The 57,527-nt window shown below is 36.2% G+C and carries 60 protein-coding genes, 3 pseudogenes and 1 riboswitch (2 of these 64 running past the window's edge); of the genes and pseudogenes, 48 read left to right on the top strand and 15 right to left on the bottom strand.

The window, feature by feature from the left end; all coding sequences use genetic code 11:
• The 7 genes from ccoN to RLT85_RS03015 all read left to right on the top strand — a co-directional run.
• Positions 1–511, top strand: the 3' end of a protein-coding gene (gene ccoN, locus RLT85_RS03045; protein ID WP_311400575.1) for a cytochrome-c oxidase, cbb3-type subunit I. The gene continues 1,694 nt to the left of window position 1, outside the view; 511 of the gene's 2,205 nt are visible here — the last part of the coding sequence; its start codon lies off the left edge, out of view; it ends in the stop codon at positions 509–511.
• 2 nt (positions 512–513) lie between these two features.
• On the top strand, positions 514–711 hold the full coding sequence (locus RLT85_RS03040) for a CcoQ/FixQ family Cbb3-type cytochrome c oxidase assembly chaperone (protein WP_308864352.1): 198 nt from the start codon (positions 514–516) through the stop codon (positions 709–711).
• Positions 708–1,598 (top strand): cbb3-type cytochrome c oxidase N-terminal domain-containing protein, encoded by an 891-nt coding sequence (locus tag RLT85_RS03035; RefSeq protein WP_311400574.1) that lies wholly within the window; start codon positions 708–710, stop codon positions 1,596–1,598. The genes RLT85_RS03040 and RLT85_RS03035 overlap by 4 nt, the downstream gene beginning before the upstream one ends.
• Positions 1,599–1,668: 70 nt before the next feature.
• Positions 1,669–3,090: a cytochrome c oxidase accessory protein CcoG gene (gene ccoG, locus RLT85_RS03030; protein ID WP_311400573.1), complete on the top strand. Its 1,422-nt coding sequence runs from the start codon at positions 1,669–1,671 to the stop codon at positions 3,088–3,090.
• A gap of 49 nt (positions 3,091–3,139) precedes the next feature.
• On the top strand, positions 3,140–3,586 hold the full coding sequence (locus RLT85_RS03025; protein ID WP_311400572.1) for a FixH family protein: 447 nt from the start codon (positions 3,140–3,142) through the stop codon (positions 3,584–3,586).
• Positions 3,586–4,299, top strand: coding sequence for a sulfite exporter TauE/SafE family protein (locus tag RLT85_RS03020; protein WP_311400571.1), 714 nt, complete (start codon positions 3,586–3,588; stop codon positions 4,297–4,299). The genes RLT85_RS03025 and RLT85_RS03020 overlap by 1 nt, the downstream gene beginning before the upstream one ends.
• Before the next feature lie 17 nt (positions 4,300–4,316).
• Positions 4,317–4,472, top strand: coding sequence for a hypothetical protein (locus RLT85_RS03015; RefSeq protein ID WP_311400570.1), 156 nt, complete (start codon positions 4,317–4,319; stop codon positions 4,470–4,472).
• A gap of 179 nt (positions 4,473–4,651) precedes the next feature.
• Here RLT85_RS03015 and hemN read toward each other — a convergent pair whose 3' ends face one another.
• Together hemN and RLT85_RS03005 are read right to left on the bottom strand one after the other, a co-directional pair.
• The gene (gene hemN / locus RLT85_RS03010) at positions 4,652–6,013 is read right to left on the bottom strand and encodes an oxygen-independent coproporphyrinogen III oxidase (RefSeq protein ID WP_375712329.1); all 1,362 of its coding nucleotides are present in this window, start codon (positions 6,011–6,013) and stop codon (positions 4,652–4,654) included.
• 205 nt (positions 6,014–6,218) lie between these two features.
• Entirely contained in the window at positions 6,219–6,872 is a 654-nt protein-coding gene (locus RLT85_RS03005; protein WP_311400569.1) for a DUF4403 family protein, read from the bottom strand.
• A gap of 202 nt (positions 6,873–7,074) precedes the next feature.
• Here RLT85_RS03005 and RLT85_RS03000 point away from each other — a divergent pair, with 202 nt between their 5' ends.
• Together RLT85_RS03000 and RLT85_RS02995 are read left to right on the top strand one after the other, a co-directional pair.
• On the top strand, positions 7,075–7,926 hold the full coding sequence (locus tag RLT85_RS03000; protein ID WP_311400568.1) for a fructosamine kinase family protein: 852 nt from the start codon (positions 7,075–7,077) through the stop codon (positions 7,924–7,926).
• 195 nt (positions 7,927–8,121) lie between these two features.
• Positions 8,122–9,312: a CHRD domain-containing protein gene (locus RLT85_RS02995; RefSeq protein ID WP_311400567.1), complete on the top strand. Its 1,191-nt coding sequence runs from the start codon at positions 8,122–8,124 to the stop codon at positions 9,310–9,312.
• A gap of 71 nt (positions 9,313–9,383) precedes the next feature.
• Here the strand turns inward: RLT85_RS02995 and RLT85_RS02990 are convergent, their stop codons facing one another.
• Complete coding sequence (locus RLT85_RS02990; protein ID WP_311400566.1) at positions 9,384–10,181, bottom strand: T9SS-dependent choice-of-anchor J family protein; 798 nt, start codon at positions 10,179–10,181, stop codon at positions 9,384–9,386.
• Positions 10,182–10,601: 420 nt separating this feature from the next.
• Positions 10,602–10,646, top strand: a riboswitch (PreQ1 riboswitch).
• A 4-nt stretch (positions 10,647–10,650) separates the two neighbouring features.
• On the opposite strand from RLT85_RS02990, the gene RLT85_RS02985 reads away from it, so the two are divergent.
• Entirely contained in the window at positions 10,651–11,271 is a 621-nt protein-coding gene (locus RLT85_RS02985; RefSeq protein ID WP_311400565.1) for a 7-cyano-7-deazaguanine/7-aminomethyl-7-deazaguanine transporter, read from the top strand.
• A gap of 209 nt (positions 11,272–11,480) precedes the next feature.
• Here the strand turns inward: RLT85_RS02985 and RLT85_RS02980 are convergent, their stop codons facing one another.
• From RLT85_RS02980 to RLT85_RS02965, 4 genes are all read right to left on the bottom strand, one after another.
• A complete protein-coding gene (locus RLT85_RS02980) occupies positions 11,481–13,088 on the bottom strand; it encodes an FMN-binding glutamate synthase family protein (protein ID WP_311400564.1) in 1,608 nt (535 codons plus the stop codon).
• A 575-nt stretch (positions 13,089–13,663) separates the two neighbouring features.
• Entirely contained in the window at positions 13,664–13,792 is a 129-nt protein-coding gene (locus RLT85_RS02975) for a DEAD/DEAH box helicase family protein (protein ID WP_311400563.1), read from the bottom strand.
• 298 nt (positions 13,793–14,090) lie between these two features.
• Positions 14,091–14,198: a hypothetical protein gene (locus tag RLT85_RS02970; RefSeq protein WP_311400667.1), complete on the bottom strand. Its 108-nt coding sequence runs from the start codon at positions 14,196–14,198 to the stop codon at positions 14,091–14,093.
• Between the two features lie 803 nt (positions 14,199–15,001).
• Positions 15,002–15,415 (bottom strand): DUF8758 domain-containing protein, encoded by a 414-nt coding sequence (locus RLT85_RS02965; RefSeq protein WP_311400562.1) that lies wholly within the window; start codon positions 15,413–15,415, stop codon positions 15,002–15,004.
• Positions 15,416–16,132: 717 nt separating this feature from the next.
• On the opposite strand from RLT85_RS02965, the gene RLT85_RS02960 reads away from it, so the two are divergent.
• The 22 genes and pseudogenes from RLT85_RS02960 (at position 16,133) to RLT85_RS02860 (ending at position 33,499) form a co-directional block, all read left to right on the top strand.
• A complete protein-coding gene (locus RLT85_RS02960) occupies positions 16,133–16,726 on the top strand; it encodes a Crp/Fnr family transcriptional regulator (protein ID WP_311400561.1) in 594 nt (197 codons plus the stop codon).
• Between the two features lie 282 nt (positions 16,727–17,008).
• Positions 17,009–17,443, top strand: a complete 435-nt coding sequence (locus tag RLT85_RS02955; protein WP_311400559.1) for a DoxX family protein — start codon at positions 17,009–17,011, stop codon at positions 17,441–17,443.
• 198 nt (positions 17,444–17,641) lie between these two features.
• Positions 17,642–18,166 (top strand): YceI family protein, encoded by a 525-nt coding sequence (locus RLT85_RS02950; protein WP_311400558.1) that lies wholly within the window; start codon positions 17,642–17,644, stop codon positions 18,164–18,166.
• 187 nt (positions 18,167–18,353) lie between these two features.
• A complete protein-coding gene (locus tag RLT85_RS02945; RefSeq protein ID WP_311400557.1) occupies positions 18,354–19,232 on the top strand; it encodes a pirin family protein in 879 nt (292 codons plus the stop codon).
• A gap of 57 nt (positions 19,233–19,289) precedes the next feature.
• On the top strand, positions 19,290–19,865 hold the full coding sequence (locus RLT85_RS02940) for an NADPH-dependent FMN reductase (protein ID WP_311400556.1): 576 nt from the start codon (positions 19,290–19,292) through the stop codon (positions 19,863–19,865).
• A gap of 59 nt (positions 19,866–19,924) precedes the next feature.
• Entirely contained in the window at positions 19,925–20,887 is a 963-nt protein-coding gene (locus RLT85_RS02935) for a quinone oxidoreductase family protein (protein WP_311400555.1), read from the top strand.
• A 131-nt stretch (positions 20,888–21,018) separates the two neighbouring features.
• Positions 21,019–21,861 carry a DUF5996 family protein gene (locus RLT85_RS02930; RefSeq protein WP_311400666.1) on the top strand — a complete coding sequence of 281 codons (843 nt, stop codon included), beginning with the start codon at positions 21,019–21,021 and terminating at the stop codon, positions 21,859–21,861.
• Positions 21,862–21,893: 32 nt separating this feature from the next.
• The gene (locus tag RLT85_RS02925) at positions 21,894–22,598 is read left to right on the top strand and encodes a flavodoxin family protein (protein ID WP_311400554.1); all 705 of its coding nucleotides are present in this window, start codon (positions 21,894–21,896) and stop codon (positions 22,596–22,598) included.
• A 13-nt stretch (positions 22,599–22,611) separates the two neighbouring features.
• Positions 22,612–22,896 (top strand): GNAT family N-acetyltransferase, encoded by a 285-nt coding sequence (locus RLT85_RS02920; protein WP_311400553.1) that lies wholly within the window; start codon positions 22,612–22,614, stop codon positions 22,894–22,896.
• A 122-nt stretch (positions 22,897–23,018) separates the two neighbouring features.
• Positions 23,019–23,132, top strand: a pseudogene (locus RLT85_RS15060) (OsmC family protein); the annotation flags it as partial.
• Between the two features lie 242 nt (positions 23,133–23,374).
• Positions 23,375–23,734 carry a DoxX family protein gene (locus RLT85_RS02915; RefSeq protein ID WP_375712328.1) on the top strand — a complete coding sequence of 120 codons (360 nt, stop codon included), beginning with the start codon at positions 23,375–23,377 and terminating at the stop codon, positions 23,732–23,734.
• A gap of 102 nt (positions 23,735–23,836) precedes the next feature.
• Positions 23,837–24,730 (top strand): pirin family protein, encoded by an 894-nt coding sequence (locus RLT85_RS02910; RefSeq protein ID WP_311400552.1) that lies wholly within the window; start codon positions 23,837–23,839, stop codon positions 24,728–24,730.
• On the top strand, positions 24,727–25,317 hold the full coding sequence (locus RLT85_RS02905) for a TMEM175 family protein (RefSeq protein WP_311400551.1): 591 nt from the start codon (positions 24,727–24,729) through the stop codon (positions 25,315–25,317). Before RLT85_RS02910 ends, RLT85_RS02905 begins: the two co-directional genes overlap by 4 nt.
• Before the next feature lie 31 nt (positions 25,318–25,348).
• Positions 25,349–26,068: a pirin family protein gene (locus RLT85_RS02900; RefSeq protein ID WP_311400550.1), complete on the top strand. Its 720-nt coding sequence runs from the start codon at positions 25,349–25,351 to the stop codon at positions 26,066–26,068.
• Positions 26,069–26,296: 228 nt separating this feature from the next.
• Positions 26,297–28,036: a thiamine pyrophosphate-dependent enzyme gene (locus RLT85_RS02895; RefSeq protein ID WP_311400549.1), complete on the top strand. Its 1,740-nt coding sequence runs from the start codon at positions 26,297–26,299 to the stop codon at positions 28,034–28,036.
• 342 nt (positions 28,037–28,378) lie between these two features.
• Positions 28,379–29,182 (top strand): MliC family protein, encoded by an 804-nt coding sequence (locus tag RLT85_RS02890; protein WP_311400548.1) that lies wholly within the window; start codon positions 28,379–28,381, stop codon positions 29,180–29,182.
• Between the two features lie 63 nt (positions 29,183–29,245).
• Positions 29,246–29,719, top strand: coding sequence for a DIP1984 family protein (locus RLT85_RS02885; RefSeq protein ID WP_311400547.1), 474 nt, complete (start codon positions 29,246–29,248; stop codon positions 29,717–29,719).
• A 267-nt stretch (positions 29,720–29,986) separates the two neighbouring features.
• Positions 29,987–30,541, top strand: a complete 555-nt coding sequence (locus RLT85_RS02880) for an NADPH-dependent FMN reductase (protein ID WP_311400546.1) — start codon at positions 29,987–29,989, stop codon at positions 30,539–30,541.
• A gap of 62 nt (positions 30,542–30,603) precedes the next feature.
• Entirely contained in the window at positions 30,604–31,173 is a 570-nt protein-coding gene (locus RLT85_RS02875) for a YceI family protein (RefSeq protein ID WP_311400545.1), read from the top strand.
• 9 nt (positions 31,174–31,182) lie between these two features.
• Positions 31,183–31,563 (top strand): nuclear transport factor 2 family protein, encoded by a 381-nt coding sequence (locus RLT85_RS02870; RefSeq protein WP_311400544.1) that lies wholly within the window; start codon positions 31,183–31,185, stop codon positions 31,561–31,563.
• Positions 31,564–31,789: 226 nt separating this feature from the next.
• Positions 31,790–32,587: pseudogene (locus RLT85_RS02865) on the top strand (arylamine N-acetyltransferase family protein).
• Between the two features lie 189 nt (positions 32,588–32,776).
• Entirely contained in the window at positions 32,777–33,499 is a 723-nt protein-coding gene (locus RLT85_RS02860) for a YoaK family protein (protein ID WP_311400543.1), read from the top strand.
• Between the two features lie 59 nt (positions 33,500–33,558).
• Here RLT85_RS02860 and RLT85_RS02855 read toward each other — a convergent pair whose 3' ends face one another.
• Positions 33,559–33,915 (bottom strand): winged helix-turn-helix transcriptional regulator, encoded by a 357-nt coding sequence (locus RLT85_RS02855; protein ID WP_311400542.1) that lies wholly within the window; start codon positions 33,913–33,915, stop codon positions 33,559–33,561.
• A 221-nt stretch (positions 33,916–34,136) separates the two neighbouring features.
• On the opposite strand from RLT85_RS02855, the gene RLT85_RS02850 reads away from it, so the two are divergent.
• The 7 genes from RLT85_RS02850 (at position 34,137) to RLT85_RS02820 (ending at position 40,343) form a co-directional block, all read left to right on the top strand.
• The gene (locus tag RLT85_RS02850) at positions 34,137–35,072 is read left to right on the top strand and encodes a ClpXP adapter SpxH family protein (RefSeq protein WP_311400541.1); all 936 of its coding nucleotides are present in this window, start codon (positions 34,137–34,139) and stop codon (positions 35,070–35,072) included.
• Between the two features lie 487 nt (positions 35,073–35,559).
• Entirely contained in the window at positions 35,560–35,736 is a 177-nt protein-coding gene (locus RLT85_RS02845; protein WP_311400540.1) for a trimeric intracellular cation channel family protein, read from the top strand.
• 27 nt (positions 35,737–35,763) lie between these two features.
• Positions 35,764–36,177, top strand: coding sequence for a trimeric intracellular cation channel family protein (locus RLT85_RS02840; RefSeq protein WP_311400539.1), 414 nt, complete (start codon positions 35,764–35,766; stop codon positions 36,175–36,177).
• A 92-nt stretch (positions 36,178–36,269) separates the two neighbouring features.
• Positions 36,270–37,670 (top strand): TolC family protein, encoded by a 1,401-nt coding sequence (locus RLT85_RS02835; protein WP_311400538.1) that lies wholly within the window; start codon positions 36,270–36,272, stop codon positions 37,668–37,670.
• The gene (locus RLT85_RS02830) at positions 37,660–38,625 is read left to right on the top strand and encodes an HlyD family secretion protein (RefSeq protein WP_311400537.1); all 966 of its coding nucleotides are present in this window, start codon (positions 37,660–37,662) and stop codon (positions 38,623–38,625) included. The genes RLT85_RS02835 and RLT85_RS02830 overlap by 11 nt, the downstream gene beginning before the upstream one ends.
• A gap of 6 nt (positions 38,626–38,631) precedes the next feature.
• Positions 38,632–39,804: an ABC transporter permease gene (locus tag RLT85_RS02825; protein WP_311400536.1), complete on the top strand. Its 1,173-nt coding sequence runs from the start codon at positions 38,632–38,634 to the stop codon at positions 39,802–39,804.
• A gap of 332 nt (positions 39,805–40,136) precedes the next feature.
• Positions 40,137–40,343: a hypothetical protein gene (locus RLT85_RS02820; protein WP_311400535.1), complete on the top strand. Its 207-nt coding sequence runs from the start codon at positions 40,137–40,139 to the stop codon at positions 40,341–40,343.
• A gap of 77 nt (positions 40,344–40,420) precedes the next feature.
• Here RLT85_RS02820 and RLT85_RS02815 read toward each other — a convergent pair whose 3' ends face one another.
• The 4 genes and pseudogenes from RLT85_RS02815 to RLT85_RS02800 all read right to left on the bottom strand — a co-directional run bounded on the left by RLT85_RS02815 (position 40,421) and on the right by RLT85_RS02800 (position 46,290).
• Positions 40,421–41,653, bottom strand: a complete 1,233-nt coding sequence (locus RLT85_RS02815) for an IS4 family transposase (protein ID WP_311400534.1) — start codon at positions 41,651–41,653, stop codon at positions 40,421–40,423.
• Positions 41,654–42,016: 363 nt separating this feature from the next.
• On the bottom strand, positions 42,017–44,122 hold the full coding sequence (locus tag RLT85_RS02810) for an FUSC family protein (protein ID WP_311400533.1): 2,106 nt from the start codon (positions 44,120–44,122) through the stop codon (positions 42,017–42,019).
• 195 nt (positions 44,123–44,317) lie between these two features.
• Positions 44,318–45,790: pseudogene (locus tag RLT85_RS02805) on the bottom strand (catalase).
• A 26-nt stretch (positions 45,791–45,816) separates the two neighbouring features.
• Entirely contained in the window at positions 45,817–46,290 is a 474-nt protein-coding gene (locus tag RLT85_RS02800; RefSeq protein WP_311400532.1) for a Dps family protein, read from the bottom strand.
• A gap of 1,072 nt (positions 46,291–47,362) precedes the next feature.
• On the opposite strand from RLT85_RS02800, the gene RLT85_RS02795 reads away from it, so the two are divergent.
• From RLT85_RS02795 to RLT85_RS02770, 6 genes are all read left to right on the top strand, one after another.
• The gene (locus RLT85_RS02795) at positions 47,363–48,694 is read left to right on the top strand and encodes a phage integrase SAM-like domain-containing protein (protein WP_311400531.1); all 1,332 of its coding nucleotides are present in this window, start codon (positions 47,363–47,365) and stop codon (positions 48,692–48,694) included.
• A 213-nt stretch (positions 48,695–48,907) separates the two neighbouring features.
• Positions 48,908–49,744: an RteC domain-containing protein gene (locus RLT85_RS02790; RefSeq protein ID WP_311400530.1), complete on the top strand. Its 837-nt coding sequence runs from the start codon at positions 48,908–48,910 to the stop codon at positions 49,742–49,744.
• Positions 49,745–50,063: 319 nt separating this feature from the next.
• Positions 50,064–50,345, top strand: coding sequence for a helix-turn-helix domain-containing protein (locus RLT85_RS02785; RefSeq protein ID WP_311400529.1), 282 nt, complete (start codon positions 50,064–50,066; stop codon positions 50,343–50,345).
• A gap of 159 nt (positions 50,346–50,504) precedes the next feature.
• On the top strand, positions 50,505–51,023 hold the full coding sequence (locus RLT85_RS02780) for a hypothetical protein (RefSeq protein ID WP_311400528.1): 519 nt from the start codon (positions 50,505–50,507) through the stop codon (positions 51,021–51,023).
• The gene (locus RLT85_RS02775; protein ID WP_311400527.1) at positions 51,007–51,669 is read left to right on the top strand and encodes a P-loop NTPase family protein; all 663 of its coding nucleotides are present in this window, start codon (positions 51,007–51,009) and stop codon (positions 51,667–51,669) included. Before RLT85_RS02780 ends, RLT85_RS02775 begins: the two co-directional genes overlap by 17 nt.
• An 8-nt stretch (positions 51,670–51,677) precedes the next feature.
• Entirely contained in the window at positions 51,678–52,799 is a 1,122-nt protein-coding gene (locus tag RLT85_RS02770; RefSeq protein WP_311400526.1) for a hypothetical protein, read from the top strand.
• 28 nt (positions 52,800–52,827) lie between these two features.
• Here RLT85_RS02770 and RLT85_RS02765 read toward each other — a convergent pair whose 3' ends face one another.
• From RLT85_RS02765 to RLT85_RS02755, 3 genes are all read right to left on the bottom strand, one after another.
• Entirely contained in the window at positions 52,828–54,333 is a 1,506-nt protein-coding gene (locus RLT85_RS02765; RefSeq protein ID WP_311400525.1) for a serine hydrolase domain-containing protein, read from the bottom strand.
• Between the two features lie 95 nt (positions 54,334–54,428).
• Complete coding sequence (locus tag RLT85_RS02760; RefSeq protein ID WP_311400524.1) at positions 54,429–55,001, bottom strand: helix-turn-helix domain-containing protein; 573 nt, start codon at positions 54,999–55,001, stop codon at positions 54,429–54,431.
• Positions 55,002–55,202: 201 nt separating this feature from the next.
• Entirely contained in the window at positions 55,203–55,889 is a 687-nt protein-coding gene (locus RLT85_RS02755) for an N-acetylmuramoyl-L-alanine amidase family protein (RefSeq protein ID WP_311400523.1), read from the bottom strand.
• 149 nt (positions 55,890–56,038) lie between these two features.
• Here RLT85_RS02755 and RLT85_RS02750 point away from each other — a divergent pair, with 149 nt between their 5' ends.
• The 3 genes in view from RLT85_RS02750 to RLT85_RS02740 are tightly spaced (at most 32 nt apart) and all read left to right on the top strand, a layout consistent with a single transcriptional unit that may run on beyond the window.
• Positions 56,039–56,326 carry a hypothetical protein gene (locus RLT85_RS02750; RefSeq protein ID WP_311400522.1) on the top strand — a complete coding sequence of 96 codons (288 nt, stop codon included), beginning with the start codon at positions 56,039–56,041 and terminating at the stop codon, positions 56,324–56,326.
• A gap of 32 nt (positions 56,327–56,358) precedes the next feature.
• Complete coding sequence (locus RLT85_RS02745) at positions 56,359–56,643, top strand: hypothetical protein (RefSeq protein WP_311400521.1); 285 nt, start codon at positions 56,359–56,361, stop codon at positions 56,641–56,643.
• Positions 56,630–57,527: the 5' portion of a TraG family conjugative transposon ATPase gene (locus tag RLT85_RS02740; protein WP_311400520.1), read on the top strand. It continues 1,523 nt past the right edge of the window; only the first 898 of its 2,421 coding nucleotides appear in the window; its start codon is at positions 56,630–56,632; its stop codon lies off the right edge, out of view. The genes RLT85_RS02745 and RLT85_RS02740 overlap by 14 nt, the downstream gene beginning before the upstream one ends.

Here is a 57,527-nt window from a genome sequence, read left to right as displayed (position 1 = left end):
ACGTTATGGCGAATACTCTAAAGCTGGAGAATATGTGTACGACCACCCTTTCTTATGGGGCAGTAAACGTACAGGACCAGATTTAATGCGCATTGGTGGTAAATACAATGACAACTGGCACTTTAACCACTTTTATGATCCGCAAAGTACATCTGCAGGCTCTATTATGCCTTCTTATAAATGGATTATCAAAGACGAATTAGATAAGAGCCTTACCGAAAAGAAAATGCAAGCTATGATTATTTTAGGTGTACCTTATACGCAAGAAGAAGTGGATAGAGCCCAAGAATGGATGGAGGAACAAGGTAAAGAAATTGAACAAAACCTATATACAGATCCAGATTTTGCTAGAACCTATGAAGCCGATAAAACTTATGCAGAAGAAAACGGAGAAGAATTTGTAGAAATGCATAATCGAGAAGTAGTTGCTTTAATCGCATACATTCAGCGCTTAGGAACAGACATTAAGATTAAGAACGCAGATGATACTGCATTAAACATCCAACCCTAGTCATGTTAAAATTTATAAAAGGAAACCTAGAAAATATTGATGGGGTAGCAATCTACCCTATGATTTCTTTAATGATATTCTTTTTGTTTTTTGCTGGTTTATTTTGGTGGGTTTTCACTGCTAAGAAATCACATATTAAAGAAGTTAGTAATATTCCATTAGAAGACGATACCATAACCCCTAATACCAAAAAATCATGAAAACTACCGCTTCTTATATAAGACTATTCTTACTTTTTGTGGTGGCTATTTGCCTCATGGAGTGGGTTTACGACAAAGGTGATGATTGGGCGATGTTTACAGAGCCTATGTTCTGGTTAATTATTGGTGTTCTCATGCTTTTCGCCATTGCTTTCGAGATTTCTGCAGCTGCCTTAAGTAGCGTTTTGTATAGATCCCTATCGCCAGAAAAACAGTTGGTTTACGATGCTAAATTAAAAGCAAGCGAAGAGAACCGATTCAAATGGGTGACAGAGACTTATAACAAATTATTAGGTCAAAAATCTGTAGAGAGTGAGCATGAGATTGAGCTTGATCATAATTATGACGGCATAAAAGAATTAGATAACAATTTACCACCTTGGTGGGTATATAGCTTTTATGCTACCATCATATTTGCGATTGTTTATATGGTTAGGTTTGAGGTATTTAATGAATACAATCAAATTGATGAATATGAAAATGCTGTTGCTGAAGCCAAACTAGAAGTGGAAGAATGGAAAAAAACTGCGAAAGATTTGATTGATGCTAATACTGTAGAATTACTTACCAGCAGCGAAGATCTTAGTGCAGGACAAACTATTTATACCGCAAATTGTGTCGCTTGTCATAAAGCTGATGGAGGTGGTGGTATTGGTCCCAACCTGGCTGACGATCATTGGATTTTAGGAGGAGGAGTCAAAAATGTATTCCATACTATTTCTGAAGGAGGTCGTAGTGGAAAAGGGATGATTGCTTGGAAATCTGATTTAAAACCAGTAGAAATGGCACAAGTAGCGAGTTATGTTATTAGCCTTCAAGGATCAAATCCGACAGACGGAAAAGAGCCTGAAGGAGAAATCTGGGTAAATGAAAATGCTTCAGAATAAGGCATTCAAAAATAAAGCATGCCCTAAATTTTAATCTCAATAAAAGAGTAAATCACACAACCAACTTATCATGGCAGAGCAAGGCAAAGATAATTTTAGAGATACCATAGGCACCCTTAACGAAGATGGGGGACGTGCTTTTGTTTTCCCTAAAAAACCTTCTGGCAAGTGGTACGAGTATCGTAAATATGTGAGTTATGTACTGCTTATTTTTTTAATAGCAGCTCCTTTTATTAAAATTAACGGAAATCAATTTATGATGTTCAACGTGCTAGAACGTCGTTTTAACATCTTTGGTTTCCCTTTCTGGCCACAAGATCTTTATCTCTTTGTGATTATTATGATTATAGGAGTTGTTTTTATTCTTCTTTTTACCGCTGCCTTTGGTAGAATATTTTGTGGGTGGATTTGTCCGCAGACTATTTTTATGGAAATGGTTTTCAGAAGAGTTGAATACTGGATTGATGGCGACCGCGGAAAGCAAATTAGGCTGAGCAAAATGCCTTGGAATGCTGAAAAAATAAAAAAACGAGTTCTTAAATGGATCATTTTCTTCATCATTTCCTTTTTAATTGCCAACGTTTTTTTAGCTTATCTCATAGGAAGTGATCAATTGCTTCGTTACATTACAGATGGTCCTTTTACTCACGTAAGCACCTTTGTTTCTTTACTCATTTTTACGGGTGTATTTTATTTTGTCTTCGCTTGGTTTAGAGAGCAAGTATGTATTATCGCTTGTCCTTATGGTAGATTGCAGGGAGTTTTATTAGACGATAAATCTATTGTAGTGGCTTACGACCATAAACGAGGAGAAAGAGAAACTGGAAGAGCAAAGTTTAAGAAAAATGAAGATAGAGAAGCTATAGGAAAAGGAGATTGTATCGATTGTTTTCAATGTGTACACGTTTGCCCTACCGGAATAGATATTCGTAACGGAACGCAATTAGAATGTGTAAATTGTACTGCGTGTATCGATGCTTGTGACCATATGATGGAGAGTGTTGATCTTCCTAAAGGATTAATTCGTTATGCAAGTGAATCGAATATTGAGAAGAAAGAGAAATTTAAATTTACGCCTAGACTTAAAGGATATACTGCAGTTCTAGGAATTCTTATTGCCGTGCTTGTTGGTATGCTTTTCTTAAGAAATGATGTAGAAGCGCGTATTCTTAGATTACCAGGTCAGCTTTACGAGCACAAAGCAGACAATATGATTAGTAACGTGTACACCTTTAAATTGGTGAACAAAACGGTAAAAGACATAGAAGACATTCATTTTGAGTTAATGTCACATAAAGGTTCAATAAAAGTGGTATCTAAAGATGATTTAATGGTGAAAGAACAGGATTTAACCGAAGGAACCTTGTTCATAGAAATTAATGCTAGCGCTTTAAGCGATGATAAAGAAAAGCTTCGTATTGGAATTTACAGTGGAGGCGATTTAATTGAAACCACTACAACAAATTTTTTAGGTCCGCGAAGCTATAATTAGCTTTAAGCTTAAAAAGAATAGAATTAACAACATCTAATAAAGTAGTATTATGAAATGGAATTGGGGAACAGGACTCGTTATAGGGATGCTCGCATTTATATCCTTCATACTCTACTTTGTAATTACGATGAGTGTAAATAAAAAGTACAGCTACGATCTCGTAACAGAAGAGTATTACGCCAAAGCAATGACGTATCAAAACGAGATTGATGAAGAAACTAACACGTATAATTTAGAAGAAAAAATTACGGGAAAGAAGACAAAAGAGGGATGGCTTATAAGCTTTCCTGAAGAATTAGATCCCGAAAAGATTAAAGGTAAAGTGTTCCTATATAGACCGTCTAACCAGCAACTGGATTTCGACTCACCTATAGTCCTATCCGGATTAAATTTGCTCATACCTGACAAAAGTCTGGTAGACGGTCGTTGGAACATTACTTTAGCTTGGACTTACGAAAATAAAGATTTTTTATATAAAAAGGAAATTGTTTATTAATGTTACTCTCCGCACTCATATTTGGCCTATTAGGCAGTTTTCATTGCGTAGGAATGTGCGGACCTATTGCATTTCTCTTACCCTTAGATCGCCAAAGTACGTCTAAGCGAGTTTTGCAATTAATAAGTTATCACGGCGGAAGAATTTTCACCTATTCCCTCTTAGGCTTATTATTTGGAGTCATAGGAAAGAGTTTAAATCTTTTTGGATTTCAGCAACAGCTCTCTATAATTATTGGAGTGCTTATGGTGTTAATCATCCTAACTCCCAATACTTGGTTGAATCGTTTTCAACTAGCGCAGCCTATTTATAAAGCGATAGGAAAAGTAAAAAGTGCTTTGGGTAAAGAACTCAAAAAGCGAGATCCAGGTACATTTTTCACCATTGGTTTTCTAAATGGATTTTTACCTTGTGGACTAGTGTATATGGCGATTTTTGGAGCGATGGCTACCGGAGGTTCCCTTAACGGAAGTCTTTATATGGCCGTGTTTGGTTTAGGTACCGTTCCTTTAATGACTACGGCTATGTATTTGGGCAATTTTTTATCAAAAAAACTAAAGCAACGTATTATAAAGGTGATTCCTGTAGTGGTGGTTATTGTTGGTATATTATTTATCCTAAGAGGTTTAGGACTCAATATCCCTTACTTATCTCCGTCTTCGATGGTCACCGTAGAGCAAGCCTCTTCAGAATATGAATGTCACACTAATTAACCTTTAATTTTTATATTATGAACGTATCTTTATTTCTTCCGCTAGTAAATTGGGGCATGGGAACCGCAATTATCACTGTGTTTGCACTGGTTTGTATTGTGCTCACCTTAGTAGTTATCAATATGGTAAAATCTGATAAGAAGAAAAAAACAGACGATGAACCAAAAATCTAATTATTTTCCTAAGGTTGAAATTTTTCAAACCCAAGGTTTCAGATTAGAATTGGCTTAACTAAAGATCTCGACTTCCGCAGAAATTTTACTGATATTTAATGCTGATTTGATTTATAAAACCACGATAGAGAAACATAATTGTTTCTCTATCGTGGTTTTATACTTATAGGATATAAATATTAAATCGTCATAGAAAACAACTGTGTATCGGGTTGTTTACGTTGCAATCTTAAATCAAAAGGCAAACAAACATTTCTTACAAAAGGCTTTCCTATTTCTGTCACGCGAATGCTGGTAGGGGTAATCTCTATAAGCTCATCCTTTTCCATTTCTTCCAGCTTCTCTAGCACTTCGGGAATTTCATCAAAAACGGCTTCTTTATCTTCCCAAGAAGTATAGAAAGAGCACATTAACTGTAGAATATGTTTGCGTATGATAAGATCTTCTTCCGTTAAGCTATGTCCTTTAAAAACCGGGAAGTTACCATTTGCCACTAAAGCTTGGTATTCCTCTAATTTCTTTACATTTTGCGCAAAACTATACCAACTATCTCCAATAGCTGAAACTCCTAATCCAATCATCAGCTGCGTTTTACTCGCGGCATAGCCCATAAAATTACGATGTAAACTTCCATTTTCTCGCGCGTGATAAAGCGCATCTGTAGGCAAAGCAAAATGATCCATTCCTATTTCTACATATCCTGCGGCAATAAGTCTACGTTTTCCCTCCTCGTATTGTCTTCGTTTGGTTTCGGGCATAGGTAAATTTTCTTCCTTAAAACCACGCTGTCCATTTCCTTTTATCCAAGGCACATGAGCGTAGCTATAAAAAGCTATGCGATCTGGCTGTAACTCTATGGTTTTATCAATCGTACGGTGAATATCCTCCTCGGTTTGATAAGGAAGACCGTAAATAATATCATGACCTACGGAAGTATATCCGCTCTCCCGTGCATTTACAGTCGCTGCCTTTACATTCTCAAAAGGCTGTATTCTATTAATCGCTATTTGCACTGCCATATTGTAATCTTGCACCCCATAACTCACGCTGTTAAAACCAATTTTTGCCAGCGTATCCAAATGATCTTTTGTGGTGTTATTGGGATGTCCTTCAAAACTTATTTGCGCATCTTCGGCTTTTTTTGTTAAGCTAAAAATACCGTCCATCAACCGTTCTAAATGTTCTGGAGAGAAAAAAGTAGGAGTTCCCCCGCCTAAATGCAACTGCTTTACTTTTGGCTTTTCATCAAAAAGAGCTACATAAAGCTTTAACTCGCTTAAAATAGATTCAATATAAGGTATTTCGACTTGATGATTTTTTGTAATTCTTTTATTACAACCGCAAAACGTACATAAGCTTTCACAAAAAGGTAAATGAATATACAAGCTAATTCCTTCTTCTTTGTTGCTTTCGCGGAAACTTTTTTGCAAGCTAGATTTCCACTTTTCTAAGGAGAAATTTTCTACATCCCAATATGGAACGGTTGGATAACTGGTATATCGAGGTCCAGGAACATTATATTTTGAAGTGAGTTCGTGCATAATTTAGAACTTTATTTTAGAATGAATGTTAGAATTTATTCTTGTATTTATGGTATCAAAATTATTAATTAGGATAGCGACAAAAGATGATTTTTATCAGTAAAATAAGATTGCCCATGCGCTCACGTATGTCTACATATTTCTGAATAAAACCCCATTAAGTATGATAGATTTGCCGCATTTTTTCAGCAGCATTCCGTAGGGTTTAAATTGAATCTATCTCGAGTTCATAAATTTCTGCTGCGAGTACTCCTCCAAGTTCTAATCTTACCACCAAATGGTCTTCTTTAAAATATAGATCTACTATTTTAAAGTCTTTAATGTTTCCAAATACTAAAATTCCCTTTTTTACTTCTATGATATCTGCTAGTTTTTTATTGAGATCTCCTACCAACTCCTGAAGTTTTGGAAGAAATGAAAATTTAGATTTGTTCAATATTTTCTTTCTAAAAATAGAATTCATCATCATTTCTAAAGCTTGATTGGTAAACCAGGATTTTTGCTCTCCCTCTACCCTATAATCATCCACTTGCAGTTCTTGTTTTTCTGCATTAAAACTAAGTTTTAACTGACAATGGAATTTCATTATTTTATTGCTGAATAAAATCGTTTTCATTTTTATTTCTTGCTGAACATATAAATCATAGCCCTTTGTTCCCGGACTTAAATGAATAGAAAGGATTTCACCAAATTGTTTTCCGTCCTCTGAATCTTCTTCGTGAATAATATATCCTTCAATTTTTTTCTGAAATACTTTTTCTAATGCTTCTAATCTAATCTTCACTGGAATATGTACAAAAGCACCTTCCTGAAAATCTTCTTTCTCGCTTTTTGCGTTTCTCTCTTTAACTGGCTCCATAATTTTTATTCTATACTAAAACTTTAGATGAATGTAGATAAGGTAATATAAATGAATTTTTATTTGAAATCTATGTCCGTTTCTTAAAATTTTGCTTAAATATTCTGTACTTCCTGAAGACTTTTATATTTTTAGATGGATTCTTTTTTAAACCAATTTAATCACGCTGCTGCGATTATGCAGTTTACTAACCCAGGGCTATATGCTTCCAGTTTCTCTTAAAACCCATTTAGAAGAAATGTTTCTCTTTTCCGTAAAGGAGACAAAAGCTTTAAGCGGCGGAGATATAAATGAAGTTTATCTCCTAAAAACCTCCTACCAAGACTACGTCGTAAAAGTTAACAAGGTCAATGTCTTTCCTGCGATGTTCAAAAAAGAAGTAAACGGCCTAGAAACATTACGTAAAACACATTCCATCGACATTCCTGAAGTATTAGGATTTGGCGATTTTGAACACTATACCTACTTGGTTTTAGCGCATAAAGAATCAGGAAAAGAAAGCACCCAGTTTTGGGAAACATTTGGACGGCAGATGGCTGCGTTGCACCAAAACAGTCAGGAGCATTTTGGGTTTGAAGAAGACAATTATTACGGTAGTTTGTGGCAATGCAATAAACGAGAAAATACTGCTTCCGCATTTTTTATTCAGCAACGTTTAATGCCTCAATTTCAGTTGGCCGGTGAAAACGGATATGAATTTGCGCAGCTCGATACCTTCTATAAAAAAATAGAGCAATTAATTCCCCAAGAAAAGCCATCCCTAATTCACGGAGATTTATGGGCTGGAAACTATTTAATTAACGCCCAAAACCAAGCTTGTTTAATAGATCCTGCGGTTTCTTATGCGCCACGAGAAATGGACTTAGCCATGATGCATCTTTTTGGAGGTTTTGATGATCGCCTATTTCAAACCTACAACGAGGCTTTCCCTTTAAAAGAAGATTGGAAAGCCCGCGTCAAACTTTGGCAATTGTATTACATTCTAGGCCACGTCAATCTTTTTGGTGGAAACTATTACAATTCCGCGAAAGCGATTATCAAAAGTTACAGCTAACTAACTTTTCGTTTAAAGTTATCCCCTATCTTTCTTGTACTATTTTTCTTATAGAAATCATAATTACAGAAGTTTCTTTGCGCTATTTCCTAAGGTTTTCCCAAAAAATATATTTAAACAGAAATATGAAAACCAATTTCGTTTTAACCGCGTAACTGTAGTAGAAAGCAAAACAATTAAACCAAAATCGAAATTATGAACACAAGAATTTTAGCTAGTTTATTAGTAACATTTTTAATTTTCATCAGTTGTAGCAGCGACGATGATGGAGCAATAACTCCAGATGTAAGCGATAGTAAGTCTTACTCCTTAATGTCGGTTTCTAACGAGGCAATTACAGGAATGGTTACTTTTAAGAGAAATAGCAACAACACGACTACCGTAGAGGTAGATTTAGACGGTACAACTTCTGGAATGCATCCTGCGCACATACATATGAATACCGCTGCAGAAAGTGGAGACATCGCCATAAGTTTAGAGCCTATAAATGGAGCAACAGGAATGAGTTCTACCACCTTTAGTACCAAAGATGATGGTACTCCAATTAGCTACGAGCAACTTTTAGATTTTAATGGTTACGTAAATGTTCATAAAAGCGCAGATGAACTTGGAATTTTAATCGCTCAAGGAGACATTGGACAAAATGAATTAACTGGAAATTCTAAATTCTTCACATTAGATAGTAGATCCAACCCAGATATTATTGGAGATGTTAGATTCTTAGAACGAGTGAATGGGACTACCCTAATTGAGGTAATGTTAGATGGTACGTCTCCAAATGGAGAACACCCAGGACATATTCATTACAATACTGCTGCGGAAGGCGGAGATATTGCGGTGACTTTTACACCCTTAAGAGGAGAAACTGGCGTGAGTAAAACCCAAGTATCTAAATTAGATAATGGAACAGCTATTACTTATGAAGAGCTTTTAGATTTTAACGGGTACGTAAATATTCATCAAAGTGCAGATGAACTTGGAATTTTAATCGCTCAAGGAGACATCGGTCAAAATGAATTGACAGGAGATTCTATAGTGTATACATTAACTACTATTGAAAACTCTGGAGTAAGTGGTGATGCTACTTTCTACAAAAGAATGAACGGAGAAGCCCTATTAGTGATTGATATTATGGGAACCATGGCTGGAGATTCTCACCCTTCACATTTACATATGGGAGATGTGGACAATCCTGGAGATATTGTAGTAAGTCTAAATCCTGTAGAAGGAGAAACTGGAATGTCTAAAACCAATATTGCAATGCAAGATGGTGGTAGTGCATTTGGATACGATGACGTCTTATCTTATAACGGATACATTAATGTGCACAAAAGCGCGACGGAATTAGAAACATTATTAGCGCAAGGAAATATTGGTTCTAACTAATATTTGGTTTGTTTTTTAATTAAAATGGCTGTCTATAATAGGACAGCCATTTTTATTAATAGTTTTGAAAATTACCTTTTAACCACTTTTTGGGAATATACCTGAGTGTCTGTATAGAAATTAGCAATATAAACTCCTGCTTGAAGCTGAGCTATATTTACTTCGGAAGCATTTACCTCTTTCATCAACTTTCCTTGAAGATTAAAAATTCGTATTCTTTCTACATTTTCGAGCCCTTGAATAATTAGCAAATCTGAAGTTGGATTAGGATAAATTTTTATGTTATTCTGAAGGTAGCCATCGACGCTTAATTCGGTTTCTTCTATTTTTACATCATCCATACTTATATAAAAGATATTTGTACAGTCATAATGTCTAAATACCAATTTGACATCCTCTCCCGCAAACGAAGAAATATCTACATTAACGGTTTTTGGCGGATTGTAATAGTCGGCATCTAAGGTTTCTTCAAAAACTGGATCTTCTGTTCCAGTGAAGTTAGCTTCCGCAGGAATTACATACACCGCATAATGCTCTTGAAAAAGCTCCTCATCTTCGTAGGCGGCAACTTTAAAGCTTAATTCTAAACCCGTATCTGCTGGCAAAGAAATATCTGGACTGGTTAGCGTATTATCTGGCGTAAACACTTCAAAATACCAAGAAAACGACCAAACAAAACCACCTTGAAAAGATTCGACTTCCTGAGTTTCTGCATCGGCGAATTCCCATAATTCGCCATCTCCGTCTAGGTCGCTTAAAGTCCAGTTTTCCCACGTAGTTTCCTCATCAAAATTATCTTCAAAAACTATTTGCGCATAGCCTTCAAAAGTAAAGAACATCAATAAAATAAGGAGTGAATTTTTAATCATGATTATATGTTTTAAATTAGGAATTTGATGGTTGTATTATGCTATTTTAGGAACGTTTTTACGTATTAGGAAATTGAATTAATTTTGCCTAATTATAATTAGAAATGATTAAAATAGCTATTGTTATTGTAAGAGCTACGAATAAAAGATAAGTATAATATGACTATTTATGAGTGAAATTAATTATGTGTTTTTTACCAAAAAATGCTTTATTCTGATAAGGATGTTTAGCATAATTCCTCGATAAACTTACTATTAATTTTAGCATTCCGCAAGATATACTTAAAACATTTAAATTTTTAACATAAACAAAAATTAAAAGAGTAAAGCAGCTAGTTTTAAACTAAAATGATACCTTTAGGAGTAATCAATTTCAGAATGAAAGTGTTTACTTTGTACATCCTAATTTGTTTTAAGATAGCGTACGTGGTTCGAAATTCTCCCACGATAAAAAACTAAGAAGACTTATATGTACTCCAATAAAAACCAGCGACTTGCAGTTATACTAGTCGGGTTCCACATTCTTATCATTGCTTCTAGCAATTATTTAGTACAATTTCCAATTGCTGTATTTGGGTTTAAGGCTACTTGGGGTGCGTTTACCTTTCCGTTTATTTTTTTGGCTACAGATTTAACGGTGCGTCTTTTTGGAGCACGATTGAGCCGAAAAATTATTCTTTACGCTATGTTTCCCGCCTTGATTGTTTCTTATGCGGTTAGCGTTGGTTTTAAGGATGGTTATTGGCTGGGAGTTAATGCTTTACTTAGTTTTGATCTTTTTGTAGCTCGTATTGCTATAGCCAGTTTTTGCGCATATGTACTTGGTCAGATTTTAGACATTTTTGTATTTAATAAACTTAGACAGCATACACAGTGGTGGCATGCCCCATTGGCTTCTGCCATTTTTGGAAACTTATTGGATACGATAAGCTTTTTTACGATTGCATTTTATAAAACCTCAGATGTTTACTTGGCAGAAAATTTGGTGGAGATTGCTACTGTAGACTATATCTTTAAAATGATCATCAATGCGCTATTTTTTCTTCCGCTTTATAAAATTATTTTAGACCAAATTTTGAAAAGAGTATAGATTTGATTTTCCTCCGCAGTTTTTATCAAGATAGCCCATCTAAATATAGAAAGAATATACAAAATGTAAAATGAAGGCTTAGGTTTTCATCCCTAGTTTATACAGTTTTCTATAGATACATGATTAATTACAAAGCTGTAAAATGTATAAGGCTGGATTAGATTTTATATTGCTTAGCAACTTATAGCACATATTAATTCTTGGTTTCTTTAAAATTCTACTTCAGGATGAATTCCCCAACGCGTTTTATCGGCTAAAGCAAAATCCATTTTATATTTTTCTGGAATTTCGCCATTGGCCATCGATCCTGGTTTTATAGAAGGAAAAAGCTCCTCATAGGTAATCATATCATTAAGAGAAACACGACGATATATATGAGAACGTGTAAGATTTTTTGATTCATCCAAACCAGTAGCTCCAAGTAATTCTACAAAGTTTTTAATTGTTTTTTCGTGATAACTAGCCACTCTCACTTTTTTATCTTCTGGAACCAAACCTACCGTTAATTTAGGATCTTGCGTCGTAATACCTGTAGGACATTTATTCGTGTTACAAAGCAATGCTTGAATACATCCTAGAGACAACATCATAGCGCGTGCTTGATAACATGCATCCGCTCCCAAAGCAACGGCCCGTGCAATATGAAAAGCAGAACTAATTTTTCCTGAAGCAATAATTTTCATATGTTGACGTATACCCATTCCTCTTAGGATATTATGAACAAAATCAAGACCATCAATTAATGGAGCACCTACATAATTACTAAATTCTGGCGGTGCAGCCCCAGTTCCTCCTTCTCCCCCATCTACAGCAATATAATCTGGATATATATCTAGTTCTAACATTGCTTGACAAATGGATATAAATTCTCCTTTATAACCAATACATAGTTTAAAACCGACAGGTTTTCCGCCAGATAAGTCTCTTAACTTTTTAATGAATTGCATCATCTCCAATGGATTACCAAATGCGGAGTGAAAAGGAGGTGACATCACTTGAGTGTGTGGTTCAATATGACGAATTTTAGCAATTTCTTCACTGTTTTTTCCTGCTGGTAAAATTCCGCCATGTCCTGGTTTTGCACCTTGAGAAATTTTAAGCTCAATCATCTTTACATTTGGATGTTTAGCTTTTTCGGCAAAAAGTTCAGGATTAAAATTTCCATCATCTGTGCGACATCCAAAATAGCCGGTACCTATTTGCCAAATAATATCTCCACCAGGATTTAAATGATAATCACTTAAACCACCTTCTCCTGTATTTTGAGCAAAATTTCCAATTTTAGCACCTCCGTTTAAGGATTCTACAGCTGCAGCACTAAGAGAACCAAAACTCATAGCAGAAATATTTAATATACTAGCAGAATAAGGTTGTATGCAGTCTTTATTACCTATCATTATTCTAGGATCGTGGTCTAAGGTGTCAAAAGCCTTTGGTGCGATAGAATGACAAATCCACTCGTAACCTTCTGCATAAAGATCTAGTTGTGTTCCAAAAGGAATGGTATCCCGTACTCCTTTTGCTCTTTGGTATACCGTTGAGCGATCTACTCGATTAAAAGGCCGACCGTCAATATCTGATTCTATGAAATATTGATACATTTTAGGTCTTAATTCTTCTAGTACATAACGCAATCTACCCAATACCGGGTAATTACGCATCACGGTATGTCGCGTTTGTAAAACGTCATAATATCCTAAAATGGTAAGAATGACTACAATTCCAAAAATTACATACCAATTGGAACTTAAAAAAATGGATAATCCCAATGTGATTAGCAATGAGATAGTAGATATAATATAAAATTGAATACGCATATCAAAGTATGATTAAATGGTGTCTGTAAATTTTAAAGTGATTTTTGTTTATATATACAATTCAGTAGATTGAATAATTTTTTTTGAAAAAATCTTCCCTATATGCAAAAGCTGGATTTCTAAATTCTTTATAAAACTCATATCGGTTCAAGTTTTCCACTTAAATAATTATTCTGCTTCGTATAATTCCGCGAAAGTTACACAATTTTATCCATAGAATAAATTAGAGAGGCTAGATATCGTGAAATTGTTGCTTTTTAAGATGTAGTCATGGAGAACTTATAACATTGGGGCAAGAATTTCCTAAAATGCGGTGACAAAAGTATAACTAAAAAAGTTCAATATCTTGTCTTCTGAATTAAAGGAAGTCAACGTCATAATCATTATTCGAGGATGTTGTAACTCAATAAAAATGATCATCTTGTTCAAACGCTTGCTATCATATTAAAAAGCCTTGGGCGTAAAGCCATAAATTTCTGCCATTTTCGTATCAAATGTCTCTAATACATTAGGCACGCCTTGCCGGATCGCTACGGCAGGGACTAGGATGATAAACTTGGTAAAACCGTTTTGCTTTATAGCTCATAAATGGTTTTTAGATACACCAAGGTTTTTCCTGTCCCGGTTTCCATTTCGATGATCAATTCACGTTCGGGAGTGAGTTTGGCGGTTTCTTCGGTAATCTCATTATCTTGAATGACCACTTTAATATTTTGCTAAATCTCTACTTCAGTAAGTGAAATCCTATTGGAACGAATATCTTCATTGCTAGAATTTTAAAAGGTATTTTTAACCGTGCCAAAAACATCAACTACCGATTTAACAACTATTTGCTGATATGCTAATTCTTCTAATTTGATATACGTTAATCCTTACTTTTCTTATCGCTGTGGTATTTAATTTACTGTTCGGCTACCTTCAAAGCTTTTTCACCCAATTACTCATTTTGAATCTCATAGAGTATCTTTTCTCTCAAATACTGAACAATTAAGTCTTCTTGGTTTAAGTCAAGGATTTCTGCCATTTTAACAATATGATTTTTTTTGTCTTACGTTCTCCACGCTCAATTTTACTGAGGATAACAGTATCGATATCAAGAAGCGCAGCCACTTGCTTGAGCAATAGCCCTTTTTTCTCTCGATGCCTCCTAATATTTCCTCAACGGAACTATTCTGCTTCATTTTATCATTATGAGTTGATAAGTTTGACTTGACAGCACTTGTTAATTATAAGAAAAATTCCAAAAAGGAATTGAAGATTGTGTTAACGGGTTATTACCAAGTTTAAAATTGCTTTTTTTTTATTAGTATTGATCAGCTGATTATAGTACTACCATTTACACTACTATGCTCTATTAGAATTCCGATACATTGATTATTCCCGGTATAGTTCGAATTCGGGACGCAGTGAGTCCCGAATTGGGAAAAGTTTAATTTTTTTGAAATACAAACTTATTTTAAAATAAAGTAAACCGAAATTGATCAATTCAAAAAATAAAACGTCGTATTAAAATAGAGAAGCTTGGATTTCGATATCTGGTGTGAAAGAACTTATTATGATAACCAAATTTTTAGAGCGATAGTGAAATGCTTTAGCAGTCCCTAAATAAAGATAATTTCTTTTTTCAGGGCAAAATAATCAAAATATTTTTCTTTTACTTTTTCGACTGCTATAGCTTCATCGCCTTCTGCTGCTCACAATGTATTTCTGTAAAGTTGTACGATTTCCCAATCCTCAATCATGATAGTGTTGGAGATCCCATTTTCATCTTCAATAACTTATGAAAATTTATAAGGAAGCTTTTCAACTACTTCAATAGGTAATTCTTCCATATAAAATAGATTACCTTGATCATTCAGTGCCTTTAGTTGGTCTAGTTTTTTCTTTTCCCATACTGCTGATGCCTTTTCAGCTTAGAAATCGGTTATCCTAGTCGGTTTAAAAACTGCCAGTGATGTGCAAATTTCCTTATTGTGAGCTTCAGTTTTCAGTGCTTTTATATCAGTGTAAACGTTATCGAGAACAACCTGCTTACGTTTGTACCAATTTCCCTCTGTATCAATCCTATCTAACAATTCTATAAGCGTTTCAATGGTAGCGGGACGATAGCTGTCTGGCCTGAAATCTTTATCATCTTTTACTATGTCTAGTTCTACCCATTGATATTTCTTATACTTACGGTCTTGTTTAAGTTTACGGAAAGGGATAGAATACAATCTACTCCAAGTGTCATCTTCAAAAAATCCAGCGGTGCGGACGAGTTCGCCATAGGTAGATGATAGAGATGAATAGGTCTTAACTGTAACCAATATTTTAGTTAGAGCCATATTTAAATATGAATTAATAAGGACTTATAAAAGGAAGTATGCGACCGGTTATGCAGTCCGTTTAGCTTCCAACTGTTGGTATTTTGCTTACAAAAAAACGGTTATGACAGTGGCGGTGCGGAAGTAGGTCTAAATGCTTTTCTGAAGTATGAAAACATAGGAAGTGGGACTAAATGCAAAATGATAATTCCGATGAAGCGGACTCCATTCACGATTTCGGATTGGAAATGGAGTTCTTCGACTACGCTCAGGACAGGCTTTCAAGCATAGCGGATCGGGCAAGCGGAATGAAAAGTAGAAATCGGGGATGGTGTCCAAGACTTTTGCAGAGAAGCTCTTTGCCCGAAATGGAGCGATTCCTGTCCTTTCGGCAGGTGGGCGCAAAATGAAGCGGCAATGTGCTGAACGGCTTATGAAAACTGATTATCTTCTTTAAGTAGGATTTAAAGCGTACTTAACTTCAAAGGTAGAGATGGGAATGGAGTTTGACCGCTTCCCGAATTTTCTCGGGAATAAGCAGGCAAGTGGAATGGAAATCGGAAGCTTTGGAGTTGTGTCCAAGACTTTTTTAATGAAGCGCTTTTCCCGCAATGAAGCTTTTCGCGGAATGTAGGGGAATGGGCTGAGTGATTTATAAGCTATAAAATCTTCAGTATTTCTAATTAAAAATGTAAATTTGATTACGAGAAAACCCCGAAATAAGATTACCAAACTCAGATGAACAGCCCAAAACTAAAATCTTTTTTAATTTCTAATCTCGATATTGAGGAGGATGAAATCTCATCAATTCTCAAAAGTTGTCAGGTAAAAAATGTAAAAAAAGATGCGTTCTTATTACGGGAAAATGAGCATTGCAAGCATACATTTTTTGTTGAAATCGGCCTTTTGCGACAATATTCTATAGACGATAAAGGAAAAGAGCATACCATATCTTTTGCTCCTGAAAATTGGTTTGTAACCGACAGGGAAAGCGCCTATTTTAATCAATCTTCCGCTTATTATATTCAAGCCTTGGAAGATAGCAAAGCCGTAATGATTGATGAAAACTTCTTCCTTAAGCTTTCCGAAAAAATCCCCTCATTTATCGATTTTAACAACAAACTGCTTCACAATCATATCCGGCATTTGCAAAAACGGATCAATATGTTATTGAGTTCGAGCGCTGAAGAACGCTACCTTGAGTTTGTGGAAATGTACCCAGATATATTGTTGCGTGTTCCCCAAACCATGGTTGCTTCTTATTTAGGAATTACCCCAGAAAGTTTAAGTCGTGTTCGTAAGGAATTGGCACGAAAAAATTTTAAAAAATAGATTTTGAGTCTACAATAATCCGAATGAGTGAAATTTCGCCTGAATTAATTTTAAAAGACTCAAGGCAATTTAGAGAAATTCAAACCCTGTTTTTAACTCCCCACTTCTACCCTTTTCACCTTCCGCCTTGAAAAATAGGGAACTTTATACCTCCCGCGGAAAGGCGATTTCAACTTCAACTTCAATTTCATTCCCGTCTTCTTAACCTACATCAATGCGCAGCATTTTTTTTAAGTATAATTTTGTCTCGAATAAAAAAGAATAACAATAAAAACTATAGAAATGAACCAAACACTCAAACAAATTTTCGATCCAGGTCATCATTCTAAAAATATCAATATTGCGCTTTTGGTTCTACGGTTAGTAGCAGGTGCTCTTATGCTGACTCACGGCTTCGGCAAACTTCAATTTTTATTTGGAAGCGAGCCCATTCAGTTCCAAGACCCACTTGGTGTAGGAGAAGTAACCTCCCTTGTACTTGCGGTTTTTGCAGAATTTTTATGTTCTATTTTATTGATTGTAGGATTGGGTACCCGTTTGGTTGCCATTCCACTGCTTTTTACAATGATGGTGGCTGTTTTTTTAGTTCATATAAACGATGGAATTGGGAAGCAAGAGCTACCTCTTCTTTATGCAATAATCTTTATTACTATTGTTACAACAGGTGCAGGTAAATATTCTTTAGATTATTTATTGATGAAAAAAATTCAGGAATAGTACTACAGGAAAAATTGATTAATACTCAAAAAAATAGTTTTCTACTTAGCTTATAATAATAAAGATCATAAGATTGAATTAGGCTTTTTAAAATAAATTATTACACTTTGCTTCTTATCATACATCAATGCACAGTAATATCCTGTCGCTTAGATTTGTATCAAATTAAAATGTTTAACACATAAAAAACTAAGAGAAATGGAAACAGCAGTAAAAACAATTTGGAAATTAGACCCAACGCATTCTGAAATCGAATTCAAAGTAAAACACATGATGATTTCTACTGTGTCAGGAAGTTTCAGCGAATTTGATGGAGAAATTGAAGCGGCAGACGATTCTTTTAAAGATGCCAAATTCAAATTTAATGCGAAAATTGATTCCATCAGCACAAAAAATAATGATAGGGACACGCACTTAAAATCTGAAGACTTTTTTAGTGCTGAAAAACATCCTCATCTTACTTTTGAATCAAAATCTTTCGACGGAGAAAAGATGGTTGGCGATATGACCATTAAAGATGTAACCAAAGAAGTTACCCTTGATGTAGATTTCAACGGAATTGCAGACGACCAATACGGACAAACCAAAGCTGGTTTTGAAGCTACGGGAAAAATCAATAGAAAAGATTTCGGCTTAAACTGGAGCGCAGTAACCGAAGCAGGAAATGTTGTAGTAAGCGATAAAGTAAGATTGGTAGCCAATCTTCAGTTTATTAAGCAGTAAGAAGATGTTGAGATTCTTGTAATCAATCAATTAAAATCCTGAAATGTGCTTGTTTTACCCTACCCGCTATGGCGGAAATCAAGTTCATTTCAGGTCTTTTACCCTTTTATTGCCAAATCTTAAGAAAGCAACAACGCTTAACCTCTATAATATTTTCTGAGGAATATTAAATACAAACACGCAGAAAATGAAAACAAAAACAGTAGAATTAATAGCAAGTCCACGGGAACCGCATTTTGTAGGCGATGGTTTTCGGGTACATAATTTTATCCCATCCGGTTATCGAATGGATATGCAACGCATGAGTCCGTTTTTGATGTTGGACTATAATTCCACCTATAATTTCCCACCTTCAGATAAACCCAGGGGAGTTGGCGTGCATCCGCACAAAGGTTTTGAGACCGTAACCATAGCTTACAAAGGCAAAGTTGCACATCACGACAATAGCGGTGGCGGCGGCGTAATTGACGAAGGCGATGTACAATGGATGACCGCGGCCAAAGGGATTTTGCATAAAGAATACCACGAAAAAGAATGGAGCAAAAAAGGTGGCGACTTCCAAATGGTGCAGCTTTGGATCAACCTGCCCGCTAAAGACAAAAAGAAGGATCCTAAATATCAGGCAATTAAAAACAAGGATATCAATCGGTATGAATTGCCGGATAATGCCGGGTTTATTGAAGTGATTGCCGGCGAATATAAAGGCACAAAAGGTTCTGCCTCAACATTTACTCCGGTACATTTATTCAATGCTAAATTGAAAAAAGGCGGAAAGGCAGACTTTCAATTTCCGGCGGAATACAACACTGCACTTCTGGTTTTGGAAGGAAATATTATAGTTAATGGGAAAGAGGAAACGCCCACAGACCACTTAGCATTAATGGCGAACGACGGTGAAACTTTTGAAATAGAAGCCATCGATGATGCTTTGGTATTGATTTTAAGCGGCCAGCCAATTAACGAACCTATTGCCGCCCAAGGTCCATTCGTAATGAACACTCGGGAAGAATTGCTGCAAGCTTTTAACGATTTTAATATTGGGAAATTTGGGTATTTAGAAGATTAACACCAAGCTTTTAATTTTAACCAGAAAATTTCAAGAAACACATATAAAAACAAACAAATGAAGTATAAACTTAAAGTAATAATCGGAAGTACAAGACCTTCAAGAAAAGGACCTATCGTTGCCGATTGGTTTCTGGAAATCGCAAAAAAACATTCCGATTTTGACGTGGAATTACTGGATTTAAAGGAAATTAACCTTCCGTTTATGGATGAATTGGAACATCCCAGAGCACAAAAATATGCTAACACACATACCAAAAGATGGAGCAAAACTATTGATAACGCTGATGATTTTGTGATTGTAACCCCCGAATATAACTTTGGTTATCCGGCCACTTTAAAAAATGCCCTGGATTATCTTTCTGTAGAATGGGCCGATAAACCAATGGGGTTTGTGAGTTACGGAGGCGTATCAGCTGGTACCAGAGCAGTCCAGGAATTAAAATTACCGGTAACTACTTTGGGAATGATGCCTTTGCCACAAGCGGTAAACATTCCGTTTTTTACAAAATTCATCAATGAAAATAATGTTTTTGAAGCCAATGAGCCTTTAAACAAATCAGCTAATGTAATGCTGAATAAATTACAGGCCTGGGCAAAAGCATTAAAAGGAATGCGGAAAGAGAATAATTGATTTGTTTATAGATTATCAAGCAATACCCCAAATATTTTACAAAATCAAAAAACAGCCAAATGAAAGCAGCCGTTATAAATAAATTGGGAGACACCCCGAAATTCAGAGATTTTCCCGAGCCAGAAATTCAGGATAACGATCAATTATTGATGACTATGAAAGCGGCGGCAGTAAAAAACCTGGACAAATTAAGGGCGAGTGGCTCGCATTACGCAAGTCATAAAGAGTTACCTGCAGTCGTTGGGATGGATGGCGTTGGTATCTTAGAAAATGGCAAAAGGGTTTATGCGCAGGGAATTACCGGAATGCTAGCCGAAAAAGCCATTATCCGTAAAGATAAATACACCCCAATTCCCAATAATTTAGATTGGAATTTGGCGGCAGCTTTACCAAATGCAGTACTGGGAACCGCTATGGCCTTAAAAATAAGAGGGAAAATCAAACCCGGGCAAAATGTTTTAATTAACGGCGCAACCGGGGTTACCGGACAAATGACTAAATATTATGGCGCAAATAGCATTATAACCACAGGTAGAAATCATCAGAACCTGGAGAAAACTAAACGTCTTGGTGCAGACCAAATAGTTTCGCTAAAGGAAAATGAGCAAACCATAATTGAACAACTACAAGAAATTCACCGTAAGAACCCAATAGATTTAGTGATCGATTATTTGTGGGGCAATCCAATAGAATTAATACTAACCGCATTAAAAGGCGGTGGTTTAGACAATACAACTCATAGAACCCGTGTGATAAGCGTTGGTACAATGGCCGGGGAAACTATAAATTTAGCCTCGGGAATTTTAAAAAGTTCGGCTATAGAAATTCTGGGGTCTGGTTTTGGAAGTTTATCAGAAAAAGATCTGGAAAAGTTTAGTCAAAAAATACTTCCCGAAATGTTTCAGCTTGCTACAGAAGGAAAATTAACGATGGATTTGAAAGAGGGAAATATTGAGAATATCGAAAAATTATGGGATTCTAAAATAGGTTCAGGAAAAAGATTGGTTGTTTCAATAAATTAAATGCAGTATATTAATTAACTTTCAGCATAATAGTCAATTTAAAACATATAATTATGAAAAATAACAACTGGCCGGAATTGTCTTTCGAAAAAGGTAAGGAGACCTACGAAACCTTACATCTTTAGACGCAGATAATCGGAAAAATTAAACTGGAACTCAATCCCTGGATAAATCATTCCTGGCACACTACTTTAGGTGTTACTACACACGGTTTGACCAGCGGACCTATTTTCGCAAAGGACAAACAAGTTGAGATTAGTTTAAATTTTTTGGATCATCAATTAACTATCATTTCCAGTGAAAACGAGAAGCAAAGTTTTGATCTCAAAAACCTAAAAGTTTCAAGTTGTTACAACAAGCTTATCAGCTGCTTGAACGATATTGGTATTGACGTTAAAATAAATACGCTACCCAACGAAATGGAAGATCCACTTCATTTCCACGAAAATCATAGCGGCACCTACAACGAAGAAGCTGCCATCAACTTGCATAAAGCCTTGTTGAAAGTGAACAAAGTTTTTTATGAATATCGATCTCAATTTTCAGGCAAAAGCAGCGACGTCATGTTCTTTTGGGGCAGTTTTGATATGGTTGTTTCAAGATTTTCAGGTAAGAAAGCGCCTGAGCATCCCGGAGGATTTCCTAATCTTCCAGATTGGGTTACGCGGGAGGCCTATTCACACGAAGTAATGAATTGCGGTTTCTGGCCGGGCAGCGAGGGAACGCCTTTTGCGGCATTTTACAGTTATATTTATCCGGCACCCGATGGCTTTAAGGAAGCCGACGTAAAGCCTGAAAAAGCCTATTTTCACGAAGATCTTGGCGAATTTATCCTGAAATATAAAGATGTTCAAAAAGCCGATAATCCTGCTGAAGTATTGCTGGAATTTCTTAACAGTAGTTACGAAAACGCCGCAAAACTTGCCAATTGGGACCGGGAGGAATTTAAATTCAATTTAGAGGAGTATAAATAGGTAATTAGTCATTTCCGCAAACGTAAAAAGATATGCAAAAACCAGATTTCAGTAATTTGAGTGCCGTTTATGTGAACTGCACTTTAAAAAAGTCGCCAAAGCAAAGTCATACCGCAACTTTGATGGAGGTTTCCAAAAAAATTATGAAAGCCGAAAACGTCAAATTAGATGAAATACGCTTAGTGGATCATCCGGTTGCCAGCGGCGTATATCCTGATATGACGGAATACGGTTGGGAAGAAGATGCTTGGCCTTCCCTATTTGACAGAATTATCAATGCTGATATTCTGATAATTGGCACACCGATTTGGCTGGGCGAAAAATCTTCTGAAGCACAAAAATTGATTGAACGATTATACGCTATGAGCGGAAAAACCAACGATAAAGGACAGTATATTTTCTACGGAAAAGTAGGCGGCTGTATTGTAACCGGGAACGAAGATGGTATAAAACATTGCGGGATGGGCATCTTGTATTCCCTTCAGCACGTGGGATATTCCATTCCGCCACAAGCCGATTGCGGTTGGATCGGGGAAGTTGGTCCCGGTCCCAGTTATGGCGATAAAGAATGGAAAGGAGAGACATTAGAGGTGCCGGCAGGTTTTGATTCAGACTTTACCCAAAAAAACACCACGTTTATGACCTATAATTTGCTTCATCTTGCAGCTATGCTGAAGGCAAATAATGGATATCCCAACTATGGGAATTCACAGGAGTATTGGAATAAAAAAGCGTAAAAAACTAAAAATTATGGCAAAAATAGAACGAGAAGATAACGGAAAAAAAGGTCGGTTTATCATTTATGAAAATAATGAAGAAGCCGGAGAAATGACGTTTACCTGGGCAGGGAAAGAAAAATTTATCATTGACCATACGGGAGTAGAAGAAAAATTTGGCGGACAGGGTTTTGCAAAGCAACTGGTAATGGCCGGCGTGGAATACGCGCGGGAAAACGACTTAAAAATCATTCCGCTTTGTCCTTACGCAAAACGCAGGTTTGAAAAAGATGAAAGCATAAGGGACGTTTTAGCTTAAGATATTAAATTATGCACTAAGCAACTGCTATTACAGGACAGGAGAATTATAAAACGGAAATAAAAACCACCAATCATCAACTCATCGCCGATGAACCTTAAGAGGTTGGCGGAACGGATACTGAAACAACACCAATGGAATTGTTGGCTTCATCATTAGCGTCGTGCAGTACAATTACAATGAGGATGTATGCCAATCAAAAAAAAGCCTATAGAAGCCATCGAAGTACACGTTGAATTTGAAAATAATATCAAATCAAACGTTACACAATTTTATAAAAAGATAAAAATTAAAGGTGATTTGACCGAATAACAAACAAAACGTCTTTACAAAATGGCTTCCCGTTGTCCGGTTCATCGAATACTTGAAAGTTCTGTTGAAGTGAATAGTGAACTTATCAAAGAATAACCTAATAATTAAAAAAATCAAGGAAATTACTTTCAGGAGAAATAATCGAAATTTTACAAAATAAAAATAGATGATTAAACTATCAGAAAATTTAAAATGGCTTTACGGGAAAGATACCAAATGGGTTCAAACCATATTCAGAATTTTACTTGGTGCGGCGCTTTTATTTGCAGGTATTAGCCACTTAACTTTTAATAGAGCTGAATTTGTGGCGCAAGTGCCAAATTGGGTTCCCATTTCAACAGATTTGGTAGTCGTTCTTTCTGGAATTGTTGAAATTTTACTTGGTTTTTCGCTAATTGCCCTATACAAGTGGAAGGTTTTGGTTGGTTTGGCAACAGCCATTTTTTTCATTCTAATTTTCCCCGGAAACATCTCACAATATGTAAACGAAGTAGATGCCTTTGGTTTAAATACCGACCAGTCCTGACTCATAAGATTATTTTTCCAACCAGTATTAGTGGTATGGGCCTTGTGGTCAACCGGTGCTTATAAGGCGTTTATTAATAGAAAAAAATAAAAATTTATAACTATGTCAAACACGCAATTAATTATAGAAGAACGCGCTGCCGATATCGGGAACTTTATGGTGGGGCGCTTATTGCCTTTCCGACAAAAAAGAAATGTAGGCCCCTTTTCGTTTATCGATCATATGGGACCGGCAGAAATGAATAAGGACACGAATCTGGATGTGGCACCTCATCCGCATATTGGCTTATCTACACTTACTTATTTATTTGAAGGTTCCATTCAGCATAAAGACAGTTTGGGTTCTGATATTGAAATAAAACCCGGTGCGGTTAATTGGATGACTGCAGGAAAAGGCGTGGTTCATTCCGAAAGAACTCCGGAATATTTACGCAATAAAGAGAAATCCTTACACGGCTTGCAGATTTGGGTTGCACTCCCTAAAAACTTAGAGCAATCGGAACCCAGATTTTCGCATATTGAAGAAAAAGATATTCCGCATTGGAATGAACAGGGCCCGCAATTTAAATTGATCGCCGGAAAAGCTTTTGATAAAGAATCGCCCGTGCCGGTGCACAGCGAATTGTATTTTATAGAAATTAAGAGCGACCACAAACAGCAAATCAATATCGGTGAAGACCTTTATGGGGAAAGTGCTTTGTACATTCTGGAAGGCAGTATTAACGCCGACGGGCATAACTACGGAAACAAGCAAATTCTCGTTGCCAAGGACAGCACTTTATGTTCCTTTGAAATGGAGCCGAACACCACTATTTATATTTTTGGCGGCACCCCATTTGATGAGGAACGTTACATTCACTGGAATTTCGTCAATTCTGATAAGGAAGTGATTGAAAAGGCCAAAAAAGATTGGGAAAATCAGAATTTGGAAGCTTTCCCAAAAGTAGTTGGCGATGAAGAAGAGTATGTGCCGTTGCCAAAACCGCGTATTCGATGAAAACAGGAAGATTGGAAGCCTTTAGTGACGGTGTGCTGGCCATTATCATAACCATTATGGTATTGGGAATGAGCGCACCGGAAGGTTATACTTTTGAAGCTTTAAAACCCATACTTCCAGTTTTTCTTACTTATTTGCTCAGCTTTGTATATCTCGGAATATATTGGAATAACCATCATCATTTGCTGCAAGCCGTAAATAAGGTGAATGGAAAAATTTTATGGGCCAACCTAAATTTATTGTTTTGGCTCTCCCTTTTTCCATTTGCAACCGACTGGATGGGCAAAAACCATTTTGAAGACAACCCGACTGCCATTTATGGTGCGGTACTATTTATGGCAGCAGTAGCTTTTAAGATTATGGTGTATTGCGTAATAAGAAATGAAGGCAAAGATTCCCATATTGGCAGGGTTTACAGCTCCGATAAAAGAATGAATCTATCACTCTTTCTATATTTTGCAGGGGTGGTTATTTCCTTCTTCTTTCCTATTATCAGTCTAATTATTTATCTGGTGGTTGCCATAATGTGGGTTGTGCCAGACCCAAGAATTGAAAAAGCTATCAAGAAAGAAAACCAACAAATTTAAACACGTTTAAATTTATTAAATAGATAAAAAAATGAAAACAATATTTCACAAAGCAGACTCCAGAGGAGATGCTAATCACGGCTGGTTACATTCAAAACACAGCTTTAGTTTTGCAAATTATCACAATCCCGAACGGATGAATTTTGGAGTACTTCGCGTGCTTAACGACGATACCGTTTCAGAAAATATGGGTTTTGGGACCCATCCGCACCGAGATATGGAAATTGTTTCCATTCCGCTGGAAGGCGATTTGAAACACAAGGATAATATGGGGAACGAAACCATTATCAAAGAAGGCGATATCCAGGTAATGAGCGCGGGCACAGGCGTCATGCATTCCGAATATAACAACAATCCCGATAAGCCGGTAAAGTTCTTACAGATTTGGATCTTTCCGAATAAAATGAACGTAGAACCTCGTTACGACCAAATCACAATAGCGGATAATGCCAAGCCTAATGACTTTCAGCAAATCCTATCGCCCAACAAAGACGATGCAGGGGTTTGGATTTATCAGGACTCCTGGTTTCATCTCGCTAATTTTGACGAGGGAAATTCAAAAGAATACAAGCTGAAAAAAGAGGGCAACGGCGTTTATGTTTTTGTTATGGAAGGCAAAGCTAAAATCGGCGATCAGGTTTTGGAAAAAAGAGATGCCCTGGGAATAAGTGAAACCGATTCCTTTGAACTGGAAGCGCTTGAAAATTCTAAAATACTTTTGATGGAAGTGCCGATGAAGCTGCCAGCTTAGGTTAAAAGATTAGATTTTTTTAAAAAAAGTAGCTAAAATGGTTAATGTTAATTTAATTGGCCTGCTTTAATTAATTGCTTTCTATAACTTTAGGATTATATGGTCTATAAGTAAATAGATATTTAAGCATCTAATTAATCAAAAGAGGAGAAAACTCCCTGATTATAGGCGTATTACTCGAAGTAATATTCCCAAAATCAATTCCTTTTAAAAATAAAAAACAAAGATATGGCAAAAAAAGTAGCAGATTTATTGGTAGAAAATTTAGTAAACGCAGGAGTTAAACGATTATACGCCGTTACCGGAGATAGTTTAAACCCCATCAACGATGCGGTAAGACGGGATGGAAGACTGGAGTGGATTCACGTGCGCCATGAAGAAGCCGGTGCTTATGCCGCTTCTATGGATGCAGAATTGGATGGTATAGGTTGTTGCATGGGAAGTAGTGGTCCCGGTCACGTACATTTGGTCAACGGGCTTTACGATGCCAACCGATCTGGAAACCCTGTAATTGCTATTGCCACTACGATAGATACCAACAAGTTGGGAATGGAGAATTTTCAGGAAACCAATATTGTCAAACTTTTTGATGATTGCAGTAAATATTGTGCGATGGCCAACACCCCGGAACAGGCTGCGCACGCATTTCAATCGGCCATACAGCACGCCATTCAGGACAATGGTGTAGCGGTTGTAGGATTGCCGGGAGATGTTTCAGAAGCAGAAGTAGAACATATTACTACGGCCCATAAAAATTTCTATACTAATTCCAGGCTAATTCCGGGAAAAGCAGAGCTGGAACAGCTGGTAGAGATTATCAACTCAAAGAAAAAAGTGATGTTGTTCTGTGGTTATGGTTGCAAAGACGCTCAGGAAGAAGCTATGCAACTTTCAGAAAAATTAAATGCTCCAATGGGATACAGTTTCCGTGGTAAAATATTCTTTGATAAAACGAGCAATCCGTATGCCGTGGGCTTAAATGGTTTATTAGGAAGCAAATCTGGATTTAAGGCAATGCAGGAAGCTGATCTGGTTATTTTATTGGGTACAGATTTTCCTTATTCAAGCTTTTTACCCGAAAAAAACACCATGATTCAAATAGACCATAAACCCGAACGTATTGGTCGGCGTGGAAAAGTAGATTATGGCTTTGCTGGTAAAATAAAAGATACGTTGGAGGCTTTGCTCCCAATGCTAGATAAGAATAGTGACGATGGTTTTTTAAAGGATATGCAGAAATTACATAATGAGCAAGAGGAAAAATATAATTCTTATGTAGAAGCCAAATCCAAAGAAAATAATATTCACCCTGAATTTGTGGCCTCTGTAATCGATGAAATTGCAGCAGATGATGCCATTTTCACTGTGGATACTGGCATGTCTGCTGTTTGGGCAGCCAGATATATCAAAGGAAAACGCAATCGCTACCTCACCGGTTCCTTTAACCATGGTTCTATGGCCAACGCAATGCCAATGGCCATAGGTGCCGGGTTATCCAGACCAGACCGTCAGGTTATTGCCCTATGTGGTGATGGCGGAATTAGCATGCTATTGGGAGATTTGATGACGATTAGCCAATATAATATTCCTGCAAAAATTATTATTTTCAATAACCGCAGTTTAGGAATGGTAAAATTGGAAATGCAAGTAGCTGGATATCCTGAATGGCAAACCGATATGAAAAATCCCGATTTCACCAAAGTAGCAGAAGCTATGAATATTAAAGCTTGGAGTGTAGATAAATGCCAAAATGTTAAAAATGTTTTGCAGGAAGCCTTCACACACAATGGCCCTGCCGTCGTAAACATTTTCACAGATCCTGAGGCTTTAGCCATGCCGCCAAAAGTAGAGTTCGACCAGATAAAGGGCTTCGCCACAAGTATGGGAAAACTAATGTTAAACGGCCAAACTGCAGATGCAATTGATAATGCAAAATCTAATATAAAATATTTAAAGGAATTGTTTTAGAAACTAAATTCTATTATTTAAATCGAATTGTTTTTGACTGTTGGAATGCTGGTAAAATAGTATGTTGGTTTTAAAATTGAAAAAAGAGAGAGGTTCTGGGAAAAAATGAAACCAAATTCCTTAAGCCTTAAGCTTCTGGAAATTCAGAAATACCGTTACTGGAAGTACCAACGGAGCAAAAAGTATAAGTTAAAAATTTGAAGATAGTTTAACAAATAAGTGAAAGAGCCTTTAAAATGGTTAATGTTAATTTAATTCGCCTGCTCTTATGCGAAGCTTTCTATATATTTGATATACAGGTCAATTCAATATTAAAATAATCGAAATTAAAACATAAAAGTTATGATAAAAAGAATTTTTGCAATCGGAATGCTTACAGCAACGATATTTATTTCCTGTAAAGATAATCAGAAACAGGAAAATTTAGATTCCACTAACACAGAACAAACAACTTCTAAAGATGTGGTTACCCAATCTTTGACGAATAATGACGGTGAAACCCTTGAGATGTCTTTTGATAATTCAGAAGGAACCGCAACCGTGAATTTTAAAGGAGAGACTATTGATTTGAAACAGGAAAGGGCTGCATCGGGAATTTGGTATAAAAATGACCAATATGAGTTACGCGGAAAAGGAAATGATATCTCGCTGAAAAAAGACGGCGAAGTGATTTTTGAGCATGAGGATAAAAAAGCTTCCGTAGAATTTAAAAATGAAAAAGATGACGTGTTGAATGTGACCTTCAACAACACCGCGGGAACCGCAAAAGCTTATCTAAACGGTGGAGAGCAAATTGATTTGGAACGGGAAAAAGCAGCTTCCGGAATTTGGTATAAAAACAACCAATATGAATTGCGCGGCAAAGGAAACGATATCTCGTTGAAAAAAGACGGCGAAGTGGTTTTTGAACACGAGGACGATAAGGTAAACGTAGAAGCAAAAAATGATAAAGGCGATGTTTTAACGATGACTTTTAACAACACTGCTGGAATGGTTAAGGCCTATTTAAAAGGCGGCGAACAAATTGATTTGAAACAGAAGAAAGCAGCCTCTGGAATCTGGTATGAAAATGACGAGTATGAGTTACGCGGAAAAGGAGATAGTTATATACTAATAAAAGACGGGGAAACTGTTTTTGAAAATTAGACCTGTGGAATAATCAACCATTTCGGTATTTTTATAAACTGAGTCAATTAAATAAGCAATCAAATGTCTGAACAAATCATACAAAAGAAATTAAAACTTGCCGAAGGGCTATTGTTAAGAGCAGATCTTATGAAGAAAATAGAACATCTTCAAAATAGGATAAGGCCTGTGTTGATCGTTTCTGATGATAAAGTTCCGCAAGAAAATCCAGACAAATTACTGGCTCAGCTAAGGAAAGCTATTCAAGATTTAGAAACATTAATCATAAGGATTAATAAAACGAATAATGAAACTAAGGTTGACGGCGAAGGCTCACTGATGGAAGCCTTGGCTAAAAGGGATTCATTAAAAATGCTTTCTGAAAAATTAAGAAATATAAGATACGCCGCACAAGTAAATAATAGTGGCGATACAAATCTAAAAACGACCATTGACATTAAGAAGTTGCAATCTGAAATGGATCAGACAGGAAGAGCTTTTAGAGAGTTGGATAGTAAAATTCAGGAAATTAATTGGCTTACTGAGTTAAAAGATTAAAAACAAGCCGAGAGGCGGAATGATCGGGGCGAGTACCAGCCCCTTTTTGTGGTATGTTTTCTGGGCAAAGTGAAAACCATACCAATCAGAGCTGCTAGGGCTGCGGCAAAATTGTACTGTTTAAGCCCCATTACCGCTTACAAATTACAAGCGTAAAATGTAGAAGTTACTACCAGGTACTGACTGGTCATTCCTTTAAATTTATTTCCTAAAACACCAATAATAACTAAGGGAAATGGTATTAATTAACTTAAATATAAATAAATTATGAAGAAATACAAAATTGCAGTTATCGTAGGAAGTCTTCGCAAAGAATCCTTCAACTTAAAAACAGCCAAAGAAATGATGGCCATGGCGCCAGATTCTCTTTCGACAGAACTTTTGGATATATCCGGACTCTCGTGGTTCAATGAAGATTTAGAAGAAAACCCGCCAAAAGAATGGGTGACGCTTCGTGAAAAAATTCAGGATGCAGACGGACTTCTATTTTTTACTCCAGAATATAACCGTTCGGTTCCTGGTGTTTTAAAAAATGCCATTGACGTGGGTTCTCGCCCTTACGGGGAAAATTCTTGGGACGGAAAACCTGCTGGAGTCGTGAGTGTTTCCATTGGTGCCATTAGCGGCTTTGGAGCCAATCACCACTTACGTCAATCTTTAGTTTTTGTAAATGTGCCTACTATGGCACAACCCGAAGCCTACATTGGTGGAGCGGCAGAGCTTTTTGACGATAATGGAAAACTCACTAATGAATCTACTAAAGACTTCTTAAAAACCTATATGGAAGCTTTCGAGAAATGGGTTCATACCAACGCCAAGTAATAAATTTTTCAAATTCAGTAGAATTAAATTCAATTATTTTTTAACAAATAAAATTAAGTACAATGAAAAATATTATAACCTTAGTAGCAGTACTCCTCTTATCGGTAAGTAGTTTTGCACAGATTCAATGGAAAGTAGATCCCTACCATTCCTCATTAAATTTTAGTATAGAACATTCGGGCATAAGTATGGTAAATGGAAAATTTATGGATTATACCGGAAATTTAACTACAAACGGCGATGCATTAACCGATGCCAATTTTGATTTTACCGTAAAAATTGAAAGTATCAATACTAATGTTGATAAAAGGGACAACCACTTAAAAAGTGCTGATTTTTTTGATGTAGAAAAATATCCGGAAATGACCTTTAAAAGCACTAAAATTCTAGCTACCGGCAAATCAGATAAATATTTATTGTATGGCGAATTGACAATTAAAGGCGTTACAAAAGATGTTATTTTTGATGTGCATTATGGCGGAACAATAAAAAATGATCAAGGAGAAAAGCTGGGATTGAAGGCTGAAACCACTATCAATAGGTTTGATTATAATGTAGATTATGACCCAACCGGAGCTGCCGTTGGGAAAGAAGTAAACATTGTGGCCCACTTACAATTTGCAAAACAATAAGTCTTGGATATGGAAAATTCAGCGAAAAAAGTAGTTGATAAGATGTTTTCGGCCTTTAGCACTGGAAACGTAGAAAAATTAGTAGAAACCGTTTCTAAGGATACCATTTGGGTTTATCACGGTACTCAAATTATTCCGGCAGGAATTTTTGAAAAGAAAGAAGGGGTACGAAAATTTTTTACCGATATTATAGAACGAACTGAAATCATCAACTTTGAGCCCCAACAATATATCATTGAAAATAATGTGGTAGTAGTTCTGGGTCGGGAACATCAAAAAGTAAAACGTTCCGGAAGGGAATTAAAGCAAAAATGGGTGCAGATTTATACTGTTGAAGATAACCTGATTATCAAAATGGAGGAATTTGCAACTTCCGAAGAGGTATCCTAAATGCAGAATTCTCTTTGTAAAATGTTGGAATTATAAGAAATCCAATCAGAAAGCAGATGTTTTAAAGGGAAGCGTATAACAAGTTAATTTGACAACCTGGCGAAAAGAATGATAAATATTTTCGCCAGGTAAGTCATTTAGATTTTACTATTTTTAAAAAATTTTAAAGATTTTAAAAATCAATTTAACTCGTATTTATCCAACGCCGCAATTATAAAAAAATTGAATGAGTGATTTTACCTTTGATAAAGAGGAATATTTAAAACGAATAAATTTCTCTGGAAAAGTAACTGATGACTTCACGTTTTTAAAGTCCGTGCACCATGCACAGCATAGAAGCATTCCTTTTGAAAATTTTGATATTTGTCTGGGAAGAAACATCCACCTAGATCCAAAATCAATAGTTCAGAAATTGGTTAAAAAGAATCGTGGAGGCTATTGCTTTGAATTAAACGGACTTCTCTTAATGGCACTTAGAGCTTTTAACTTTAAGATGCGCCCATTATTGGGAAGGGTTCACTTATCTGGTGAGCCAAGCGGAAGATCACATCAAATTCTTTTAGTTACTATAAATCACCAGAGATAGATTGTAGATTCAGGATTTGGAGCAGAATCCCCACCTCTTCCTATACCGCCAACTTATTACCAACCCGTTACTTATAAAAATCAAACCTATAGGCTAATAGATAGTAAATTATTTGGGTATATGCTTCAAAGCAAGCAAGGTGATAGCTGGAAAAATTTGTATAGTTTTGATTTAAATCATGTTTTCGATATAGATATTAAATTGGGAAATCACTTTACATCTACCAGCCCAGATTCATTTTTTGTCAACGCTAGAATGGCGGCATTACCCATAAAAGATGGTATGCTTACTTTGCATAACTATAAGCTAAAGAAAGTAATTAACGGAAGAGAAAAAATAATTCAACTTCAGGATGACTCTTCTTACCTCAACATTCTCGAGAAAGAATTTGGGATCCAAATTGATGTAGATTATAAAGACTTAAAATTATTGGAGTAAAAATACTTAGTAACTTTCTTAATAAGTGATTGCCAAATACTATACTACAAACCAATCCCCAAGGTCTTGATATTATAAACTTTATTTTAAGTTTATATTTGTTAACTTTAGTGTCTAAATCGCCTAATTAATCATACACAAACATGTATTTTGGACCTCCATTATTTCAATAAATTAAAGTTTGTATAAATGTTTGTACGTCAAGGTAAAGAAAGAACAGCCCGCCACAATTTGCAAATTGCGTCTATTTTATCTTTTGTTGCAGGGTTGGTTAGTGTAACTGGTTTTTTAGCAGTTGCGCAGCTCATGACAAACGTAACTGGGCATTTTGCTTTTTTAGTTGATGAAATTTACAGCCTAAACCCGTGGCATAGTCTTGTGTATTTTTTGTATATCCTTTTCTTCTTGGCTGGCTCATTTGCCTCTAATTTTGCAATAGAAAAAATCTCCCGTAGAGATTCTGACTATGTCTACATTATTCCTACTTTTATAGAAAGTCTTATTCTGTTTTTCCTCGGAGTTTTTGGAAAATACCTATTACCCACTAACCCCGATTTAATTGCTTGCACCTTACTCTTTGCCATGGGTGCACAAAATGCTTTAGTGACCAGAATTTCAAATGCTGTAGTAAGAACTACTCACCTCACAGGTCTTTTTACAGATTTGGGAATCGAGTTATCGCAATTATTCTTTTATAAAGACAAAGACTCAAGAGAAGAATTGGCCAAAATCATTAAACTGCGGCTCATTATTATTAGTTTTTTCTTTATCGGCGGAATAATTGGTGGTATTGCTTATTCAAAAATGGGACTATACACCTTAATTCTCGGTTCGGTTACTTTAATTTGGGGTATTATTTACGAAAAGATCAAATTGAAGTTAAGGCTGTTAAGGAAAAAAATAAGTCAATGATCGTTCTTATTGTTGTAATAACCAATTTTCTAATACATAGTATGCCAAACCAAAGGTACTTAACCGTGAACAGATTGGCGATAGGCTATCCCCCATTTTGCCAATTCATCAATAACCGGGGTCAGGGTTTTCCCGTGTTTGGTGATGGCATATTTCACGGTAATGGGTTTGGTGTCTTTAACTGTGCGGCTTATTAGATGATTGCTTTCTAAATCCTGAAGTTCTTTGGAAAGCATTTTACTTCCAATGCCTTCAATCTCCCTCAATAAATCCATAAACCCCAATTGGTCGCCTTCTATCAAAGTTCCCAAAATATGGAATTTCCATTTTCCCGATAAAATACTCATCGTATCGCTAATGGCTTGCATCCTCACCTGGCAAACAGGTGTATTGTTTACTACAGCCTTCTTTTTCATTGCTTTCATCTAATAAAAAACTTGAAATTATTCCCTGAAATAAGTCAGGGTAGTTTCCTTTTGGAAAGTACTTTCTAAAAGGAAATGAATGTCAAATATACACTTATTTTCCGTATCTTTACAAAGATTTGTTTCAGCAACTAATAAACTGATTATTAATTATTTATAAGTCGATTTTTACTAAAATTCACTTAAAGAAACACAATAGAAAGAATAGTAATATGAACAAGGAAACTTCAAAAAGCAATCCGCTTTTATGCGACATAGAAACCGGAATGTGCGAAACACCCGGAGATACTTCAAACACTACAAACAAAACCAAAGAGCAATCCACCAAAAAATCAGTAAAGTTACTTTATTATACCGACCCTATTTGCTCCTCTTGTTGGGGGATAGAACCGCAATTGCGTAAACTTAAACTGGAATATGGCGATGCCATTGAAATAGAATACAGAATGGGTGGAATTTTGCCAGACTGGAGTTATAACAGTGGCGGAATTGGAAAACCATCAGACGTTGCCTCACATTGGGACGAAGTGAGTGAACATTACGATATGCCCATAGATGGAGATTTGTGGTTGGAAGATCCCTTAGACTCCTCCTATCCGCCTTCCATAGCATTTAAAGCAGCGCAAATGCAAGATGAAGAAAAAGCCAATCTATTTATGCGGGAAATTCGGGAAATGGTATTTCTGAAAAAGAAAAACATCGCTAAGTGGGACCATTTGGCATCGGCTGCAAAAAAAGTGCAGCTTGATGTAGAACAATTGAAATCTGATTTTGAAGGCAAGGCAAAAGAATTGTTTGAAGAAGATTTAAAATTGGGAAGGGAACTAGGCGTGCGTGGCTTTCCTACCATATTTTTTATTGATGATGCAGGAAACCAGGAAACCGTATATGGCACCAGACCTTATGCTTTTTATGAAATGGCCATCCTAAAATTGAACCCGAATGCTTCCAAAAAGGAATACAGCAAAAATTGGCAAACGCTCTTTTCAAAATATTCTACGCTAACCGCGAAAGAGTTTTCTGAATTATCAGGCACTCCAAGAGCGGAAAGTGAAAAACAGTTGAATGAACTCTCTGAAAATGGAGAATTGGATAAATTGACCACAAAAAACGGTTCGATCTGGAAAAGGGAAGCAACCAGTGCATAAAGAAGGTATAGAAATCCTGACGTAACTGAAGCGTATCCCGGAATGCAATTATTAACTTATAAAACAAAAACTTATGGCAACGATGAATTGCGGCCTATCGTAATATCTTCCCGGAAACTATTGCATTAATCAATAGCGGACGATTGCCTGTTGAAAAATTGGTTACCAGTGTGATCTCGTTAGATGAAATTGTAGAAAAAGGTTTTGACGCTTTGGTGGAAGATCCTTCAGAAGTTAAGATATTGGTAGAAATAGATCGTTAAAGAAGTAATTTAATAGGAAAACGGCAGCATTAGGTTTTGAATAACTTAATACTGCTGTTTTTTATTCGTCAAAACCCAAATCCAGCCCATGTTCAACGCGCTTTTTTGCATAATACACCACAAAAGTAATAATCGCGGGAGTTGTTGCAAGTTGTCATTTTCATCAATTACTATATTTCGTATATTCACTCGATTAACTCAAAAAATCATGCAAAAATCAAATAATGGAGTCTATTAGAATAATAGATATTGTTGGAACGGCCGCTTTTAGTATTGCCGGGGTTTCGGCTGCAATGGAAAAAAAGCTGGATATATTCGGGATTTTTATTATAGCCTTTGTAACTGCTCTGGGAGGAGGAACCCTCCGGGATATTTTAGTTGGTAAAGTACCTATTGGATGATTATCCGATTTAAGTTCGGGACTAATCGTGCTACTCAGCACAATTGCAACGATTTTCTTTAAGTCAGTAATTAAAAATTATCATAATGCCCTATTATTTTTTGATTCCATAGGACTGGGATTTTTCACGGTAGTGGGTATTCAAACAGGAATTAGCTTTGAGCTACACCCTGTGGGCTGTATTGCGCTAGGAACAATAACTGCCTGCTTTGGCGGTGTTATTAGAGATATTTCTTTAAGTAATATCCCCCTTATCTTCGAAAAAGAAATTTATGCTACCACTAGTATTTTCGGCGGAGTTGTTTTTTTTCTTCTAATGAAAATGGGAGCGCCTAAAATGTTATTTGAAGTAGTTTGCCTGGTCTCTATCGTGATATTAAGGTTACTCTCTGTTAGATATCATTGGCAATTACCAACTATCTGGAAACCTGAGAAATCATAGTTATAATTATTTAATGAAGATAGTCAAATATGTTGCTTCTGTCAATTAAATATTTTCGTTAACTTTACAGAAATTGGGTAAATCAGTCTAATATGAAAAGTAAGTTAAGCTGTTTGGGCATTATAATGATATTCTTATTTGATACCCCCATCCAGGCCCAAAGCTTTATTGAAGCTATTTTAAAAGAGCCCATTCAAAAAGCGATTACAGAAAGTGCCGAAGTTGATATACAGCAGATGCAAGCTGACAATACACAATTTGATATGGAAATTGTGAAGGGGAAAAAATTGCCCCAAATTTCATTTTCGGGAGGCTACGGGTTTTTATATTCACAATTGAGCCCTAAGTTTCCCACCCAATATTTACCTATTAGCGGCACGCCATTTTTAGAAGATCCCCTCGTCTCCAATTTTCAAACCCAGGTTTTTCTAGGCTCGCTATCGGCAAGGCAGCTTATTTTTGCGGGTAACCAAATTAATAGTGGCATAAAGGCATTAAAAGAAAAACAAAAAGCAGAACGTTTTTTAGCTGAAGCTGGTAAAGAAGAGATTGCTAAGGAAGTCATTACTACTTTTGACCAATTGATGCTCTTGAATGAGGTGGATAAATTAATTGAAGATTCTGAAAAGCGGCTCGAAACAGAACATAAAAAGGTTTTAAAAGCTATAGAAAATGGTCTGGCCATTCCTTATGACCGCGACAAAGTAAAATTAGCAATGCTGGAACTGAAAGAGAAACAGCTTGAAGCCGAAGGAAACAGAAATGTATTGCTTGCCAAGCTTGGTTACCTTACGCGAATGAGCGAACAAGAATTACAGGCTATTTCCTATGAGTTAAAAATCTTTATGATAAGCACGGCTTCCCTGGATGCAGAGAAAAGAGTAGAGTTAAAAGCCCTGGAAGCGGGAAAAAAAGCAAAGGAATTTGCTTATAAAAAAGAAAAGGGAAGTTTTTTCCCAAAAGTTTTTGCTTTTGGAAATTTGGCGTATTTAAATGCCTTCGACACCAGTATAGACTTTAAAGATGTACCCATTGCCGACGATGTAACTTTAGAAGCAGAGCACATACGCATGGAGCCGGCAGCTGCGGTTGGCGTTGGTTTACAATGGGATTTGTTTAAGGGAGGTGAAAACAACAAGAACATAAAAAAGGCCGGGATCGAACTCGAGATAAGTAAAACCAAGCTAAAGGATACCCGTGAGAAATTTGAGCTGCTGTTATTTAAAAATCAATCTGATTTAAAAACAGCAGAGCAAAAGGTCTTAGTGGCAGGCCAACGCGTTAAAATAGCCAAAAACAATTTACAATTGGCTACAAAACAATACCGCGCAGGTTTAGTTGATTTAACAGAACGTCTGGAATCTGAAAATAATTACTACAAAGTAAATTTAAATTATTACAATCAAATTCTCAATCAAAGGGCAACGACAATAGAACTTTTGCTGGCCACCGGGGAGTTGTTGGATAAAATTTATAGCAAAAATGAAAATTAAAAATAGTTTATTCTTAGCGATTCTGGTTGTTTTTGCCGCTTGCTCCGACAAAAAAATTGAGCCAGCCTTTATGGGGAAAATTGAGCGGACGCAAATCTCAGTGGTTACCAAAGTGCCTGGTACTGTTGAAAAGATATTGGTCTCCAAAGGGGATCTTGTAAAAAAAAGTGACACTTTGGCTATTTTAGATATTCCCGAAGTCGATGCCAAAAAACAACAGGCCGAAGGTGCTTTTAAATCCGCAGAAGCGCAGTACCAAATGGCCCAAAAGGGAGCTACAAGTGCCCAATTGCGCCAATTACAAAACAAGGTAAACGGACTTAAAGAACAATTTGAATTTGCCCAAAAATCTAAGAATCGGTTAGAAAAGATGTTGCAAGACAGCCTCATACCCCAGCAACAATTTGACGAAGTTTATGCTAAATACCAGGGAGCTAGAAATCAATATGAAGCTGCCAAAACCGAATTGGAAGAAGCTCGCACCGGTGGGCGTCTAGAACAGCAAACCATGGCCCTGGGACAGCAATTGCAAGCCTCGGGAGCAATCTCTGAAGTGAACGCAGCTGAGCGGGAAAAATATATGACCGCGCCCCAGGATATGTCGGTAGAAACCATCAACCTGGAAATTGGCGAGCTTGCCCTGGCTGGTTATCCCGTGTTTAGCGGCTATGTAGATCAATCGGTCTATTTTAGATTTACCATTGCCGAAAGTAAATTGGGAGAAATTAAACCGGGTAAAAAAGTAAAAATAAAAGTGCTTTATAAAGATACTGAACTTATTGATGGTGAAGTAGTCATGGTGAAAGCATTGAGTTCATACGCCAATATCGCCACTGCTTATCCCGATTTTGACATGCAACAAGCCTTGTTTGAAGTAGAGGTGCAACCCACAAATCCCGAGGAGGTAAGAGGATTGATAACCAAAGCATCGGTTTCCCTGGAACTCGACAAATAGATTGAAGTGAAGAAATTTATACATTTAATAAATCGGGAATTCAGGCTGTTCTTTAGCAATAATGTCCTGCGATTACTGTTTATAGGCGCTCCCATTTTATACGGCGTACTTATTGGTGCTGTTTATCAAAAAGGGAAAATCACAGATTTGCCCATAATTGTAGTCGATCAAGACCAGGGCCCAATGAGTGTTAAATTCATTGATATGCTCGAGGAGACCGAGAGTATTGAGGTAGCAGCAGTTTTACCCTCCCTTAATGATGCAGAAAATAAAGCTATAGATGAGGAAGCCACTGTTATTGTTAATCTCCCAAACGGATTTACTTCCGGAATCCAACAAAACAGGTTGCCCGAGATTACCATTTTTGTAGATGCTTCCAACACCCTTACTTCCAATACTGCTTTAATGGCGGTAAATGGGGTTGCAATGACGATGAAAGCGGGTATCCAAATAGAATCCCAGATGAAAAAAGGAGTCCCCGAATATATAGCCGCACAAAATTACGAACCTTTTAAAACCACCATCATAAAACAAAGTATCCGCAGTGGAAACTATCTATATTTCATGCTTCCTGGAGTCTTGCTAACAGTTTTTCAGCAGGTTTTACTCCTGGGGCTGGCTCTAACCTTTGCTGCGGAATATGAAAACGGAACCTTTAAGGAATTGGTGCGAAAAATGCCAAATCCATTTGGGATGTTAGCCGTTAAAATTATTCCCTATATGATTATGTCTATAGGCATACTCCTACTCTATTATGGTTTTTCAAAATATTACAATATGATTATTGGTGGTGCTTTTTGGGCATTTTCATTAAGCACTTTCGTCTTTATTTTGGCCGTTTGTGGCATAGGGGTCCTGGTGAGCATTGTTTTACCCAATCAATTAAAAGCTACAGAAGTATTAATGGTCGTTGCTACGCCAAGCTTTATACTTAGCGGATTTACCTGGCCTCTAAGCCAAATGCCGGCCTGGGTACAGTTTATCGCCGAGTTAATTCCGCTAACCCACTATTTAAAAACCTTTCGATTACTGTACCTCAACCACGCCGAAATTTCACATATTTATGGGCCGGTGATCGCCATGGCTATTATAGCCGTAGTTTGTTTATCGCTATCAGCAGTTATTTTATATTTCAAAATTAGAAAGACAAAAATAGTTCTGGAAGAAAATACTTTGTAAGCCAGATTTAAGCTTTGCAAAATAAAAATCACTTATAGAAATATGGCTTTAAAAAATTATTGATTTTACAAAAATCACCGGGTTATTTTTTAAACTACTAATTTTAAATTTCACTTCTCTAATATTCCCTCTGCTACTCTACTACCAGTTACTCAAAGTTAGATTCATACTTAAATCCCATCCAGAATACAACAAAAGCCTTTTAAAACAGTAGGTTTTATGATATATATCAGCTTAAAATCACAATTAGAACTGTATATTGTAGATATCGTATAAAACTGGTTAACACCAACTTATCTGATAAAATAGGATTAACTTAAAATAAATGTATAATGAAGAAGAAGTTTTTTAATGCGAAAACTTATCGCAATGATGCAGCAACTGAACTTATAGTTGAAGATGGGAAAATTACAGAAATAGGAACAAATCTATCCCAATGTGAGAAAGAAATTGATCTCGGCGGAAAGCTCATTATGCCTCCCTACGTAGATCCGCATTTGCATTTAGATTATGTATCACTGTTGTCCGGTAAAACCTAAATTTAGCCAAAAACCATTTCCGAGTCCTTATAAATAGGCTTTTATTTTCCAATTTCAAAAGTAAGCCCCCCTTGGATTCAGCCGCTGGAGAAGTTTAATTTTTCTTGAGATTCTTCTTGTACGCTGCTATTTTTGGTGAACTCTACGGCATATGCATTTACGTTGTTGAAGAAGTCCGTGAATTTTGCATAAGTGAACAAATGTTTTTGCAATAAACTTATTAGACTGGAAAACCCCCATCGTTTTGTGAGTTGTTTTTTCATAAAGGTTATTAGTAAAAGTGCAATAAGGGTGCACCACAACTGAATTTGTATGGCATTTTTATTTTCTCCGTAGAAATATTGTAAAGGGAAATTCTGTTTTATTTTTTTAAAAAGGAGTTCCACTTGCCAGCGTTTTTTGTAGAGCAAAGCTATCTGGCTGGCTTCTTCCTCAAAGAGGTTGGTCAGAAAATAGAATGCTTTGTTCATTTGGGGATCGTAATAAGAGACCAGGCGCAATTCAGCTTCCTTTTCATTTCCCTTATTGTCTTTATATGGCAGGGCGATTTTAGCATCTCTCAGTACTTCATCGGGCGTGTCCCCCAGTAAGTCCTTTTCCCCTATAAACCGTTCTTTGGCATTGTCCTTCAAGCGGGTAACAAAGAAAATATCTCGTTCACACCACCTATCAAACAAGGCGTAGTTGTTATAGGCCTTGTCAAAAACCGCTATTTCATTTTTGTGGACGACATCCTGGTTTTGTATAAACAGGGAATCGTGCTCCCTGGCATCGCTGTAATAAACTTTTACCGGAATACCTGCTTGCAAATCTAATTTTTGATGACTTTTTACCCCGACCTTTCGTTTTCCGTTGGAAGGGTTGCGCCCCACACACTCAAAAATAGGCTGAAAAAGACGGATCGTGGTAGAATCTATTGCATAGGCCTTTTTATCAATTATGATTTGTTTTTGACTGTCCGATAAACCCGGACGGTACTTTGCTACCAAACCATCGTAAACCTTTTCAAAAACACTATGGTCACGTCTTTTGTTGGCATCTGAAATAGTACTTCGCCTTGGGGTATAATCAAATTTACAGTGCGTTATCTTATCGCCATAACTTACTATACCAGAGGATAGTTCACGCAACGAGTTGCAACCCGATGTTACCCCATAAACCATAGTGATAAGATGCTGAAAAGTGCTGAATTTCTTGCAATAATGGTCTGTTCCACATTCTTGTGCCAATCTATCAATTTGTTCCTTATCCAATAAATTTATCATCTGACTGAAAATCGGCTGTCCGAAAAAAGTATTACTTTTGCCCATAGTTGAAATTTATTTTAGTAGGTAAATTCAACTATACAAAAAAAGCCCCAGAAATTGGGGCTTTTTTTATCGGACACTAGTGATAAAAAATCAATCCTATCAAAATTCTTTTTATTGATTTATATGGTTAAATCCTCCCAACATCAAATTAACTGAAGCATTCAAACCTCGAGGAATAGACCTATGGCCACGATTAGAATGTATTTGAAGATATTCAAGAAAGTAATAAGCAGATAGTAATTATCATCAATCTAACTTTACCGAAACTGCAAGTTTAAGCATGGTTTCGCTCATGGAGCTAAGCCATTGCAGCTGCTCCCATATTAAATGCGCCTCTTGTAAATCCTGTAAAGCATCTTTATCCTAGATTGTCAAATTATCTATTTCAGATATGTTGAACGCTGGTAGATTCTCCCCTAAAAAAATTTCGCTTGATAAAGATTGCTTCAGGTCGCATTTCCGGTTTTTTAAACAGGCGAGTACTTTTTCAAGGTTATTTTCAATTCCTTGCGTTGCAAGCTTAAACCTATCTGAAGCTGCGGTGGTAGTATTGTGTTGAATATAGGTACTTAATGAAGCCAACGCGGCAAGAAACTGGTGGTTTAACACGACCAATTCATAAATTTTTTCTGAATCTTTTTGTTTTGATTTTGGCTCCTGTGCCATCCGCTGAAAAGCCGAACTTAGATTAGATGTTTCTAAAAATGCTTGTTTACGTGCAATGCTGTAAGAGGTAGGTATTTTTCCTTTCTGCCGATAATAATCGGCAATTTTATGAAGAAAATCTTTATTCGCTTTTACGCTTTTTTCAATACTTTCGTTTATTTCTTCATATTCCCAGGTTGGCCATAGCCAGCGCATGGCTGCATAAGAAAGAATAGCCCCCACAAAGGTGTCTAACAACCGAAAACTTATTAAATCTAAAACATCTTCCTTTAGAATAGCATAAATAAAAACAACACTTAAGGTAATAAAAGTCGCCGAAGCTTTATAATTTCTTTGCACCAGTGAGAGTGCAATCACCAAAAAAACAACCCCCAGGCTGCCATAAACATAGGGGTTCTGAATAAGAAAAACCATTCCAAAGGCAACAACACCACCAATTAGCGTTCCTATCATACGATCTTTTGCCCTACTTCGTGTAAGTCCGTAACTGGGTCGCAAAATTACGATGATAATTAATAAGATAGAATACGGATTCTGAAAAGCAAAGATAGAACCTAAGGCATAACCTATTATCACGGTTACCGCCAACCGAATGGAATGTCTAAAAATACTGGATCTAAAGCTAAAATTCCTAAGCAGCAAGCGCGGGTCATAATCTTGAACTGCTATAAAGCGTTTGGCTTTTGTTCCATCAATAAAATCAATTTCAGTACTCTTAGATGCTCCTAAAAGCCACTTGATTCTTTTAATTTTTTCAAACTGTTTTTCCTGATAGGCCAGCAAATTTTGAAGAATAAGATATTCTTCGTAAAACTTTGTATTTCGCAATAAGGTTACATCCCGTCTTATATCATCAAAACATTGGCGCACAGCATCGCTTTTGGGTAATTTTTCTATATTATTTCCCGCTTCAGAAATCATTCTCAACTGCAAAGCCATTTCAAAAATAACGCTCTGAAACCTTTTAATATATTGCGGATGCTCGTTAAAGAGTAAATCCATGCGATGGTAATTTCCCGGGTTGGCAATTGCCGTTTCCAGTATCTCAACCAATTGCACAAATACTAATAATCTTTTATCCCGATAATTAGACCAACCGGTAGCTTTTCTGGATAAAATTAAAATTTCCCGAAGAGTTTCATGATTTTTGGTGAGCTCGCTTTGAAGCTTTAATAATTTAGATTGAAGCTCTTTCTGATTTTCTTTCGGATCAACTAATTTTCCGCGTATTTCTAAAAATTCCGCGGTAAGCGAATAAGTTTCAGATAAAAATTCCTCGGTTTCAGCTTTAGGATTTAAGCGATGCCAAATTTTAGACAGCAATAAATACCAAAGTCCACCAAGGCCTAATAAGAGCGCATATTGATAAATTTCCAGTTCTTCGGAAACCTGAGCAGAACTAAGTACCAAAGCCATGAGCCCCGAGAAACTAATTAGCGAAGCCCTAAAACCATATACCGAAATAAAAGCGATGCAAAAGGTAAACAGGCCTAAAAGAGGGAGCAGCAAGGATAGTTCTAAATTTAAATAGCCCTTAACAAGACTAACCAACATAACCAGGCTGGCAGAAATAAGAATACCTATTTTTTTGTGCCGAAAACTACCAATAACATCGCTGGGCGAACTCCAAAAGGCACCAAAACTCAACGCCAGCCCCACCTCATAATACCCCAGCTGCATGCCAATTACCGAAGGTAAGGTAACCGCAACACCAACACGCAAAGCTCTCGAAAAACTAAGGCTTTTTAAAAACTCTTGCAGTTCTTTAAAACTTTCAGAAACATAAGAAATTATTTTGCTCAAGGCAGAATACTTTAATTGTAAATATAATGTTTTAGAGGAACTATTTACCTTTTTTCTAAGTTCAGCTTTAAGACCTTAGGTAAAAAATTAGGAGAAGGTTTATTAAATAAGCATTACCTTCTCCTAACACCTAAAAAGTTTAGGAATATCAAAAATATATGTAACTAAAACTCTCGTTCTACACTACTTCCAAGTCTATTCTAACTCTACATCGTTTATATCAATATTTAAAGCTTCAGCAACACCTTTTCCATAGTCTGGATCGGCTTTATAACAATTTTTAATATGTCTTTCCTGAATAAACTTTTCGGCACCGCCTACTTCAGCAGCGGTATTTTTAAATAAAAGGTTCTTTTGCTCCTCATTCATTATTCGGAAAAGATTGCCGGGTTGTGTATAATAATCGTCGTCATCTTCTCTAAAATCATAATGATCGGCAGCGCCTTCTAACGGCAAAGGCGGCTCGGTAAACTCTTTTTGTTCTTCCCATTGATCATAGCTATTTGGGTAATAATGGAGCGTACTTCCTTCGTTGCCATCTACGCGCATCCTCCCATCTCGCGACGGATTGTGGAAAGGACATTTGGGTTTATTTACCGGAATTTGATAATGATTCACACCCAATCTATAGCGCTGGGCATCGCCGTAGGAAAACAACCTGGCTTGCAACATCCTATCGGGTGAAAATCCTACACCAGGAACCACATTGGCCGGGTTGAACGCGGCCTGCTCTACATCTGCATAATAATTTTCCGGATTTTTGTTTAACTCCAATACGCCAACCTCGTGCAACGGATAATCGCCGTGCGGCCAAACTTTGGTCAGATCAAATGGATTAAACGGACATTCTTTTGCCTGCTCCTCGGTCATTACCTGAATTTTCAATTTCCACCGCGGGAAATTACCTTCTTCAATAGTATCGAATAAATCCCTTTGGTGACTTTCCCGGTCTCCGGCAATTATAGCACCGGCTTCTTCATTACTCAGGTTTTCTATTCCCTGTTCGGTTTTAAAATGAAATTTCACCCAAACCCTTTTATTGTCGGCATCGATTAAGCTAAAAGTGTGGCTTCCGTAACCGTTCATATTCCGATATGATTTAGGAATTCCCCGCTCGCTCATGGTAATGGTAACCTGGTGCAGGGCTTCGGGCAACAGTGTCCAAAAATCCCAGTTATGGTTGGCATTTCTCAAATTGGTTTTTGGGTCTCTTTTTACCGCCTTGTTAAGATCGGGAAAACGGTAAGGATCGCGTAAAAAGAAAACAGGCGTATTATTTCCTGTTAAATCCCAATTACCTTCTTCGGTATAAAACTTAATGGCAAAACCTCTGATGTCGCGCTCGGCATCTGCTGCGCCACGCTCTCCCGCCACGGTAGAAAACCGTATAAACACATCGGTTTCTTTTCCTATTTCCGAAAATATTTTGGCTTTGGTAAATTGAGAAATATCGTGGGTAACTTTAAACGTTCCAAATGCACCAGAGCCTTTAGCGTGCATTCTTCTTTCCGGGATTACTTCTCTATCAAAATGCGCCAATTTTTCCAGAAATCAAAAGTCTTCCATAAGCATGGGACCTCTTTTTCCTGCTGTCTTAACATTTTCATTTTCGGCTATCGGTCTGCCCGATACCGAAAATAAATTTTTCTTATCGTCTTTTTCTTTCATTGCTGGTTACGTTCTTATTTACTAATTTAGTTCAAATACGAAGAATACATCCAAACCAATTTTTCCTGCTCCCGAATGTAGTCGCTCATTAATGCATTGGTTCCTTCGTCATCTGCATCGGCAGATAAATCTAGAATTTCGCGTTGTAAGGTGATAATTATTTGTAACGATTCAAGTGTGTCTTTCATATCCTTAACACCATCGGCAACCTCAATACTCTCTTCAACTTTAGCATCTTTTAGGTACTTAGAGAATTGATGGTCTGGGGTATGTCCTAAGGTTTGAATACGCTCTGCCACTTCATCAATTTTCACAAATAAATCTTCGTAAAGTTCCTGAAATTTGTCGTGCAGCTCAAAGAATTTATCTCCTTTTATGTTCCAGTGATACCCCCTGATATTTTGGTAAAATATGGAATAATCTGCCAGAAGTTCATTAAGTTTTTCTGAAAGTTTTTTAGACTTTTCTTTGTCCAGTCCGATAGCATTTAGTTTAGCCATTTTCTTGTGTTTTTAAATTTATTAATGTTTGTATTATTTATTATTAGCGGTTGTTGAAGTACTGTTTTTACTTTTAAATTGCCCTAATTAGTTTGCTTCTTTAAAGTTACAAATATTTAATGAATTAGCAGATGATCGTTTGCTGATTTGAAATTAGAACTTAGTAACAGACCTCGTATTCTTTAAAATGCATTTTTTCAGAATACCACGAGTGCTCTTTTATAGAAGGATAGATTTTGCAAAATTATAGTAATAGCCAATTAACAATAGAAGTATTTGCGTACTTATTCAAGATCGGCCGTTTAAATTAACAACACCTTTAAGATTTAATTGGAATAGGCTCCTACCTAAGAAACGCTGGAAACTTATCTAGAATAGATATTTTAAGTAGAAATTTATTTTTATGAGCAAAAATAAAAGATGATTGCAATTGATGGCAAATCATATCAAACTGAAATTTGGAAAAAATAAAAGCGGAAATAAAAACTGTGATTGAGGGTAGATTATATCCAATTAAAAATAAAAGATTCACATTTTTGACCTCTCAGAACTGTGCTCTATAAGCTGTTATATTCCTAGCTGCCATCAGCTAAGCTACCCCACATGTATTGTACATTTGACAAAAAGAACATATAACAAAGATTAAATTATCCGTTCCTGATTACACATGTTTAGTGTTTAGCAGTTGATAGCCGTTCGGGATAAAGGGAGCGACAAAGTCTAAAAAATAATTGTAATAGGTATCAATTGACACCAAATAAAATAAAACAAAATGACTATTTGAAAAGCGCAATATTCTGTACTATATGAAATAAAAAAAGGCCTCACATTTCTGTGAAGCCTTGTCTTCTCTAGTAGCGGGAACTGGACTCGAACCAGTGACCTTCGGGTTATGAGCCTTGACAATAATATGGTAAAACTTAACAAATAAACCTAAAATCAATGGCTAACAGAGGTTATCGTGATATATAACTTTGTTTAAAACCATCTAAAATCAAATTATTCTGTACCTATTCTGTACCCCTTTTTAAAATGTTTGATTATCTTTATACCGTTCTAAAACATTGTAAGTATGGCAGCTATAAAAATTGTTAGACGTAAAAATAAACAAAGAAAAGATGGTAGTGCTCCATTAGCTTTGCGAATCAGTAAAGATTATAAAACAAATTATTGCTTCTTAGGTCAATATGTGTTGGAGAAAGATTGGGATGATGTGCAGGGAAAAGTAAAAAGGACCCACCCAAATTCACGAAAACTGAACAATTTTTTAATGAAAAAATTGACAGAGGTAAATGACATTTCTTTTGAAATCAATGACGGTATTTCAAGCAAGGAAATGAAAAAGAAAGTGAAAGGCTCTGGAGCTGGAAAGTCTTTTTTCAATCTTGCAGCAAAAAGAGTACAAAGCAAATACGACCGAGGTACATTCTCGGTTGCTAAATCTGAATTATCAATTCTCTATAATTTAGAAGAATTTTTAAATTTAAAAACTTCTTTGACCAAAGTTCAGAATATCAAAGCCATAAAAGAACGAAGAAAAGAACGTATAAGTCGTGGTAGAAAAAATGAGTATTCATTTATGGATTCTGTCGCATACTTTAAAAAGAATAAAACACTGAATTTTCAAGATATTGATGAAGCTTTTGTCGAAAAATATAAAACTTTTTGCACAGCATACTTGAACCAAAAAACACGAACCATTACTAATCAGTTGATTTTTATAAGAACGCTGTTTAACATTGCTATGAAAGAAGGTATCGTTCCCTCAAAATATTATCCATTTTCGGGGGATAAGGTAAAAATAAGAATAGGTTCTAGTAATAAAATTGGTTTAACTATACAAGAAATAGAGCGTATCGAAGCTTTAAAACTTGAAAAGCATTCTAGTGTTTGGCATACTCATAATATATGGCTTGTTGCCTTTTATTTTGCAGGAATTCGTATTTCCGATATAGTTCAACTTAAATGGACTGACTTTAAGGACGAACGATTATTTTATATTATGAACAAAAATGAAAAGCCACTCAGTCTTAAGATTCCAGAAAAAGCTGATGATATTCTTAAATTTTACAAAAAAAGCCAGTCAGAAAATAATGGCTATGTGTTCCCGTTCTTGAAGGAAGCGAATTCTAATGATAAAGAGGATGTTTTTATTAAGACCAGAAACGCTACGAAGTTATTCAATAAGTATCTCAAAAGAATAGCTAAGCAATGTGATATTGATAAAAATTTATCCAATCATATTGCTCGCCATAGCTTCGGAAATATTGCCGGAGACAGAATACATCCATTGATGCTTCAAAAGCTCTATCGCCATAGCGATTTAAAAACCACGTTGAATTATCAGGCAAACTTTATTAATAGGGATGCTGATGAAGCTTTGGATAGTGTGATTAATTTTTAATCGACTATTAGGGGAATATTTCTCTAAATATCATCTACTCATTCCTTGCCGTATAAAACTATAGAGTTAACTTATTATTTAGAAAGGCATACTTTTTGATATTTTTCAGTAAAATAGCTGTTTATAGAATGTCACCTCCATAAGTTTTTTTCAATCAATTAGCCAACGTCGGCCCTATATATACAGTTGCTAACTCTGTAAAATAGGTATGATATGAAACTACATCTACTCGCAAAAAATTTAGAACAGCAATTACAAGAAATTAAAGAAAATTCAAAATCCATAGTGCAGCGAGCAAACTGTTCGATTAATCTTTGCACCAAACTTTTGAGCAAATTCAAAAAAGAAATTGTCGAAAATGGTTTCGATTCTACTGACGATGAAATCTATTTTTTCAAGTATACGAAACAAATCCCTTTAAAGCAGCTTATCTATTTTACTGAAATACGTTCTTTTGAGATTCAGTTTCCTAAAGCTGATAAAGATTCTCAGCGTGAATACATCAGAAAAAAAATACAAAAGTTAAACCGTTTTTTTATTTGCAACTTGGATTTTACGCAGTATGTTGATTCTGAGCATACTCATTTTGATAAAGAATATTATACACGGGAATTTATGGACTCTTATCATATATCCACTTCTAAATATTATTTTCAAGATCCCGATTTCTTCACTCCGAGAGATATGCTTTTGGGAAAGCTGAAGGCCTTCACTTGTTTAATAGCTTACTTAGACATTCGTCTATACAACCTAGAGCATCATTTTAAATTGAATGGCAAACTTATGGCCGAAAATGAAAAATTGACTTGGCCTTTTACCAATACCGATTGGGTAGAACTCGTCTATGCCTTACATTCTGCCGGTATTGCTAAACAAAACAAATTGAGCATTCGTAAAGTCTCCAATATAATGCAAGAAATTTTCGATTTCACACCTAAGGAAATTTATAAAACCTACCAGGAAATCAAAAACAGAAAGAATAGCCGGACTTTATTTCTTGACCAATTGGCGCTATCCTTACTTTCAGAAATGGATAAAAGCGAAGAATAGGGTCTAAATTTCCTTTTTTCTTGCTTCTTCAAATGTTAAAAAACGACCGTACTACGGTCGACCTACGGTAATCTCATTTTCACACCGTTTTTCATTTTATTTGCTACTTTTTGATGATGCAAATCGAAAAAACATATGTCAAAAACACCCAAAACACATCAAATTTCAAAATGTTAAATTTTGACCGTACTACGGTCGATATGGGGAAGAAAATCCAATAATACCTCTCAAATTTGTAGAACGAAAATCAAATCAAGCAAGGGGCTATCAATTTAGTTGACAGCGATGCGATAGTCCTTTTCTATAAAACCGTTCTATTATGCCAGCAAATATTATCACCACGGACGATCTTCGGGAATTCAAGATGGAATTGCTTGATGACCTTAAGGAGCTGCTCTCCAATCAAAATTCTGGAAAACTAAAAAAGTATCTGAAATCATCGGAAGTGATGGATATGCTTCAAATGAGCATAGGCACTCTACAGAACCTACGCGTAAATGGTACTTTGCCATATACCAAAATTGGCGGAATCATCTACTATGATGCTGAGGACATCCAAAATGTAATGACCCAAAACAGGATCCATAACAAGATTGAATAGTGATGTATGAACTATATAAAACATCTCAACGCCGTGTTTCAACAGTTCTCGAAGGATTCTCGGCTGAACCCGACCCACATCAGCTTGTATGTAGCCTTGTTTCAATACTGGAATATCCACCGCTTTCCAGAAGTTTTTTATATAAATCGTGAGGAAGTGATGGCAATGGCAAAAATAGGTTCAAAAGCGACTTATCATCGTTGTTTGAAGGGTTTGGACAATTGGAAATACATTCATTATATGCCGTCCCATAATCCATACAAAGGCAGCCAAATTAAGATGCTCAAATTCGGTACAACTAGTGGTACAAGTACTGAAACAACTACTGGTACAAGTACTGAACAAGTAGCGGAACAAGCATTAGTACCTAATATAAACATTAATAAACATAATAAAAACAACAATAAACCTAAGCTACCCAAAAATGAAAATGAAGTTTTAGATTTTTTCAAAAAACAAAAATGGCCTGCTGTTGAAGGAAAAAAATTTTTCAACCATTACACTTCGATTGGTTGGAAAGTTGGCGGAAAAATAAAAATCGTTGAATGGCATTCTACAGCGAAAAATTGGATGCTAAAGGCTGAAGAAATAAAAAAACAGAAAACGGTTAACGAACTGTCTCAAAAACGGGACAACCTGAAAACTATTAAAAACAAGGACTATGGACAACCCCTCTAAAATAACCGAAGGTGGTGTGGAATATTCGCTCGGTAAGTTTGACGGCAAATGCGTTATTTATGATTTCCCAAAAATCCTAATTTATCTAAATGCGAAGGGTAAACTTCTTTTCGGACCAGAGTTTAAAATCTACGATGAGGACAAAGATATTTTACTAAAGCTCTGTTCCTACTTTATTAAGGATAAGGAAAACTGTAAAAAATATGAAATAGATATCGATAAAGGCATCCTGCTTTCTGGCCCCGTTGGATGTGGTAAAACCAGTTTAATGAAGTTACTAAAACATTTAGTCCCTCTGCAACGACCTTATCTCATCACGCCTTGTCGAAACATCGTGTTTGGTTTTAACCATTTAGGCTACAAAATAATCGAAGATTATGGAGATAGTAGTTCCATCTGTTTTGATGATTTGGGTGTTGAACCGATGGGTCGGCATTACGGTAAAGATTGCAACGTAATGGGCGAAGTCTTGCTTTCACGATATGAACTTTTTTTGGAAACTAAATTAAAGATCAAAACCCACGCTACCACAAACCTGAACGCGGAAGAACTAGAGGAACGCTATGGTGACCGTGTACGCAGTAGAATGAGAGAACTCTTTAATCTCATTGCCTTTGATAAAAACACAAATGATAAACGTAAATAAATCGGATTATGAAAATAGCAACCTTCAACATTCAAAACTTGTTTCACCGGGACAGAAGTTTTTCAGAAAATTCCTTTGGCAACTGTGTTAGCGATTGGATAAATGAATTGGACTCCTTAATGCGAGGGAATGATCGCTCTGGGAACAACGCAGAGCGTATTCAGGAACTCGTCTTTTTATTGGGCTTTGATAAGACCTACGACGTACCCTATGCCGTTATGCGTAAACGTGCAGGTTTTTTATTCTTAAAAGGAATGAACTATTCCAAAGAAATGAAAGCTGGGGATTTGACCGATTGGAACGGGTGGATAGCCTTGCGAACTAAACCTATAGACAGTATGGCTGTCAAAAACAAAGCTAAGGTCGTAGCCGAAATAAACCCAGATATTCTGCTAATACAGGAAATTGAAGATAGAGCTTCATTGGAAGAGTTCAATGCACAACTTCTGCCTGAATTTGAATGTCAATCTTTTCAAGAATTGACGGTAATTCAAGGGAGTGACAAACGAGGCCAGGAAATGGGTGTGATGCTCAAAAATGGATACCGGATTAAGTCAGTGAGAAGTCATCGTTTTAATATTGATGACACTCAAAATGCAAAAAACGAATTTTTTCAATACGAAATAGAAACACCATCAAATCAAACCATTTGGCTTTTGGCAGCCCATTTACAGGAGGAAACTAAGAATAAAAACGAATCTGATACCTTCCGAAAAAAACAAGCGCACCAAATTAAAAAGATATATCAGCAACTTCGGGCAGAAGCTCACGAAAATATTATTATTGCCGGAACGCTCAATGCAGTTTCCTTTTGCGATTCCCTTTCCCCTTTACTACGTGATACAGATTTAAAAGATGTCACCAAGCATCCATCTTTCAATGTTGATTATGATGAGGGCAAAGATGCGAGCTATTTTAGATTGGGTGCTTATCGAATGGGGGTCAACATTAAGCAGAAAGATTACTTGTTACTTTCGCCAAATCTTTTCGATATGGTAAAAGATTGTGGTCTTAACCGTAAAGCGGTGTGGTCTGACAAGCAGCCTGTGTGGCCGACCTATTCCTCAATGCAGAATAAAAAACAGGCAGCTAGTGAGCATCCTGCGATTTGGTGTAAAGTTGGAGTTTAGGACAGACGATAAAAAATGTCATTCCTTTTTATTTCGATGTTTCAATTTCCATTATTTCCTTTCCCTGGTCGCGCAAATAATGAGCTATTATTTTCTCGTAAACTTTATATCCATCATCCACATTTGTAAAGATTAGTAATCCTTTTTTTGTTTTCGGAAATATAAAAACAATGGTTTGAACTCCTTTATCAGCTCCGCCGTGTGATAATGCGTAATCTCCATTTTTAAAATCGTAAATCTCAAATCCGAGTCCGAAATGTTTTCCATTTTTGGTTTCAACTTGATGAGTGGTCATATCTTCAAAAACTTTTTCTGATAGCCCGACACCGTTCATTACACTGACCAAAAACTTTCCATAGTCTTCAACGGTTGTCAATAAATCGTCGGCTCCGTTCGCTGTTTTGTTTTTAACTGTTTTGTATGGTTTTCCTTTGCTATCATATCCAATAGCCACCCGTTTTCCGTCAATCTTATCATTCCATATATATTGTGTATCAGTCATTGTTAAAGGCTCAAGGATTAATTCTTTGGCTAATTGGTTCAAAGATTTATTGAATTTATTTTCTAATGCCTTTCTCAAATATTCAAAACCTTCGCCCGAATATTGATATTGGCTTCCTGGCTCAAATTGAAAGTTCAACTTATTTGCTTTATTTGAATACCTCCAATTTGGAAATCCAGTTTGATGACTTAAAATATGTCTTGTTGTAAGTTTTTTGCTTCTTGGGTCATCTGCAACGTCTGGATCAGTCCAATATTTAAATATTGGTTCGTCCAAATCCCATTTGCCTGAACTTACTATTTTCAAAGCCACCATCGCAGTAACCGGTTTCGCTAAAGAAGCTACATTGAAAATTGTATTATAAGGTGCGGTTTTTCCTTTAGTAAGGTCGCCATATACTTTTATTTGTTGAAGTTCGCCTTCCTTGATAACTCCAAGACCTAAAGTTGGGATATTGTTTGATTTTAACCATTTTTCAATTTCTTTGTCGTTATCAAAAATGAAAGCCTCTTCATAAATATCAAAATCCGTTTCGTGTCCGTAACTCAAGCTTTTAGTAAGTTTCCATTCTCCATTTTCCAATAGCCAAACATTTGTGAATTTTGCCGAACTCGCAAACCTTTCCTTTTTTCCTGCGATTGTTTCATAAAATCTATGTGTGCCCACTTGAATTGCTCCATAAATAGTATCATTCTTGTGAAGTGGATATATTTCGGTACTGCTTTTCAACAGTTCCCTTCGAGATTGATATGTGTCTGGTCTACTGCATAAACCGTTTCGTAAATTGTATAAAAATTCTTTTTTACCGGAAATGCCATCCTTATCGTGGATAAACACAAGGTCTTTGCTCAATAAGTTTTCAAATTGACTAATGTCGCAAGTGTTGAATCCAACATTAAAAAGTAAACTGTCTTTAGATAGTATTGTTTTATAAAGTTCTGAATTTTTGTCAAGTTGTGCTATACTACTTGCACTAAAAAAGATTGAGATAACAAGAAACAGGACGATTTTTTTGCTAAAAATAAATTTCATTTTGCTGTAAATAATATTTTATGCAAAGATTCGAAACTCATTTTATTTCTTCTGAAAAACTGCCCGACAATAACACGACTAAAACCCGACAAGTTTTATATCATATTGAAATTCAGCCTGTAATAAAGTCTTTTCCTCTTATCTATTTCTATTGCATTCCGAAGGATTATAAATACATTGGATAAAATAATAAGTATTAAAAGGATTAAGGTAAACCTGTTTCCTAGTTTCAAAAAAATGCCTAGTATAAATACAATAGGAGCTACAATTGTCCAAAGTATTTGTACTGAAATAAGCTGTTTAGTTAAAACGTTTTTTTGCTTCATTGTGCGAATCAAAATAAAAGGAATGATGATATTCAACGGCGGAATAAGAATAAATGGAATCGAAGAAAGATTTATTAATTTTAGATAAGTATAGTTAATCAAAACCACTTCTCTAGGATTTTCTTTATCAGCTAGAATTTCAGGTTTTTGTTGTTCAGATTCTTTGTGAAGCAATTCATTTTCTTCTATTTCTAATGCTTTTGCCAAAGCCCGGAGTGTATAACCTTTGGGTTCTTTTCCTGTTTCAATTCGTTGTATTGTTCTTGCTGAAATACCAGATTTTTTTGATAACTCTTCTTGAGTTATATTTTTTTGTTCTCTTAATTTTTTTAATCTGGACATTATTTTGTATTAAATTACTCCTACTCCTTAAAAGATCACCAATATATTATTTTAACATAATAAAATCGTGATATGCGCACTAAAATATTCTATAGCGTAACAATCAATGATTGCCCCTCCTTCTAAAATTACTTTTCAAACTTATAGTTATAGTGTTGATTATTTTCCAAATTAATTTAAATATCTCTGTGGTTAATTTTCTCATAGTATTAGGTATTTGGTAAGCGTGATATAAATTATTCTTGAGACTTTTCTTAGGTTTTCGTGTTCATTTAAATACAAAGATTCATCTCTATTGGAAAGAAAACCCATTTCAATAAGTAATGCCGGGTATCTATTGGAAGCTTCTCTCAACACCTGAAAATCAGCAAATTTTACGCCTCGTGTTCTAAAACCAAGATTCAGCTGCATTCCTTTTTGAAGCTCGTAAGCGAGTAGAATAGATTCTTTGGTCTGTTTATTTTTTCTATTAAAAACATAGACTTCAAAGCCTTTGGCATTAGGGTTTTCTGAATGGTTACAATGCAAGGAAATGAACAAATCCGCCTTTAGTTTTCGCGCCAGTTTGGTTCTATCGCCTAAAGAAATTAAGGTATCAGTATATCTGGTTAGGTAAATTCCGAACCTATTTTTAAATAGGCTTTCGTTGAGTCTTTCAATTTCCTTAGCAACTTTCAGTACCACATTCTTTTCTTGAATACCATTATTTCCCACAGCCCCTGAGTCAGTCCCACCGTGTCCTGGGTCAATTACTATTACCACAGGCTTGTTCTCGAATTTTTGACTAAAACATTCTGTTGGCATTAGCCAAAAAACGAACCCTAATAAAGCCACCAAACGAAGCATATTATTTTCTTTTACTACACAATGTTTAAAGAAAAGTTTCAAACCTTAAGAATCTTCCAAAGTTTAACAGGAACTCACGTTAAAGTTTGGAGAATTTCTTTCCTCAGCATCTTTTCATAATAGATTTCGTAAAAGTTTATTCATAAACCGCCTTCGCAATCAAAATGGCAAGGGCATTAAAACAAACAGTTATGAAAAAATCATTGCTTCTATTATTAGCACTCTCATTGGTGTCGGCTCCCGCTTTCGCCCAACTTGGGGGTATCGAAGATTCAGTTAACGATATTGGAGATACCATTCGAGCCATCTTTCCTATTTTGCTTGGGGTGATCTTCCTTGTAGGTTTCCTTTTCAACGCTGGACATTTCTTTGGAGAAAATGCAGATCTTAAGAAAGGAATTACTCGTGTTCTTGTCTTTGTTTTGATTGCAGGAGCTGTCGTGGGGATTTTCACTTACCTAATCTCTATCGTAGTGTAAGCCTCTAAAAGGCATTTTTAAAAATATATGCTATGAAAAAATTTGAGGTCTATAAAAACATCAGGAAACGGGCGGTCATTTTTGGGCTGGCCATCTCCCTATTTGCACTGATGATGGTTTCGATTCTTGCATCACTATTGATTATCATCTTCTCCTTCAGCTTTGCAATAATTATAGGTGTGTTGATATGGAACGCTGCCCTTTACGTCGCCTTGACACGGATAAATAATAATCCGCAGCTTTTCCAAATAGCAAAAGCCTTCCCCAGAATAATTAGTAACAAAAAAAATTCCGGTTTCAATTATGAACAAGATTAACCTTTCGGCATATCGACCCATCGCAGATATTCAAGACAATATCATTTTTGCCAATAATGGCAATGTGGTTTTGTGCTACGAAGGGGATTTACCTGAAATCTACTCCTTATCCGAAAAAGATTTTGAAGATATGCACGGAGCTTGGTTTCAGGCTTTAAAGTCCTTACCTGTTGGTACGGTGATTCACAAACAAGATGTTTACTTAAAGAAATCCTACACTTCCGAGCAATTGGCCAATAAAACTTTTCTGGAAAAAGCAACCCACGATCATTTTAAAGGTCGAGAATATATGGAACATCGATGCTTCTTGTTCTTTATTCTAACCAAAAACAAAGCACTCAACAATCCGAAATACGTGAATCCATTCCGAAAGGTTAATAAAGGTATTGTGCAGAAACTGGACGATACCGTGACCAGCTTTATCGGTTCGGTTAGTGATTCGGTTTCCTTTGTCAATAACAGCCGAAAGATGGAATTTCTACCGCTTGATGCGGAAGGAATTGAGCAACTGACCAATGGATACTTCAATGGTTTTAATGAAGGTTTTGATACGGATATTCTTTTAGAACCTGTCCATCGAGGAAGTAAAAAGAATATAAATATCGGCGAAAACTATTTTGACACTTTATCTGTCAACAGCGAACTGTGCTTCGGAGAAAACGTACAGAGCAGTAAGACCAATGAGCGGTTTACTTCAGATGATTTCGTATTTCATCAAGGGTTTATTGATGGTATAGGGCTTACGCTAAATGAAAATCACATTGTCAACCAAATCGTATATCTGGACGATAAGCAAAAGTGGCGCAAGCTGCTCGATAAGAAAATCGAGGAATTGAACAAGAGTTCCAATTTCGGTTCACAGAATAAAGTGGTACTCGGAAAAA

The organism is Mesonia ostreae, assembly GCF_031845265.1.
Classification (GTDB): Bacteria; Bacteroidota; Bacteroidia; order Flavobacteriales; family Flavobacteriaceae; genus Mesonia; species Mesonia ostreae.
This window is presented reverse-complemented; position numbering and strand designations above follow the sequence as displayed.

What these genes read in the sequence shown, in the direction of transcription:
- RLT85_RS03040 (WP_308864352.1), top strand. Translation starts at nt 514, where the DNA reads ATGTTAAAATTTATAAAAGGAAACCTAGAAAATATTGATGGGGTAGCA.
- RLT85_RS03035 (WP_311400574.1), top strand. Translation starts at nt 708, where the DNA reads ATGAAAACTACCGCTTCTTATATAAGACTATTCTTACTTTTTGTGGTG.
- ccoG (WP_311400573.1), top strand. Translation starts at nt 1,669, where the DNA reads ATGGCAGAGCAAGGCAAAGATAATTTTAGAGATACCATAGGCACCCTT.
- RLT85_RS03025 (WP_311400572.1), top strand. Translation starts at nt 3,140, where the DNA reads ATGAAATGGAATTGGGGAACAGGACTCGTTATAGGGATGCTCGCATTT.
- RLT85_RS03020 (WP_311400571.1), top strand. Translation starts at nt 3,586, where the DNA reads ATGTTACTCTCCGCACTCATATTTGGCCTATTAGGCAGTTTTCATTGC.
- RLT85_RS03015 (WP_311400570.1), top strand. Translation starts at nt 4,317, where the DNA reads ATGAACGTATCTTTATTTCTTCCGCTAGTAAATTGGGGCATGGGAACC.
- hemN (WP_375712329.1), bottom strand. Translation starts at nt 6,013, where the DNA reads ATGCACGAACTCACTTCAAAATATAATGTTCCTGGACCTCGATATACC.
- RLT85_RS03005 (WP_311400569.1), bottom strand. Translation starts at nt 6,872, where the DNA reads ATGGAGCCAGTTAAAGAGAGAAACGCAAAAAGCGAGAAAGAAGATTTT.
- RLT85_RS03000 (WP_311400568.1), top strand. Translation starts at nt 7,075, where the DNA reads ATGCTTCCAGTTTCTCTTAAAACCCATTTAGAAGAAATGTTTCTCTTT.
- RLT85_RS02995 (WP_311400567.1), top strand. Translation starts at nt 8,122, where the DNA reads ATGAACACAAGAATTTTAGCTAGTTTATTAGTAACATTTTTAATTTTC.
- RLT85_RS02990 (WP_311400566.1), bottom strand. Translation starts at nt 10,181, where the DNA reads ATGATTAAAAATTCACTCCTTATTTTATTGATGTTCTTTACTTTTGAA.
- RLT85_RS02985 (WP_311400565.1), top strand. Translation starts at nt 10,651, where the DNA reads ATGTACTCCAATAAAAACCAGCGACTTGCAGTTATACTAGTCGGGTTC.
- RLT85_RS02980 (WP_311400564.1), bottom strand. Translation starts at nt 13,088, where the DNA reads ATGCGTATTCAATTTTATATTATATCTACTATCTCATTGCTAATCACA.
- RLT85_RS02965 (WP_311400562.1), bottom strand. Translation starts at nt 15,415, where the DNA reads ATGGCTCTAACTAAAATATTGGTTACAGTTAAGACCTATTCATCTCTA.
- RLT85_RS02960 (WP_311400561.1), top strand. Translation starts at nt 16,133, where the DNA reads ATGAACAGCCCAAAACTAAAATCTTTTTTAATTTCTAATCTCGATATT.
- RLT85_RS02955 (WP_311400559.1), top strand. Translation starts at nt 17,009, where the DNA reads ATGAACCAAACACTCAAACAAATTTTCGATCCAGGTCATCATTCTAAA.
- RLT85_RS02950 (WP_311400558.1), top strand. Translation starts at nt 17,642, where the DNA reads ATGGAAACAGCAGTAAAAACAATTTGGAAATTAGACCCAACGCATTCT.
- RLT85_RS02945 (WP_311400557.1), top strand. Translation starts at nt 18,354, where the DNA reads ATGAAAACAAAAACAGTAGAATTAATAGCAAGTCCACGGGAACCGCAT.
- RLT85_RS02940 (WP_311400556.1), top strand. Translation starts at nt 19,290, where the DNA reads ATGAAGTATAAACTTAAAGTAATAATCGGAAGTACAAGACCTTCAAGA.
- RLT85_RS02935 (WP_311400555.1), top strand. Translation starts at nt 19,925, where the DNA reads ATGAAAGCAGCCGTTATAAATAAATTGGGAGACACCCCGAAATTCAGA.
- RLT85_RS02925 (WP_311400554.1), top strand. Translation starts at nt 21,894, where the DNA reads ATGCAAAAACCAGATTTCAGTAATTTGAGTGCCGTTTATGTGAACTGC.
- RLT85_RS02920 (WP_311400553.1), top strand. Translation starts at nt 22,612, where the DNA reads ATGGCAAAAATAGAACGAGAAGATAACGGAAAAAAAGGTCGGTTTATC.
- RLT85_RS02915 (WP_375712328.1), top strand. Translation starts at nt 23,375, where the DNA reads ATGATTAAACTATCAGAAAATTTAAAATGGCTTTACGGGAAAGATACC.
- RLT85_RS02910 (WP_311400552.1), top strand. Translation starts at nt 23,837, where the DNA reads ATGTCAAACACGCAATTAATTATAGAAGAACGCGCTGCCGATATCGGG.
- RLT85_RS02905 (WP_311400551.1), top strand. Translation starts at nt 24,727, where the DNA reads ATGAAAACAGGAAGATTGGAAGCCTTTAGTGACGGTGTGCTGGCCATT.
- RLT85_RS02900 (WP_311400550.1), top strand. Translation starts at nt 25,349, where the DNA reads ATGAAAACAATATTTCACAAAGCAGACTCCAGAGGAGATGCTAATCAC.
- RLT85_RS02895 (WP_311400549.1), top strand. Translation starts at nt 26,297, where the DNA reads ATGGCAAAAAAAGTAGCAGATTTATTGGTAGAAAATTTAGTAAACGCA.
- RLT85_RS02890 (WP_311400548.1), top strand. Translation starts at nt 28,379, where the DNA reads ATGATAAAAAGAATTTTTGCAATCGGAATGCTTACAGCAACGATATTT.
- RLT85_RS02885 (WP_311400547.1), top strand. Translation starts at nt 29,246, where the DNA reads ATGTCTGAACAAATCATACAAAAGAAATTAAAACTTGCCGAAGGGCTA.
- RLT85_RS02880 (WP_311400546.1), top strand. Translation starts at nt 29,987, where the DNA reads ATGAAGAAATACAAAATTGCAGTTATCGTAGGAAGTCTTCGCAAAGAA.
- RLT85_RS02875 (WP_311400545.1), top strand. Translation starts at nt 30,604, where the DNA reads ATGAAAAATATTATAACCTTAGTAGCAGTACTCCTCTTATCGGTAAGT.
- RLT85_RS02870 (WP_311400544.1), top strand. Translation starts at nt 31,183, where the DNA reads ATGGAAAATTCAGCGAAAAAAGTAGTTGATAAGATGTTTTCGGCCTTT.
- RLT85_RS02860 (WP_311400543.1), top strand. Translation starts at nt 32,777, where the DNA reads ATGTTTGTACGTCAAGGTAAAGAAAGAACAGCCCGCCACAATTTGCAA.
- RLT85_RS02855 (WP_311400542.1), bottom strand. Translation starts at nt 33,915, where the DNA reads ATGAAAAAGAAGGCTGTAGTAAACAATACACCTGTTTGCCAGGTGAGG.
- RLT85_RS02850 (WP_311400541.1), top strand. Translation starts at nt 34,137, where the DNA reads ATGAACAAGGAAACTTCAAAAAGCAATCCGCTTTTATGCGACATAGAA.
- RLT85_RS02845 (WP_311400540.1), top strand. Translation starts at nt 35,560, where the DNA reads ATGGAGTCTATTAGAATAATAGATATTGTTGGAACGGCCGCTTTTAGT.
- RLT85_RS02835 (WP_311400538.1), top strand. Translation starts at nt 36,270, where the DNA reads ATGAAAAGTAAGTTAAGCTGTTTGGGCATTATAATGATATTCTTATTT.
- RLT85_RS02830 (WP_311400537.1), top strand. Translation starts at nt 37,660, where the DNA reads ATGAAAATTAAAAATAGTTTATTCTTAGCGATTCTGGTTGTTTTTGCC.
- RLT85_RS02820 (WP_311400535.1), top strand. Translation starts at nt 40,137, where the DNA reads ATGAAGAAGAAGTTTTTTAATGCGAAAACTTATCGCAATGATGCAGCA.
- RLT85_RS02815 (WP_311400534.1), bottom strand. Translation starts at nt 41,653, where the DNA reads ATGGGCAAAAGTAATACTTTTTTCGGACAGCCGATTTTCAGTCAGATG.
- RLT85_RS02800 (WP_311400532.1), bottom strand. Translation starts at nt 46,290, where the DNA reads ATGGCTAAACTAAATGCTATCGGACTGGACAAAGAAAAGTCTAAAAAA.
- RLT85_RS02795 (WP_311400531.1), top strand. Translation starts at nt 47,363, where the DNA reads ATGGCAGCTATAAAAATTGTTAGACGTAAAAATAAACAAAGAAAAGAT.
- RLT85_RS02790 (WP_311400530.1), top strand. Translation starts at nt 48,908, where the DNA reads ATGAAACTACATCTACTCGCAAAAAATTTAGAACAGCAATTACAAGAA.
- RLT85_RS02785 (WP_311400529.1), top strand. Translation starts at nt 50,064, where the DNA reads ATGCCAGCAAATATTATCACCACGGACGATCTTCGGGAATTCAAGATG.
- RLT85_RS02780 (WP_311400528.1), top strand. Translation starts at nt 50,505, where the DNA reads ATGGCAATGGCAAAAATAGGTTCAAAAGCGACTTATCATCGTTGTTTG.
- RLT85_RS02775 (WP_311400527.1), top strand. Translation starts at nt 51,007, where the DNA reads ATGGACAACCCCTCTAAAATAACCGAAGGTGGTGTGGAATATTCGCTC.
- RLT85_RS02770 (WP_311400526.1), top strand. Translation starts at nt 51,678, where the DNA reads ATGAAAATAGCAACCTTCAACATTCAAAACTTGTTTCACCGGGACAGA.
- RLT85_RS02765 (WP_311400525.1), bottom strand. Translation starts at nt 54,333, where the DNA reads ATGAAATTTATTTTTAGCAAAAAAATCGTCCTGTTTCTTGTTATCTCA.
- RLT85_RS02760 (WP_311400524.1), bottom strand. Translation starts at nt 55,001, where the DNA reads ATGTCCAGATTAAAAAAATTAAGAGAACAAAAAAATATAACTCAAGAA.
- RLT85_RS02750 (WP_311400522.1), top strand. Translation starts at nt 56,039, where the DNA reads ATGAAAAAATCATTGCTTCTATTATTAGCACTCTCATTGGTGTCGGCT.
- RLT85_RS02745 (WP_311400521.1), top strand. Translation starts at nt 56,359, where the DNA reads ATGAAAAAATTTGAGGTCTATAAAAACATCAGGAAACGGGCGGTCATT.